This window comes from Streptomyces sp. NPDC001093, from assembly GCF_040298985.1.
Lineage (GTDB): Bacteria > Actinomycetota > Actinomycetes > Streptomycetales > Streptomycetaceae > Streptomyces.
Window position 1 is genome coordinate 57,672 of record NZ_JBEPBF010000005.1, and the last position, 55,641, is coordinate 113,312.

Sequence of the window (55,641 nt, forward strand, 5' to 3'; positions counted from 1 at the left end):
GTCCGCCCTCCTCCGGGCGCGGCGAGTGGTACCACGAAGAGCACGGTCACCGCGCGATCGGCGTGGTGTACCGGCCGCAGTACGACCGCGTCGGCAACTACGTCCCCACGGTCCTGGCCCAGCGCTACGACGCCTTCTGCTACCTCGACCGCACCCACGCGCTCACACCGCTGCACCCCTTGGCCGAGGAGAGCAGGGAGGAGCAGACCTGGCCCGCGGGTGTGTGACACCTCGCGGTCAGGTCAGTTCGGGGTGGCCGAACAGCGCGGCGTATCCGCTCGGCAGCACGCTGAGCAGCTTGTGCAGCTCACCGCCCGACACGGTGCTGCCCACGGCGGTGAGGACCACTTCCGCGTCCCTCCGGGCGGTCGCCTCGTCCTCGGCGGCGGCCCGGGCCACCTGGCGGACGAACTCCTGCACGCCCCAGGTCCGTCCGGTGTTGCCCACTCCGGTGACGAATCCGCCGATCTCCAGGGGCAGTTGGTCCGCGAGGTGATCCGCCGCGGTGGGCTGCAGCCGGTCGCCCAGGGTGCAGAGGACGGCTTCGGTGACGCGGGTCGCCTCGTCGAGGTCGGGGTACTCTCCGCGCTCCCGCACGGTGGCGAGGAATTCGGTGGACGTCATGATTCGCTCCCGGTGGTGCTCCCTGGGGCAGGCCGATCGGCGCCGGGCCGAGGTCGGGGCGGCGGATGTCGGCCAAGGCCGGGCACCTCGGACGCCACGCAGACCGCGGCCGGCGCGTCCCGCACCTGCTGCCACTCCCTGCGCGCTCGGGTACCCGCGCCGTATGGCACCAACCGCCGTCCGGCAGCGGCCGCGCCACCGGGGCCCGCAGCCGGCTCGCGCCGGTTTCCAAGGCGTCGCCCGCGCAGTCGGTCCGCCCTCCCGCGACACCACCGTCCGTAGAAATCCGGTCACTGTCCGGGCGGAGCCATCGCCCTGCGGCACACGGGGTACTCGCCGGTCATCGTGTGCGTGGGTGGTGAGCGGCAATGGCGAACGACATCCTCGAACGAGGCGACATCTATTTCGTGTACCGGCCCAGAGTCGAGCAGGAGCAGGCTCACGCCATCGAGGACGTCCAGCGCCTCTTCATGATCCTCCAGCCGTCCGACAGCGACCGGAGCAGGCGCCTCGTCATCGGGCGCAAGTACCTGCCCCAGCCGGCGGAACACGAGCGGTTCTGGGGCTTCGTCGACGAGGTGGCCACCAGGCCGGAACCCGTCGCGGAGGACCTGCAGCGGCGGACGTACGACACGCGAACGCGCGGCAAGCGGACGCAACCCGAGGCGAGGCCGGCGGGAGAGGGCCGCTACGCGATCGTCCGGCACGGCGGTCACACGCATCTGACGTACGAACTGGAGATGCCCGCGAAGCCGGGCGCCGTCCAGAAGGAGCTGGCCATCGAGCCCGAGGCGAGCTACATCCTCGCGGTGAAGAATCCGCGGGCGGGCGCGCCGGCAGGCGTCGGTCCGCCTCCGCCGCAGCGGGCCGACCTGCCGAGCCGGGATCAGGACCGGTTCGAGGGACGTCGGTTCACCAGCGCCGAGCCCGAACTGCTCGACCAGGAGGGCACCGAGTTCGTACTGATCGGCGCCGCCCACGACGTCGAGCGGGAGCTGGACGTCCAGCTCGACACGGAGGTCGAGAGCCCCGAGTCGGCCGAGATCTTCCGCCGCCTCCACATGCCACGCGAGAAGCACCCCGTGGAACCCCTCACCAAGGGGGAGTGGCGTTAGACGGCCTGCCCCCCCGGTGCTGGTCTCCCCTCGACCTCCTGCGGTCACGGCGGCCACGTCAGCCTGGTGGCCTGGTCGCCGTGGAGTGACGCGGTGGGCCGGTCGGCTGCCCGGTAGGCGGTGGGGGTGGTGATGAGCGGGAAGGAGCGGGCGGCCGCCAGGAAGCCGAGCGTCGTCAGCACGAACGGCCATGTGAACGGGTGGCCGCCGGACGGGGCGAGGAGAGCGGCGACGGCCGGGGTGAGGGCGGTCGCGGTCGCGGCGCCGAGCAGCGCGTACGGCAGCGTCTTCCGGGTGGCGGGCAGGAACACCCCGCAGAGTGCCATCGCGACGAGAACCGCGTTGCAGCCCAGCGTGCCGTCGGTGATCCGTGCGGCCGGTGTGCCGAGCGCCCAGGCCGTCAGGATGCCCGTCGCGCTGCCGGCGCAGGCCACCCACCCTGCGACCCGGCTCGCCAGGAAGAGGCCGGCCAGCAGCAGGGCCCCCGCGTACCACTGCTCCAGGAAGAAGACCTGGGACACGTTGCGGAAGAACGCTCCTCCCACGTCGTTCCAGCTCAGGACGGTGGGTCCGGAGCCTGCGCGGGGCAGCGCGGCGATGCTCCGGGCCTGGGGCCAGAGCCGCCGGAAGGCGGGCGCGGCCAGGGTGACCGCGCCCGCCAGCAGGCAGTAGGGCATGGTCAGGGTCGGCAGATCCCAGACGTGCAGCACGCGCGTCAGGGCCGCCGTGACGACCGTGACCACGAGGCAGGCCGCGGCCGCGAGCACCATCGTGGCCGACCGGCCTGCGCCGAGGAACACGGCGAAGCAGAGTGCCGTCAGGCAGGAGTTGAAGCCCTCCAGCCCCGCCCGCACCCGGTCATGGGGAGCGCCCAGCAGACGTGCGGCGCCGGTGCCGAGGGCGGCGCCGCCCAGTGCGTAGGCGCCGTACCGCCAGTCCGCCGTCCACAGCGCGAGGGCGAAGACGGCGCCTGCCCCAGCACTGTCCAGGAACATGACCTGAGCCAGGCCGCGCAGCACGCGAATGACGAATCTCGGACCGCGGCCGAGCGCCTGCATCCTCACATGGCGCCGCATACTCAATCCCACCCCACACGTTTTTCCACTTGGTGGCATTGTATTTCCGCATCGCGACATTGTCGTACGATCGAAGCAGACAGGCGGGAACGAGTCGATGATGGATCGGTGCTCGGACAGCCGTGCCGCATCACTGGGAGGTTCCGTATGCTGTCGCTCGATCTCCACCCGATCTTCCGCAACAACCGCGACATCGAACTGGCGCTGCGTCAGTTCCTCTTCAGGGCGAACCATTCGGGCGAGCCCGTTGCGGAGATCATTCCGGGCAAGGGTTCCGGGCGGCTCAGGTCTCGCGTGCTCGCGTTCCTGGACCAGCAGCACATCAGGAAGCTGTACGTCCGGCGCGAGGTCGACACGGGCAACGCCGGACGCATTCTCATCTACTTCCAGTGATCACGCGGCTCTACAGCGGGGCGGGCGAGGAGGCTCCGGCGATCAGCAGGCGGGGGGTCCCCGAGCCGTCCGCGGGCACGCTCCACAGGTCGCTGCTGCCGACCTTGTCGTTGGCGGGCAGCGCGTAGGCGACGGTGTGGTTGTCGAGCCAGGCGGCCTGGTCGTCGACGCTGTGGCGTTCGGCCAGCGCCGTCTCGCGCAGGGTGCGCAGGTCGAGGACGTACTCGTGCCAGAGGTCGGTACGGGACAACACACGCTTCTTGAAGGCGACGCGGGTCCCGTCGGGGGACAGCGACGGGCACTCCACGTTCTCGACGAGGGTGGTGACCGTGTGCCGGGAGATCGAACCACGGACCAGGTAGGTCTTGTCGGAGCTGTTGAGGGTGGCGTAGAAGGTGTCGTCGTCGGCGGCGAAGGTGACGCCCCAGAAGTTGATGTCCGAGGCGTGGTAGGGCTTGCCGTCCTTGACGACGGAGAACGTCTCCAGGCTGGGAGTCAGCCCCATGGTGCGGGTGTCCAGGATCGAGGTCCGGGTGGAGAAGAAGGCGGAGGAATAGGACTCGCCGGAGACGAATACGGTCCAGGCGACGAAGCGGCCGCTGGGCGACACCCGGGCCCGGCTGGGGGTGCCCGCGAGCGGGTAGGTGCGCCGGGTGCGCAGGCCCGCGTCCAGCAGCAGCGCGCGGTTGCTCTGCTTGAGGACACCGGGGTTGGACTGCAGGCAGATGCCCGTACCGGCGGCCGCGTAGAAGCGCGCGCACTTCAGGCCCGAGGCGGTCCGCCCGCCCTCCGGGTCCGTGGACGGTACCGAGGCGACCGCGGTGCGGTGCGGGCCGGGGGTCGCGTTGAGGAAGGCCAGCCGGCCCTTCTGGTCGAGTGTGAGCCTGCCCGCGCGGACGGCCGGACCGCCCGACTGCGACTGGTTCGCCCGGTCCGCGCGGTCCGCGGCGTGCAGGACCAGGCCGGTGCCCAGGCCCGCGAGCAGCAGGACCGCCGCGACGAGTATCAGCAGACGGCGGCGCAGCGATGTCATCCGGATCCTTGTGGCTGTAGTGGTCATCGGGTTCCGCCGGCCGGCCGCAGCACCACGGCCGCGACGGCCGCACAGCACAGCAGGCCGACCGCCGAGCCGGCCAGCGCCGGGCCGTCTCCCCACGCCGTCCAGGCGGCGCCGAAGGCCAGTGAGCAGCAGAACCGGGCCAGCGCCTGGCTGGTGCCGACGACGGCCAGGCCGCTGGCGCGCAGGTGCTCGGGCACGAGGCCCGCGAGGGCGGCCGGGAGCACACCGTCGGTGGCCGCGTAGAACGTGCCGTGCAGGGCGAGGACGACAGGGGCGAGGAGCGGTGTGCCCGGGGCCCACAGCAGGAGGGCGTAGGCCGTGAGCAGACCCACGTGCCCGGCGAGGAACACGGAGCGCCGCCCGACCCGGTCGGCCAGCGCGCCGACGGGCACGGCCAGCAGCAGGAACACGACGGCCGTACCCAGCGGCAGCAGCGTGAACCACTCCTCGCCGACACCCGTCCGGCGCTGCAGGAGCAGATACACGAAGGCGTCGCTGACGGTGGTCAGGCCGAGCAGCGCGGCACAGCCGGCGAGCGCCCGCAGCCGTGGCAGGCGCAGCAGCGCCAGCACCTCGCGCACGCGGACGGGCGGCCTGCCGCCCCTCACCTCCCCATGGTCGGTCCCCTCGGATGCGTACGTCAGGCCCGCTTCCTCCGTCTGCGGGCCTTGCCGTCCGCCGCCCCTGCCCCGCTGCCCGCCGGGTACGAAGAGCACCAGCACCACCACACCGAGCGCGGCGACGCACGCGCTCACGCCGAACACGGCGTCGTAACCGTCGGCGGCCGCGCGCAGGATGAGGAAGGCCGCCAGCGGACCGAGCATCGCGCCGGTGGTGTCCATCGCCCGGTGCACACCGAAGGCCCGGCCCTGGTTCTCGGCCGGCGTGGACAGGGAGATCATCGCGTCCCGTGGCGCGGTGCGCAGGCCCTTGCCGGTCCGTTCCAGCGCCAGCACCGTGCCGAACGTGCCGAGGCTGCCGGCGAACAGGAGCAGCGGCTTGCACAGCGCGGACAGACCGTAGCCGAGCCCGGCCAGCAGCTTGTGGCCCCGAACCCGGTCGGCGAGGTGACCGCCGGTGAGCTGGACCAGCGCGCTGACGCCGTTGTACACGCCGTCGAGGGTGCCGAATCCCAGCGGGCTGAAGCCGAGGGTGGTGACCAGGTAGAGCGGCAGGACGGCGGTGACCATCTCCGAGGAGACGTCCGTGATCAGGCTGACCGTGCCCAGCGCGAGCACGACCGGGGCGACCTTCGGCCCCGGGCCGCGTCTTCGGCGCCGGTCGGTGCCCGCCTGGACAGGTGCGGAGCGGTCGGTGAGATACAAGACAAGGCTCCAGGTGCGGTGCGGTCAGTTCTGCCGGCTGCTCTCGTCCCTCAGCCAGGTGCCGAAGTCCTGTGCCCTGATGGCTCTTTCGGCCCCCCGCCGGGCGGCGATCGCCGCCACGACGAAGACCACGACACCCGCGAAGAGCCTCGGCTCCCTGCGGATCAGGGCCCTCAGATCCGCCTTGCTCGTGCGCGCCGAGGCCGCTCCCGGCCGGTGATGCTGCTCGACCTGGGCGGTGGACACCGCGGCCCGGATGCGCCGCTTGATCAAGTCCCGCCAGGTGCGCGGCGGTTGGATCACGACACTGGCCGCGCCGACCACGAGCCGCTCCTCCGGGGCGAACGCCAGGGACGCGGCCAGGTCGTCGGCCATCAGCGGCGGCAGCGCGGCGATCCGGGCCTGTCCGGCCTTGGACACCGCGATCACGCCCCGCCCGAACAGCCCCTCGCGTACGGCCGGGAGCCGCTGCCACACCTGGTAGTAGGCACGCACCCGCCAGGCACAGGCGGTTAGCGGGATCCGCCGTTCGGGAGCGGTGGCGAGGATGCCCGAGTCATCGTCGCTCAGGGGCTCGGTCAGCGCCCGTACGTCGGCAGCGGTGATCACGACGTCGGCGTCCACGTAGAGACGCGGGAAGCCGCGCGCGTGGTCGTCACCCGACCGCAGGGCGGCGTGCTTGGAAGGGACGGGGATCTCGACCACCCGGACGCGCGGGCCGCGGGCGGCGGCGATCCGGGCGGTGTCGTCCGTGCAGCCGTTGCAGACGACCACGATGTCGGTCTCGTCCTCCTCGTCCTCCTCGACCTCAAAGGAGTCGGCCAGCAGCGAATCGAGGAGCCGGCCGATGACGCGCGCCTCGTTGTGGGCCGGGATCACGATGCTCGTCACCCGGGCAGTATGGCCTCGAAGTCGCCATTGCGCTGTGTGTTCCGTCCAACTGTTCCCGTGACTGCGTCCCGTGGTCTAGATTGAGGTCCGCCGGACCGGTTTGGGAGGGGTACTTGCCCTTGACGGTACGTCAAGGTGCGGCGTCGTGAACCGGATGCGAAACAGGCAGTAACCAACATGCAGGAAGCATGAGGCGGTTGGGGAACCGCTGAGGGCTTCCTCGTCTTTTTCGGTGCCGCTGTGTGGAGGAGACACATGCGGTGCCGATCCAGCCCTGGCTGCGCACATGCGACCGCAGGTCCTGTTGCGTTCGGCCAGGGGGAGCCGCGCATGTGGTGGGGGGACATGACCATTGAGGTCACGCATGAGCAACTGGTCGTGGAACACAGACGTCCGGAAGCTCGCCGAAGACGCTGGGAACGGAAGTACCGGACAGTCCTGCTGGTCGCGGACGGCCTCGCCGCCGTTGCCGCGGCCTTAGTGATCCACGGGGCGTACGGCCGCTGGGCAGTGGCCCTGGCGCTGCCCCCGACATGGATCGTGGCGATGCTGGCCCATCGCTCCTACGATCGCAGTGCCCTCGGCCTGGGCAGCGAGGAATACCGCCGGGTGCTGCGCGGAGCCGTCGCCCTGCCGGCCCTGGCCGCCCTCGCGTACTGGCTGTTCACGCGCGATTCGGGCCTCCTTCATGACATGAGCGTGGCCGCGGTGCCGGCCGCCGCGATCGCCCTGCCGGTCCGCTACACGCTGCGCCGCCGGCTGCACCGCCGGTGGACGCGAGGCCGGGACCGGAGCACGACCCTGCTGGTCGGGCCCTCACGGGGCATAGTGGAACTGGTCGCCGTGCTGCGGCGCGGCGGCGTACAGGAACTGCAGGCCGCCGGTGTGTGCCTGAGTGATCCGCAAAACGCCGCGGAGATCCGCAAGTTGGGGCTCCCCGTCCTCGGCGGCATCGGTGACATGAACGACGTCGTCCGGGCCCTGGGCGTCAGCACCGTCGTGGCGCTGCCGGTACCCGGGACCGACGCCTCCGCCCTGCGCCGGATGGGCTGGACGGCGGCCGCGCAGGGCGTCGACTTCCTGCTGGCCCCCGTGCTGGCCGACGTGTCCGCCTCCCGGCTGGTGGTACGGCCCGCCAACGGGGTGCCGCTGCTGCGGATCCAGGCACCGAACCTCTCGCGGACCTCCCGCCTGCCCAAGGAACTGCTGGACCGCACGCTCGCGGCGGCGCTCCTGCTGCTCCTCGCGCTGCCCATGCTGCTGATCGCCCTGATCGTCCGGCTGGACAGCTCCGGGCCCGCCCTGTTCAGACAGCAGCGGGTGGGCCGGTACGGCGACCACTTCACCATGCTGAAGTTCCGTACGATGCGGCCGGACTCGGAGGCCCTGCGGGCGGAACTGGAGCACCTCAACCAGAACAGCGACGGCCTGCTGTTCAAGGTGAAGGAAGACCCGCGGATCACCCGGGTCGGCTCCCTCCTGCGCCGCAGCTCGCTCGACGAACTGCCGCAACTGCTCAACGTCGTCAAGGGCCACATGTCGCTCGTAGGCCCCCGCCCGCCGCTGCCCGAAGAGGTCGAGGAGTACACGCCGGACATCAAACGCCGGCTGCTCGTCAAGCCCGGGCTCACCGGACTCTGGCAGGTCAGCGGCCGCTCCGACCTGCCCTGGGACGAGGCCGTCCGGCTCGACCTCGGATACGTGGACAACTGGTCCATGAGCCTCGACCTGTCGATCCTGCTGCGCACCGGGTCCGCGGTGGTGCGGGGAACGGGGGCCTACTGATGAGCCTGCGAACGGACCGCCCGCGAACGAACCGCCCACCGATGGACCGCCCACCGATGGACCAAGGGGAGAGGAACCAAGTGACGCAGACCACGCAGCCGTTGGGGGTGGCGGTCGTCGGGGCCGGCTACTGGGGCCCCAACCTCGTCCGCAACTTCCAGGCCAGCGAGCGGTTCCGGCTGCGCCTGCTGTGCGACCTCGACGTGGACCGGGCCCAGCGGGTCCTCGGCGCCTACTCGACGGTCGAGGCCACCGCGGACTACGCGGCCGTCCTCGCCGACCCCTCCGTGGACGCGGTCGCGGTGGCCACGCCCGCCGGCACCCACCTCGACATCGCCCTGGCCGCCCTGCGCGCCGGCAAGCACGTCCTCGTGGAGAAGCCGCTCGCGGCGACCTACGCCGACGGGGTGCGCCTGGTGACCGAGGCGGAGGAGCGCGGGCTCACCCTGATGTGCGACCACACCTACTGCTACACCCCCGCCGTCGGCCGCATCCGGGAACTCGTCCGCTCCGGCGAACTCGGCGAGATCCACTTCGTGGACTCGGTCCGGATCAACCTCGGCCTCGTCCAGAAGGACATCGACGTCCTGTGGGACCTCGCCCCGCACGACCTGTCGATCCTGGACTTCATCCTTCCCGACAACGTCGAGCCGGTCGCCGTCGCCGCCCACGGCGCCGACCCGATCGGCGCCGGACAGGCCTGCGTGGCCTACCTGACGCTCACGCTCAACACCGGCGCCATCGCCCACGTGCACGTCAACTGGCTGTCCCCGACCAAGGTGCGCACCACCATGGTGGGCGGCGCCAAACGCACCCTGATCTGGGACGACCTCAACCCCCTGCAGCGGGTGGCCGTCTACGACCGGGGCGTGGACCTGGCCTCGCCCCAGGAGATCGGCGACGACGAGCGCCGGGACATGCTCGTCTCGTACCGCTCCGGAGACATGGTCGCGCCCGCCATCGGCGAGAAGGAGGCGCTGCGCGGCATGGTCGACGAGTTCGGCGACGCGATCGGGCAGGGCCGGGCGCCCCTGACCGACGGCCGGGCGGGCCTCCGGGTGCTGGACATCCTCGAGGCGGCGTCCCGCAGCCTGGAATTCAAGGGCGCGGTCGTCGGCCTGCGCGCCGGACGTTGAGCGCACCCCATTCAGCGTATCCGATTCCCTGAGAGGGCAAGGCAGTTGAGCAGCGTACGCGGCAAGAAGATCCTGGTCACCGGGGGAGCGGGCACCATCGGCTCCAACCTCGTCGACCTCCTGGCCGAGGGCGGCGCCCGCGAGATCGTCGTACTCGACAACCTCGTGCGCGGGCGGCGGGCCAACCTCGCCCGGGCCCTGCCCAGCGGCGTCGTGGACATCGTCGAGGGCGACGTCCGCGACGCCGCGACCGTACGGAAGGTCACCGAGGGCTCCGACCTGGTGTTCCACCTCGCCGCCATCCGTATCACCCAGTGTGCGGAGGAGCCCCGGCTGGCCAACGAGGTCCTGGTCGACGGCACCTTCAACGTCCTGGAGGCGGCGGCCGAGGCCGGGGTCGCCAAGGTGATCGCCTCCTCCTCGGCGTCCGTCTACGGCATGGCCGAGACCTTCCCGACGACCGAGCGCCACCACCCGTACAACAACGACACCTTCTACGGCGCGGCGAAGGCCTTCAACGAGGGCATGCTGCGCAGCTTCCACGCCATGTACGGCCTGGACTACGTGGCGCTGCGCTACTTCAACGTCTACGGCCCCCGGATGGACATCCACGGCCTCTACACCGAGGTGCTCATCCGCTGGATGGAGCGCATCGAGGCCGGCGAGCCCCCCCTGATCCTCGGCGACGGCACGCAGACCATGGACTTCGTCGACGTCCGCGACATCGCCCGGGCCAATGTGCTCGCCGCCGAGTCGGATCTCACCGACGAGGTCTTCAACATCGCCAGCGGTACGGAGACTTCGCTGAAGGAACTCGCCGAGGGCCTGCTGGAGGCGATGGGGGCACAGGGCCTGGAGCCGGTGCACGGCCCCGCCCGCGCGGTGAACGGGGTGACCCGGCGCCTCGCGGACACCACTCAGGCCGCCGAACGGCTCGGGTTCACCGCGCGGATCGACCTGCGTACCGGGCTGCGGGACCTGGTCGAGTGGTGGCGCGCAGAGCGGAAGGCGGCCAAGTGAGCACCGACCGCATCCCGGTGATGATCCCCTGGCTCGGTGAGGAGGAGGCCCGGGCCTCCTCCGAGGCGGTGCTGTCCGGATGGGTCGCCCAAGGGCCCCGGGTCGCCGCCTTCGAGCGGGCCTTCGCGGAGAGGGTGGGCGCCGAACACGGCATCGCGGTCAGCTCCTGCACCACCGCCCTGCACCTGTCGCTGGTCGCGCTCGGTCTTGGCCCCGGCGACGAGGTCGTGGTGCCCTCGCTGTCCTTCATCGCCACCGCCAACGCCATACGGTATGTCGGCGCCCAGCCCGTCTTCGCCGACGTCGACCTCGCCTCCGGCAACCTGACCCCGGCCACCGTCGACGCGGTCCGCACCCCTCGCACCAGGGCCGTCCTCGCCGTCCACCAGGGCGGCGTACCGGCCGACGTGCACGCCCTGCGCTCCGCCTGCGCCGACTGGGACCTGCCCCTGGTCGAGGACGCGGCCTGCGCCATCGGCTCCACGGTCGGCGGCAAGCCCGTCGGGCACGGCGCACTGCTCGCCGCCTGGTCCTTCCACCCCCGCAAGCTGGTCACCACGGGCGAGGGCGGCATGATCACCACCGATGACCCCGAGTGGGCGGCACGCCTGCGCCGGCTGCGCGAGCACGGGATGAACGCCTCGGCGGCCGAGCGCCATGCGAGCAACAAGCCGGTCCTGGAGAGCTACCTGGAAGTCGGCTACAACTACCGGATGACGGACGTCCAGGCCGCGATCGGCCTGGTCCAGCTCGGCAAGCTCGACGCGATGATCGCCCGCCGCCGTGAACTGGCGGCCCGCTACGACACGTTGCTGCACGACGTCCCCGGCCTCACCCCCGTACGCGACCCCGCGCACGGCCAGAGCAACTTCCAGTCCTACTGGGTACTGCTGGACGAGGACTTCCCCGTCGGCCGGGACGACCTGCTCGCCGCGCTCGCCGAGGCCGGGGTCTCCGCCCGGCGCGGGATCATGGCCGCGCACCTCGAACCCGCCTACGCGAGCCACCCCTGCGCTCCGCTGCCGGTCACCGAGCGGATCACCCGCGACTCGCTGATCCTGCCGCTGTTCCACACGATGACCGAGGCCCAGCAGGACCGCGTCGTGACGGCACTGCGCGAACAGGCCCGAAGATGAACGGGCTGCTGATCGTCGGCGCGGGCGGGTTCGCCCGGGAGACCGCACAGGCCGTACGGGACGCGGGCGAGTGCAGGCTGCTCGGGCACCTGGACGACAACCCCGCCCTGCACGGCACCGAGGTGGACTCCGTCCCCGTACTCGGCGGCTGCGACCTGGTCCACGACCTGCCCGACGCCGGGGTGGTGGTCTGCGTGGGCAACCCCAGGGACTACGCGGCCCGCGCCCGGCTGGTCCGCAGGCTCGGCCTGTCCGCGAACCGCTACGCCACCGTGATCCACCCGACGGCGGCGGTGTCGGCGACCTGTGAGGTCGGCCCCGGCTCGGTCCTGCTCGCGCACTGCGTCCTGACCGCCGCCGTACGGGTGGGCGCGCATGTCGCGGTGATGCCGCAGGTCGTCCTCACCCATGACGACGTGGTCGAGGACTGCGCCACCCTCGCCTCCGGCGTCCGCCTGGGTGGGGGCGTTCGGCTGGAGCGGGGCGCCTATGTCGGCTCCGGGGCGCTGGTCCGGGAGGGCACGACGGTCGGCGCGTGGTCGCTGATCGGGATGGGGAGCAGCGTGCTCGGCGACGTTCCGCCGGGCGAGGTCTGGGTGGGGAGCCCGGCCCGGCGGCTGCGCGCGGCGGACACGCCCGCGCTCGACGAACTAGCGACGCGAACAGGACGTGCGACGCGAACAGTGGGGGGACCGCTGACATGAACCAGATTCCGCTCGTGGACCTCAAGGCGGCCCACGAGGAAGTGGCCGACGAGGTACGGGCCGGATTCGAACGGATCCTGGCCGGCACCGCGTTCATCGGAGGCGACGAGGTCCGCCGATTCGAGAACGCATACGCGGACTTCGGCGGTGTCGCGCACTGCGTGGGCGTCGCCAACGGCACGGACGCCGTCGAACTCGCCCTCCGCGCACACGGGGTGGGGCCCGGCGACGAGGTCGTGATACCCGCCAACACCTTCATCGCCACCGCGGGCGCGGTGGCGAGGACCGGTGCGCGACCGGTCCTCGCGGACTGCCGGCCCGACACCTACCTGCTCGACCCTCAGGCGGCGCTGGACGCGGTCGGCCCGGCCACTCGCGCGGTCGTACCCGTCCACCTCTACGGACAGATGGCCGACGTGCCGGAGTTGGCCGGCCAACTGCCCGACCGTGTAAAGGTCGTTGAGGACGCCGCCCAGTGCCAGGGTGCGACCCGCGACGGCCGGTCGCCCGGCAGCGGCGGCATCGCGGCCACCAGCTTCTACCCGGGCAAGAACCTCGGCGCGTACGGCGACGCGGGCGCGGTGCTGACCGACGACGAGGAACTGGCCGGCCTGGTGCGCGCGATCGCCAACCACGGCGGCATCGCCAAGTACCGCCACGACGTACCCGGCTTCAACAGCCGTCTGGACGGGCTGCAGGCCGTCGTCCTGCGGGCGAAGCTGGCACGGCTGGCGGACGGCAACGCGGCCCGCCGGGCAGCCGCGGCCCGCTACGACGCGCTGCTCGCCGACCTGGCGGCCGCCGGGCGAGTCGTGCTCCCGGCGACGGCGCCCGGCAACGTCCACGTGTGGCACCTGTACGTCGTCCAGGTCACCGGCGCGGACCGCGACGCCGTCGTCGGCAAGCTCAACGCGGAGGGCATCGGCGCGGGGGTGCACTATCCCGCCCCGGTCCACCTCACGCCGGCGTACCGCCATCTCGGCCACTCCCGCGGCGCCTTCCCGAACGCCGAGAAGGCGGCGGAAGGGATCCTGTCGCTGCCGCTCTTCCCGCAGATCACCCCCGACCAGCAGCAGCGCGTCGTGCACACGCTCGCCGACGCGCTGGGCAGCTGACCGGTCCCGGACTTCACGCTCCACCCCGGCCGCACGGGCCGGTCCTGCACAGCACCGCTGAGAGGTACACATGAACAGATGGAGCAGACGGCTCCGGGGCGGCCGCCTCGCCGTCGTGGCAGCACTGATTTGGGCGGTGCTCCCGCAGGCCGCGACCGCCCAGGCGGCATCCGATCCGTGCGGCACGGGCTCGAACCCGGTCGTCTGCGAGAACTCCAAGCCGGGCAGCCCCAAGTCCGACTGGTTCTCGCCCAACGCGTACGGCGACATCCAGGGCTTCTCCACCAAGGAGAGCGTCCAGGCCGGCGACACCGTCCAGTTCAAGGTCCAGTCGAAGGTCCCGTACCACATCGAGATCTACCGGCTGGGCTGGTACGGCGGCGACGGCGCGCGCGAGCTGTCCACCGCGGCCCAGGCGGCCGTGACCTATCCGGCCAACTACCTCACCAAACCGGCGAGTTGTACCACCAAGAGCAGCACCGGCCTGGTCGACTGCGGCAACTGGCCGGTGACCGCGAGCTGGACGGTGCCCAGCGACGCCGTGTCCGGCCTGTACGTCGCGAACCTGTCGCAGACGGACGGCAACGGCCTCATGCCGTACCCGTTCGTCGTCCGCAAGGACTCCAGCACCTCCGACGTCGTCGTACAGACCAGCGACCAGACCTGGCAGGCCTACAACCACTACGGCGGCCAGGACCTCTACGGCGGCGCCGGGCCCGCGCCGGACGGCCGCGCCTACGAGGTCAGCTACAACCGGCCGCTGGACATCGGCGGCGACAACGGCATCTACGGCTCCGAGTACATGATGCTGTCCTGGCTGGAGCGCAACGGCTACGACGTCAGCTATCTGTCCGGCGTGGACGTGTCGTCGACCAGCGGTGCCACCCTGCTGGAGAAGCACAAGGTGTACATGTCCTCCGGCCATGACGAGTACTGGACGCAGAGCCAGTACTCCAACGTCCTGGCGGCCCGGAAGGCCGACGTGCGGGAGGCCTTCTTCAGTGGCAACGAGGTCTTCTGGAAGACCCGGCTCGCCCCGAGCAACGACGGCACGAACACGGCGGACCGGACCCTGGTCTGCTACAAGATGACCAAGATGGCGCAGAACAACGGCGTCGCCGACCCCAGCGGCATCTGGACCGGCACCTGGATGGACCCGACCAGCACCCAGTACGGACAGACCTACCAGCCGCCGAACATCCTCACCGGCTCCATGTTCCAGGTGAACGGCTACCGCAGCGACGCGATCACGGTCCCCGGCTCCTACGGCAGGAACCGGATCTGGCGCAACACCTCCATCGCGAACCTCACCGCCGGCCAGACCGCCACCTTCCCGACGGGCACCCTCGGCTACGAGTGGGACAGCGACGTCGACAACAGCACCAGACCCGCCGGCGCCATCGACGTGTCGTCCACGACGGTGGACGTCAACGACGGCAAGCTCCGCATGGACTGGGGCAACGTGTACGGCAACGGCACGGCGACGCACAACCTGGTCGAGTTCCGCGACCAGGACTCCGGGGCCCTGGTGTTCGGGTCGGGGACCGTGCAGTGGTCGTGGGGCCTGACCAACGTCCCGACCTACAACCCCGCCGACACGGTGGTCACCGAGGACTCCCGTATGCAGCAGGCGACGGTGAACATCCTCGCCGACATGGGCGTCCAGCCGCTGACCCTGCAGAGCAACCTCGTCGCGGCCGGGGCCTCCACCGACACCACCGGCCCCGCGATCACCGTGTCGAGCCCCGCCTCAGGTGTCACCGTCCCGGCGCTGAAGCCGGTCACCATCACCGGCACCGCCACCGACTCCGGCGGGGGCGTGGTGGCCCGCGTGGAGGTGTCCACTGACGGCGGAACCACCTGGAAGGCAGCCAAGGGCCTCGCGTCCTGGAGCTACAGCTGGACCCCGACGGCCCCGGGCACCGCGTCCATCAAGGTCCGCGCCGTCGACGACAGCGTCAACATCGGCGCCGTCACCACGGTCCCGGTGACCGTCGGCCCCCAGGCCTGCCCGTGCACCGTCTTCCCGGCCTCGGCCGTACCCGGCACCGTCAACGCGGGCGACGGCAGCTCGGTGGAGCTCGGCGTCAAGTTCCGTACCACGGCGGCCGGTTCCATCACCGCCGTCCGCTTCTACAAGTCGCCCGCCAACACCGGAACCCACACCGGCAGCCTGTGGAGCGCCTCCGGCACCCGCCTGGCCACCGGCACCTTCACGGGCGAGACGGCCTCCGGCTGGCAGCAGCTGAACTTCGCCACCCCCGTGAGCGTCAAGGCCAACACCACCTACGTCGCCTCGTACTTCGCGCCCAACGGCGGATACTCCTACGACGGTGGCTACTTCACCTCCGCTGACGCGGGCCTGGCTCCGCTCACCGCGCTGAAGTCCGGCACAGACGGCGGCAACGGCGTCTACCACTACGGCTCGACCAGCGCCTTCCCGTCCTCGCAGTCCTCCGGCAGCAACTACTGGGTCGACGTGGTGCTGGACACCTCGACGGCCAGCACGACCCCGCCCACCGTCACCGCCACCTCCCCGACCTCCGGGGCGACCGACGCGTCGATCACGGCCCCGGTGTCGGCCACCTTCAGCTCTGCCGTCGACCCCGACAGCCTGACGTTCTCTCTGAAGGACCCGGCCGGCAACTCCGTCCCGGGGGCCATCACCCTCCCAGCGTCGAACAAGGCGACCTTCACCCCGTCGACGGAGCTGGCACTGCACACCGCGTACACCGCGTCCGTCCAGGGCTCCGACGTCTGGGGCAACGCCATGGCGGACCCGGTGACCTGGTCCTTCACCACCAGTTCCACCCCGCCCGCGGTCACCTGCCCCTGCACGCTGTGGAGTTCCTCCGCCGTGCCGGCCACCACCGACATGACCGGTGACGCCAACTCCGTCGAGCTGGGCACCCGGTTCACGTCCTCGGCGAACGGCTGGGTCACCGGCGTCACCTTCTACAAGGGCACCGGCAACACGGGCACCCACACCGGCAGCCTGTGGGCCGACGACGGCACGCTCCTCGCCACCGGCACCTTCACCGGCGAGACGGCCTCCGGCTGGCAGCAGCTGACCTTCGCCACCCCGGTGGCCATCACCGCCGGCACCCCGTACGTCGTCTCCTACCACGCGCCCAACGGCAACTACGCGGTGGACGGCGGCTATTTCGCGGCAGCCCACCAGTCGTATCCGCTGACCGCCACCGCCGACACCACCGCGCACCACAACGGGCTCTACCGGTACGGCGCCGACTCGGCCTTCCCCAACAGCTCGTACGGATCCGCGAACTACTGGGTCGGCCCGGTCTTCACCGCCGACAATCCCAGCGGGTCTCTGGCGACGGCCACCGCCTCGGAGGTGACCGCGTCCTCGGTGACACACACCGCCGACGCGGGGAGCGCCCTCGTCATGGCCGTCACCGACAAGTCCGTGTCCTCCGTCGACGCGACCGTGACGATCCTGCCGGGCCCCCAGGCGGCCGCCGCCAGGAAGCTCCACGTCACAGCCGTCACCTCCTACGACCGGGCCGGCCACAAGGTGTCCGTCCACCTGTCCGCCCCGCTGCCGGACGGCACACGGTTCACGGTCACGGTCACGGCCCGGGACAAGCACCACCACACGGTGACGTCCCGCAGCTGGACCCTGACCAGCACGACCGTCCGCAAGAAGAAGAACTGACCGACCCGAACACCGTCGGTGGCCTCCGCCCAGCTCGGGGGCCGCCGGCGGGGATTGGCTTGCCCACCGATGAGCACCGTCAGTGTTGTGATCCCCTGCTACAAGTACGGCCATTTCCTCGCCGACTGCGTCAGCAGTGTCCTGGACGAGCAGAACGGCGTCGACGTCCGGGTGCTCATCATCGACGACGCCTCGCCCGACGACTCGGCGGAGACCGCACACAAACTGGCCGCCGCCGACCCGCGTATCGAGGTCCGCGTCCACGCAACCAACAAGGGCCACATCGCCACCTACAACGAGGGCCTCCTGGAGTGGGCCGACGGCGACTACGTCGCCCTCCTGTCCGCCGACGACCGGCTGGTCCCGGGCGCGCTGGTACGGGCCGCCGCACTCCTGGACGCCCACCCCGAGGCGGGATTCGCCTACGGGCGTCCCCTGCGCTTCCAGCACGGCGGCCCGCTGCCCAAGGCCCGTACGCGGAGCACGGGTTCGGTCGTCTACCCCGGCCAGTGGTGGCTCGAGCGGCGCTTCCGCGAGGGCACCGGCTGCATCACCTCGCCGGAGGTCGTCGTCCGCACCAGCCTGCAGCGCACGGTCGGCGGCTACGACCCGGCGCTTCCCCACGCCGGCGACATCGAGATGTGGATGCGGCTCGCCGCACACGCCGACGTCGGCTACGTACGCGGCGCCGACCAGGCCTTCTACCGCGTCCACGGCAAGAACATGTCCACCACCGACTTCGGCGGTCAGCTGGACGACCTGCGCCAGCGTCTCCTCGCCTTCGACTCGGTGCTGGCCAAGTGCTCCGACCGGCTGCCCCAGGCCGACCGCCTGGCCCACGAGGTGCACACCCGGCTCGCCCGCTTCGCACTGCGCCGGGCCTACCGTGCCTACGACCGGGGGCGCACGGCGCTGGTGCCGGTCGCTGACTGCGTGGACTTCGCCGAGCAGTGCCTGCCGGGGTACGAGACGCTGCCCGAGTACCGCGCGCTGCGCCTGCGCAGACGGATCGGTCCGAGGGCGATGCCGTATCTGCAGCCGCTGGTGTGGTCGGCCGTGGCCGAGCGCGGGCGGGAATGGCTGTGGTGGGAGTCGTGGAAGCGGCGCGGTATCTGATGAACGACCAGTTCTGCTCAGCCGGTCGCGGGAACGGGACCCGCGTGCCGTCGGGCCGCGGCCTGACGGCGCCCCCTCACATACCGGTCGAGCCACAACGCGCCGACCACACCCCCGGCGAGGCCCAGCAGGGCCGTGCCGGCCAGGCCCCGGCTCTTGCTGCCCTGTACCTCCGCGGCGCTCGGGGAGGTCAGGACGGAGGCGGTGATCCGCGACCCGGCGGGCACTCCTTGGGCCGTCTGCATCTCTTCGACGTGCTGGGTGTAGACGCCGATGATGCGGCGCACCGCGGTGACGGCCGCGTCAGGGCCGGACGCCTGCGACTGCACCTGCAGGGAAGGGATCAGGTAGCGCGGTGTGGCGCTGGTGCCGCTGTTGCGGGGGACGAGGTGGTAGGTCCCGCGGACGCCCGCCGCGTTCAACTCCCCGGCCCCGGCGGGGGACTGCAGCTGCTGGACGACCGCGTAGGAGACCACGGCGAGCGGCGGCTGCAGATTGGTGAACTGGTTGGGCTGGTTCCGCGTCACCGGCGGTTTGAGGACGACCACCGCGGAGCCGACGTACTGGGGGGCGGGGCGCAGCACGTGGTACGCCCCGGCGGCCGTCAGCAACAGCGCGACCACCAGGACGTACCAGCGGCGGAGCAGCGCATCGGCGACGTTCCCGGGCGACATACGAGTTCCTTCCGTCACCCCCGATACTGGCAGGACGCGGGGCTGGATGCCACCGAATGGGGGGATGGTTCGTGAGCCTTGGTGAGATATGGGCCATTCTGCGCAGACGTTGGTACTTCATGGTGCCCTTCACCCTGCTCAGTCTGCTCGGCGGCGCGTATCTGTACGTGACCGTGCCCGTCTCCTACCAGTCCCAGAGCTCCGTGGCGCTGCTGGACTCCTCCGCCGTCGCCCGGCTGGCCCCCACGTTCGGCAACCCCATCTCCAATGCCGGCGGTTCGCTGATCGTCACGGCCGACGTGCTGATCAGGACCCTCGAATCGGCCGACGCCGCCAAGGAGTTGCAGAGCCGGGGGGTCACGGATCCGTACACGGCCGGCTTCGCGCCGGAGAGCGAGAGCCCGCTGCTCTCGCTCAGCGTCACCGGAACCGACCGGGCGAAGGTGCTGCGGGAGACCAACACCCTGACGGACTTCGCCGGTGAGCAGCTGAAGGCCCTGCAGGCCGCCGCGAAGGTCCCGCCCACCTACTTCGTCCAGACCGCGCCGGTCGTCCTGCCGCAGACCCCGGTGTCGAAGTCCAAGAGCCGCTACCAGGACGTCGCGGCGGTGGTCATCCTGGGCGTCGTCAGCGCGTTCCTGCTGTCGATCCTGCTGGAGGGCGTCGCGGTGGTCCGCCGGCGGCGGCGCGCCGGGAACGGCCTCGCCCCGCGCCCCCGGGATGCCCCCGGCCGCCGGCGGGTACGAGCAGGCCTGCTCGGCCGACGGGTCGACGCCACGGCGGTCCTCACCGTCTACCTGGTGCTGGCCTTCTTCATCCCGTCCAACCTGGCCCTGCCCGCGCTCGGCGGCGTCGGCACCCCGGCCAACGTCTTCGCCCTGCTCGGACTGTTGTGGTACCTCGCGACCTGGCTCGGCGGCCGTATCCTTCCGGCGCCGGGGACCAGGACCCCCCGGGTCGCGCTGTGCGGGCTCGGGCTGGCCGTGCTGGCGGCGTACATCGCGGACGCGATGCGCGAGAGCTCGCACGAGGAGGTCCTCGGGGCCGACCGAGGGCTCATCGGATTCCTCGTGTGGGTGTCGCTCGTCGTCCTGACCTCGGCGGCCCTGCAGGAGCGCGGCCGGCTGGACGTCCTGATGCGCCGGATGGTCGTCATGGGGTCCGTCGTGGCCGCGATCGGCTTCTACGACTTCTTCGCCGCCACCAACATCGCCGACTCCATCCACATCCCCGGGCTCCAGACCAGCGTGGCCCAGGTGAGCGTCATGGACCGCGGCGCCTTCACCCGGCCCCGGGCCACCACGGCCCAGCCGCTGGAGTTCGCCGGCATGCTGGCGATCCTCCTGCCCTTCGCCATCCAGCAGGCCCTGGATCCGGTACGACGCCACCTCCACGCGCTGCGCCGCTGGGGCCCGGTGCTGCTGATGGCCGGAGCGCTGCCCCTGTCGGTGTCGAGGACCTCGATCATCGGCCTGCTGCTGGTGGCGCTGGTGCTGGTGCCGCGCTGGAAACCGGCCCGGCGCTGGGCCGCGATCGCCGTGATGGCGGCCTCCGTGGCCGTGTTCAAGGTCCTCGTTCCCGGACTGATCGGCACGATCACGGGCCTGTTCGCCTCGTTTCTCTCCAACTCCGACAGCAGCACTCAGGCCCGTACGGTCAAGTACAGCGCGATCATGCCCTATCTGAAGGAACATCCGTGGTTCGGACGGGGCTTCGGCACCTTCACTCCGGACCTGTACTTCTTCACGGACAACCAGTACATGCTGGGCCTGGCCGAGATGGGCGTGCTCGGGCTTCTCGCCCTGCTCCTGCTGTTCATCACCGGCATCCACCACGGCGGCACCATCCGGCGCCTGGCCCGCACCGAGTCCGATCGCGAGCTGGGCCAGGCCTTCTTCGCCTCGTCACTGGTCGCCATGGTCATCAGCGCCACCTTCGACTCGCTCAGCTTCCCCATGTTCGCCGGCATGTTCTTCCTGATCCTGGGGGCGGGGGGCAGCTATCTGGGCTTCGTACGGCGCGAGGCTGCCGCCGCCGCGGTCCAGGGCCCCGGTCAGACCACAGAAGTCCAGCTCCCCCAACTCGTGGAGTCCCGATGAGCCCCGTCGCCGTCATCGTCGTCACCTGGAACAGCGCCCCGGTGCTCCCCGGGTTCCTCGCCGCGCTCGGCGAGGGCATGGCCGGCCTCGACTGGCGGCTGGTGGTCGCCGACAACGACTCGGCGGACGACACCGTCGAGGTTCTCCAGAAGCTGGCCCCCGACGCCACCATCGTCCAGACCGGCCGCAACGCCGGGTACGCCGCCGGCATCAACGCGGCGCTGGGAGCCGCCGGTGAGTACGGCGTCGCTCTCATCTGCAACCCCGACATCCGGATGCGGCAGGGCTGCGCCGAACGGCTCGTCGAGCGCCTCGGCGACGGAGTGGGGATCGCCGTACCCCTTCTGTACGAAGAGGGCCGGGACACGCCCCACTACTCGCTGCGCCGCGAGTCGAGCGTGCTGAGGGCCCTCGGTGAAGCCGTCATCGGCAACCGCCGGGCCGGGCGGTTCCCGCGCCTCAGCGAACTCGTCACCGACCCCGCCGCGTATCGACGGCCCACGCGCGCGGACTGGGCGACCGGCGCCCTCATGGCCGTCTCGGCCGACTGCCTGGCCGCCTGCGGTCCGTGGGACGAGTCCTTCTTCCTCTACTCGGAGGAGACCGAGTACTGCCTGCGCGCGCGGGACCTGGGGTACGGCACGCAACTGGAGCCGACGGCCGAGGCGGTGCACCTGGGGGGCGACTCCCAGGTCTCGCCCCGGCTGTGGGCCCTGCTCACGCTCAACCGGGTGCGGTTGTACGGGCGGCGCCACGGCGCCGTCGCAACGGCGTGCTTCCGAGGTGCCGTGTTCCTGCGCGAGACGTCGAGGGCGGCCCTCGGCAGGAGGGCCAGCAGGGCGGCGGCGGCCGCGCTGCTCAAGCCGGGCGCCCTGCGGGCCACTCCAGGACCTCAGCCGGACCACGTCGTGTAGAAACTCCCGGGGTTGACCAGGTACCGCACGGTGGCGTACGGCACATGGCGCACGCGGTGCCGGCGGCCGTACCGCCGGACCAGCTCCCAGTCCTCACGCGGGAGCACGTCCGGCGTGCGCCGCAGACGGCTGAAGTGCAAGGCCCGGTTGCGCCGCGCGACGAACGCGTTGGTGTCCAGAAAGGACTCACGAGCGGCCCGGCGACGGTCGAACGGCACGGACAGGATGTCCCGCTCCCTCCCGTCCGGCAGGACACGGCGCAGCGCCGTGTAGACGCCGTCCGGCCCGCCGGGGGACTCCAGGACCGCCAGCGCCCGTTGGAGATGGTCGGCTTCCCACAGGTTGTCGTCGTCCAGGAAGGCCACGTACCGCGAGCGGGTGAGGCGGATGCCGACATTGCGCACGACGCCGGCCACGCCGGTGTTGCGCGCCAGCGAGACGGCGAACAGCCGTGGGTCGTCGGGGAGTTCGGGGAGGCCGGCGCCGTCGTCGACGACGACCACGACCTGATCGCGCACGGTCTGTGCCAGGGCCGACCGGACGGCCGCCCGCAGTTCGTCCGGGCGGCGGTGGGTGGCGATGACCGTGGCGACGAGGGCGGCGGGCAGGGGTGCGGCGGCGGCCGCGAGGCGGCGGACCTCTGCGCCTTCGAAGCGGCGCAGCCGCAGTGCGGAGGGCAGGAGCAGGACCTTGTTGCGCAGCTCGAAGAGGACGAGCCAGCCGAAGGTGTGCTTGAGGAGCTCCCAGGGGGCGCGGGCGATGCGTCGCATGATCCTCTTTCTCAGCCGGCCGGCTCGGGGGTGATCGGGGTGCCGTCGGAGAAGTGGTTGTTGCGCCAGACGTTGCCCGGACCGCGGGCGTTCCAGGCGGTGACGGCTCCGTAGACGCCGGAGTTGCGGTGGTACCGGGTGGAGAAGACGTTGTTCGTGACCGTGATCCCGGTGGCGCCCGCGCCACCCCCGTAGAGGGCGTACGCGCCGCCGGCCAGCAGGTTGCCGTCGACGACGGTGTCGTAGACATGGCCGGTGTCGGCGAACAGGCCCAGGGCGGCGGACGCTCCCCGGTCGACGGCGACGGGGTTGAGCAGGGTGTTGTGGCGGATGATCAGCTTGCCCTTGGTGCCGCCGCCGCTGATCACCGCATCGGTGTGCTGCCACTCGCCGCCGTTGTTGCGGAAGGGGACGAGGCCGTGGACGTAGTTGTCGTGGAGGTGACCCTGGCCCATGGAGAGGGCGTTGCCGAAGACGGAGATGTCGCACCAGCCGACCTCGACGGAGCTGGTGCCCATGTTGGACACGGCGTAGTCCACTCCGCCGTTGTCGGGGCCCTGGCCGGGGACGGCGGTGATCGTGGTGTGGAGGACCCGCAGGCCGTGGTAGCCGGGGCGCAGGTTGACCCCCCACCAGTTGGCGGAGGTGATCTTGCTGTCGATGATGGTCACGTCGTTGGCGTAGACGTCGAGTGAGCCGGTGATGTCCCACCCTTTGATGACGGTCCCGTCGGTCTTGACGCTCATGTTCCCCGTGGAGTGCGGTGCCAGGGGGATACGGGGGCCGGTGGTGCGGGCGTCGGGGAAGCCGGCTTCGCCCGGTGCCGCGGTGGCGGTCGGAGACGCGCCGGGGGAGTGGCTCCGGGCGGGCGGCGCGGCGTCGGTGCCTGAGGAGCCCGAGGAGCCCGAGGAGCCTGAGGAACCCGAGGAGCCCGACGAGCCCGAGGAGCCCGAGGAGCTCGAGGAGCTCGAGGCACACGCGGCGCACAGCAGGAGGGCCAGGACGGCGAGCAGGCGCCGGAGCCTCGTCATACGGTCTCCGGTTCCGGGGAGCCGAGCAGGAAACGGCGGCTGGGCAGCACGCACACCACATAGCAGCCCAGGGCGACCGCGCCGATGCCGAACAGGGCGAGGGTGCCGTCGCCCAGGATCCGCTTCGCGGCGAGGACGACCAGGGTCATCACGGCTCCTCCGAGGAAGGGCCAGGCGCAGGCCCTGGCGAGGGGCCCGAGGCCGATCCCGGCCTGCCCGAGGGCGTAGAGGAACGCGGGTACGACGAGTCCGGCGGCGACCAGCACATGGCCCTGGGAGACGCCGACGATGCCGTGGAGCCGTGCGCCGACGACGAGGACGGGGATCAGGGCGACGACCCACAGCCCCTGGGTGAGGATCAGGGAGCGGCGCTGCCCGGTGGCGACGAGGCAGTCGTAGGCGAGCTCACAGCCGATGCGGACCAGGCCCAGAGCCATCAGCCAGGGCAGCGCGTCGGCGGCGGGCAGCCACGTGCTCCCGTACACCAGGTGGACGACGGGGGCGGCGAGGCCGCCGAGCAGCACGCACAGGGGTACGGTGCCGGTGACCAGGACGCCCAGAGCGCGGCTGAAGCCACGGGCGAGGGCCTGCGGTGAGTCGGCGAGGCGGGAGAAGCCGGCGAAGGACACGCGGCGGGCGGCCTCGGAGATGACACGCACCGGCCAGCCGGACATGTTGAAGGCCAGGACGTAGAAGCCGAGGGAGACTCCGCCGAGCGTGGAGCCGACGACCATGGTGTCCACGTTGACCACGGCGAGCGCGAGAAGGCTCGCGCCCGCCAGCGGAAGCCCGAACTCCAGCAGCGCGCGGGCCTGTTGGGTATCCCAGCCGAACCGCAGCGTGCCGGGAGCGGCCAGGGCACAGCCGACGAGGGCGGCGATGTTTCCCGCGACCGCGCCCCAGGCGAAGCTCATGGCCCCCCAGCCGGCGAAGGCCAGCACCAGCGTCACGCCGGTACTGAGGACGAAGTTGAGCGCGTCGATGAGCATCCGCCTGCCCTGCGCGAACTCCCGGGTCAGGAAGCCGGCGGGCACCTGGGCCACCCCGTCGATCACCAGGCACAGGCACATCACCCGCAGGACACCCGAGGCGTCGGGCGAGTCGAGCAGCCCGGCCACCGTCGGTGCCGAGACGAAGAGGGCGGCGTACAGCAGGCCGCTGGACGCGGTGGCCAGGGTCAGCACGGTCGGCGCGAACCGGCGGGGGTCGCCGTCCCAGCGGACGATGGCCAGGCTGACGCCCAGTTCGTTCGCGGAGAGCAGGACCAGGAGCACGGTCTGCGCGATGCCGTACACGCCCCACTGGGCCGGTCCGAGGGCGAAGCGCGCCAGCAGGATGCCGGTGGCGAAGTTGCCGAGGCGCATCACCACGGTGTTGACCAGGCTCCAGCGGGCCGCCGAACGGACCTTTCGGCCGAGGGAGTTGGTGGCGGGGGTGTCGCTCGGCTCAGCGGTCTCGCTGTCCGGTGTGCGAACGCTGTCCATGAGTCGATTCCTCGTCGAGCGGCTCGGCGGCGGGCGCCACGGCCACGACGGGCCGCCCGGCCCTCGGCTCCGCGGCGGACCGGTTCTCGGCGGACCTGTTCTCCGCGGTCCGCGACCAACTGGGCGTCGTCCGGAGGGCGATGGTCTGGTCCGCGACCGGTTCTCCGGCCGCCGGCTGGGGGGCGGCGACCGGCTGTGCGGGTTCTTCCGGTCGCGCGGACGTCTGCGACCGGCGGCGCGCCTCCACGTAGAAGACGGCGACCAGGCTCAGCACCAGGCCCAGGCACCCGCCCATGATCATGTACTCGAGCCGGGTCTTGGTCTGCGCCACCGGGTTCTGCGGGGGCACGACGGCCGTCATACGGATCATGGCCTTCGGGGCGACCGACTGCTGTTGCTGGAACTGATCCAGCCGCTCCTTGGCATACGCGGTCAGGATGCGGTCCGAGGACAGGACGGCGGCCTTGTCGGTGCCGGTGACGGTGAGCCACATCAGCGGCCCCTGTGCGTTGTCGGCGAGCTTGGCCTCGAAAGTCCCCGTGGCGCCGCGGGACTTGAGCTCCCGGACGGAGCCGTCGGAGTTGAGATTGCGGGCCAGACTGTCGGCCATGCCGGTGAGCGAGGTCTGGGTGCTCAGGAACGGGTTGCCGTCATAGGCCACGGTGGCCTTCTGGGAGTTCAGCAGAACCACCGTGCTCTGCGACTGATAGGTGACCGGAACCAGCAGGGCCACGGCGACCATCAGACCGGCGGTCAGCAGCAGCCCGGGCAGCAGGATGTACCAGCGCCTGCGCATGACACGGAATATCTCAGCCAGATCCATGGTGGTCCCCCCTCGCGCCCCGACGTTCGACGAGCATATGTGGCAAGCGGATCATATGGGGAACGTTCGGTCGGTGGGCCTCGGCCGCGTGCGGGCGGTGCCTCCCCCCAGCAGCACGTCGGCGATGCGGTCGCTCGCGCGACCGTCCCACAGCTCGGGCCGACGCGGCGCGGGCGGATCGTCCAGCACCCGGTTCACGGTGGTCACGATGCGCGCCGGATCCCGGCCGGCCAGCACATTGGTGCCCTGCTCGACGGTGATGGGCCGCTCGGTGTTGTCCCGCAGGGTCACGCACGGCACACCCAGCGCCGTGGTCTCCTCCTGTACGCCGCCCGAGTCGGTCAGCACGAGCCGGGCGGAGTCCTGCAGGGCGATGAAGTCCAGGTATCCGGCGGGCGGTACGAGCCGGATTCCGCCGGGGACGCCGATGTCGGCCAGCCGCTGCGCCGCGCGCGGGTGCACGGGCAGCAGCAGCGGGCAGCGGCCGGCGATCTCACCCAGGGCCTTCAGGAGCGCGGCGAGGACCTCGGCGTCGTCCACGTTGGCGGGGCGGTGCAGGGTGACCAGGCCGTACTCGCCCCTGGCCAGGCCGTACCGGCCCAGGACGTCCGAGCTCCTGGCCCGCTCCAGGTTGGCCAGCAGCGTGTCGATCATGACGTTGCCGACGAGGTGGACCTGGTCGTCCCGGTACCCCTCCGCGCGCAGGTTGTCGGCGGCGTCGGGCGAAGGCGCCAGCAGATAGTCGCTGACGCGGTCGGTGACGACGCGGTTGATCTCCTCCGGCATGCTCCAGTCGCGGCTGCGCAGCCCGGCCTCGACATGCGCCAGCAGCGGTCCGGCCTTGGCCGTCACGAGGGCGCAGGCCAGGGTGGAGTTGATGTCGCCTACCACGACGACGACGTCCGGGGAGACCTCGCCGAGCAGGGGCTCGAACGCGGTCATCACGCGTCCGGTCTGCTCGGCATGGGTGCCGGACCCGACGCCGAGGAAGCGGTCGGGCGGCCGGATGCCGAGATCGGCGAAGAACACGTCGTTCATGGCCGGGTCGTAGTGCTGGCCGGTGTGGACGAGTACCACCTCGGCGCCCCGGCGTTCCAGGGCGTCCATCACCGGTTTGATCTTCATGTAGTTGGGTCGCGCCCCGGCGACACAGACGATGCGCGGCATGGCTCAGAGCACCTCGATCGTGGGTCGGGAGGGCAGCCGTCGACGGCAGTCGAGGACGAACGGAGCGTGTTCGGCGATGAGTTCGTAGTCGAAGCTGTCGTGGTCGGCGAGCAGCACCACCACATCGGCGGACTCCAGCTCCTCCTGCGTCAGTTCGACCCGCACCAGCCGGGTGTCCACCGGCAGGCCCTCGACGACGTGCGGGTCCGCCGCCTTGACCTGGGCCCCCATGTCGAGCAGCAGCTGGGAAATGCGTAGCGCGGGCGACTCTCGGGCGTCGCCGGTGTTCTTCTTGTACGCCAGGCCGAGCAGCAGGATCCGCGAGCCGTTCACGGAACGGCGTCTTTCGTTGAACAGGTCGCTGATCCGGCGCGCCACGTACTCGGGCATGTGGTTGTTGATGTCGTTGGCCAGCTCCACGAAGCGGAAGCTCTGACCGAGTTCGCGCTGCACCCGCCAGGACAGGTACGAGGGGTCGATCGGCAGGCAGTGGCCGCCGACGCCCGGTCCCGGCGTGAACCTCATGAAGCCGAAGGGCTTGGTGGAGGCGGCGTCGATGGCCTGCCAGACGTCGATGTCCAGGTGATGCGCGAACATCGCGATCTCGTTGACCAGCGCGATGTTCACATGGCGGAAGGTGTTCTCCAGCAGCTTGGCGAGTTCGGCCTCCTTGGGCGACCTCACCGGCACGGTGGTGTCGACGAGCTGTGCGTAGAAGTCCTGCACGGCCTTGAGCGACGCCGCGTCGACGCCGGACACGACTTTCGGCGTCTCCTTGAAACCCCAGACCGCGTTTCCCGGATCGATCCGCTCGGGGCTGTAGCCGAGATGGAAGTCGGGCCCGGCGGTGAGACCCGAGCCGTCCTCCAGGATCGGCGCGAACAGCTCCTGGGTGGTGCCGGGATATGTGGTCGACTCCAGGACGACGGTGGCACCTGGGCGCAGATAGCGGGCGAGGGTGACCGCCGATTCCTTGATGTAGCGGAGGTCGGGCATGCCCTCGTGCAGCGGGGTCGGCACGGTCACGACGGCGACGTCGAAGCCGCCGCAGTCGCGGGCCGATTCGCTCGGACGGTAGGTGCCCCGGTCCAGGGCCGCCCGGATCCGCTCGGAGGAGACGTCCTCGACGAAGGACTCGCCGGCGGAGAGGCTCTTGACCCGCCGGGAGTCGACGTCGTAGCCGATCACCTCGTGTCCGACCTCGGCGGCGCGGATGGCCAGTGGCAGGCCGACGTATCCCTGTCCAACCACGACGACGCGCATCAGTGACTCCTGTTCGCGGGAGCGGTCGACGGGGTGAGCCGGAGGAACTCTCGCGCCGTCATGAGGACGAAGGCAGCATTGGTGGTGAGATAGCGCCGGCCCAGGCGGCGCGGCTCCTGCAGTGCGCGGTAGAGCCATTCGAGCCCCCGCCGCTGCCAGGACTCGGGGGCCCGCTTGGTGACCCCGGCCAGGATGTCGAAGGAGCCGCCGACACCGTGGACGACGCGGGCGCCGGTGCGTGCGCCGTAGGCGGCGGTGAAGATCTCCTTCTTGGGCGAGGTCATGCCCAGGAACAGCATCTGCGCGCCGCTTCGGGCGATCTCCTCCGCTATCGCCTCCTGCTGGGAGTCGTCGAAGTAGCCGTTGCGGCTGCCGGCCACCTTCAGGCGCGGGAAGCGGTCGGCGACCCGGCGCAGCATGTGATCGAGCACGTCCTGTCTGGCGCCGAGGAAGTACACCGACATGCCGGCCGATTCCGCCTCGGCCAGCAGGCGCAGGAACAGGTCGATACCGGCCACCCGTTCCGGCAGCGGGGCGCGTAACACCCGGCCGGCCCAGACCACGGCCTGTCCGTCGGCGAGGACGAGATCGCAGCCGGTCACGGCCCGGGCGAGCCGGGCATCCCGCCGCATGTTCACCAGCTTCGCGGCGTTGACGACCCCGATCTCGAGCTGTCTGCCGTCCCGGACCGCCTCCAGGCAGCGCTGTACGGTCTCGTCCATGGTCAGCGGGTCCAGCTCGATGCCGAAGAGGGACTGACGCGCCTTCATATGCGGCCCCCCTGCCAGGCGTGGAGCATCCAGCCGAACTCGTAGGGCCGGCATTCGCGGTCCACGGAGAGCGGCCGGTACAGCCGGTCCAGGGACTTCAGCCGGAGGTTGGGAGCGACCCGGGTGCCGAGTCCGCGGGCGGCGCGTACGGCCTTCCTCGGGTCGCCGCGGTAGACCTTGCGCCAGGTGGCGCCGAGCTCGTCGAGGATCAACGGCTCGCGGTGCTCCGGGCGTTCGGCCAGTTCGGGCACGTCCGTCATCCAGCGCAGACCCTTGCGGACCGACGCGCCGAAGTCGGTGCCGCCGGCGTCGGCGAGGTCGAACAGGGCGGTCGGCGCCATCGCGTGCTGGTGGACGCTGTAGACGGGGTAGCCCTCCACGACACCGCCGGTGCGCGCGTCGTAGTGCCACCACCACTGCCCGCCGTCGCCCTGGAGCTCGCAGATGCGTGTCGCGCACGCATCGGCCGCGGCCAGTGCCTGCGGATCGCCGCCGCCGTCGCCGCCGGCGTGCGCGCGGGCCAGGGCCTGGAGCGGGTACGTCTGGTCGGCGAAGCAGCTCACGTGGGCCCGGTACCAGGGCACGAGGCCGGGCCCGGTGGCGTGCGGGAACAGCGGGCTGTTCCCGATCCGGGCCCGCAGCAGACGGTCGCGGGCCGCGGTGAAACGGCTCTCCACGTCGACCGTGCCGCGAGCCGCCGCGAGCGCGGACAGCACCCATGCGGCCTCGACGGTGTACTGCGGCCGGCCGTCCTCGTCCAGGGCCGCGACCCGTGCGACGGCGTCGGACAGTTTGGGATGTCCGGTCTCGGCGGCGGCCCAGGCGATGAGCGCCGCGTCGCCGAGGTTGGCCACCCCGGGCAGCGATTCGATCAGCAGACCCGTGAACTCCTCGGCGGTACGCCCGCCGAGCACCGCGCGCTGGCGGTCCTCGGGCAGGAACCGGGCCCCCAGCGCGGTGATGGCCGCGTACCGGGTACTGGTCCCGCGCCGCTCCAGGGTCCAGGAACCACCGGGAGCCTTGCGCCCGGCCATGGTGAACGCGAAGGCCTCACCACCGGGGAGCAGCATCGACGGAAGCCCCGACTCGGCGACCGCGAGCAGTCGCCGGGCCAGCGCGAGCAGCGGCGGCTCCTCACGGCCGAGCGCCGCCAGGCGTGTGATCGTCATCTTTTGCGCACACCAACCCCCCTGTGGGTCCTCTTTTTTTGCGCAGACTCGTGATCGCCGCGTCGCGAACGGCCACGCGGCGGAAAGGCAGACAACGGAACGTCAGACATCAGAACGTCAGACATCAGAGCGTCATAACGTCAGACGTCAGGCGACGGAGCGGTCGTCACTCCTCGCTTCAGACACAGGTATCCCCACCCGGTAACCCCCCCTGGGCACAGGTATGTGTGCGCTAACTGTGCCCGTCCTGCACAGTTCGCACACATGTTATGCCTGCGCGTGTTCGAGGATCGGTGTTTTGGGAGAATCGGACGTCATACGCGCTCGACGAGACGTCATGAGCGCTCGACGAGTTCGCCGTCCTTCTCGTCGTACAGTGCCCCCGTCTCGGGGCACTCCCATCCGCCCGGCTCGCCCTTCCGCTCGACCAGTCGCACGCCGGCCCGGCCGACCCAGCCGATCCGGCGCGCCGGAACGCCGGCCACGAGCGCGAAGTCCGGCACGTCCTTCGTCACCACGGCACCCGCCGCCACCAGGGCCCAGCGACCGACACGCACCGGCGCCACGCACACCGAACGGGCCCCCAGGGACGCTCCCTCGCCCACCACCACCGCCACCGGCTCCCAGTCGCCGCCGCGCTTGAGACGGCCCCGCGGGTCCACCGAACGGGGGAAGTAGTCGTTGGTCAGCACCGCCGCCGGGCCGACGAACGCGCCGTCACCGAGCACCGCGGGTTCGTAGACCAACGCGTAGTTCTGGAGCTTCACGTTGTCGCCGATCCGCACCCCCGGGCCGACATACGCTCCCCGCCCCACGATGCACCCGCTGCCCAGCCGGGCGTCCTCCCGGATCTGGGCCAGGTCCCAGACCGTCGTCCCGTCACCGATCGTGGCCGTCTCGTCGACCTGAGCGGTCGGCTGGATCCTGAAGTTCACCGGGCTGAACCCTTCTTCTCGTCGAGCAGAGCGGGAAAAGCCGCCCGCAGCGCCTCGCGCCAGGGACGGATCGGTTCGATCCCGGTCCGGCGCCAGCGGTCGTGCCCCAGGACGCTGTACGCGGGGCGGGGAGCGGGCCGTGCGAAGGCCGTGCTGGTGGTCGGCCGTACCCGGCCGGGATCCGCGCCGAGCAGCCGGAAGATCTCCCGGGCCAGGCCGAACCAAGTCGTCTCCCCGGCGCTGGTGCCGTGGTAGACCCCGCCGGGCGCGGAACCGGCCAGGGCGGCACGCCCCAGCCGTACGAGCCGGTCCGCGAGGTCCGCCGCCCACGTGGGCTGTCCGCGCTGGTCGTCGACCACGTCGACGGTGTCCCTGACCGACTCCAGCCTGATCATCGTGTCGACGAAGTTGCCGCCGCCGGCCCCGTACAACCAGGCAGAACGCACGACGTACCCCGTGTCCGGGAGCGCCGCCAGCACCGCCTGTTCCCCCGCCAGCTTGGTACGTCCGTAGGCGCTGCGCGGTGCCGTCGGGGCGTCCTCGGGATACGGGCCGGTGCCGTCGCCCGCGAACACGTAGTCCGTCGAGACCTGGATCAGCCTGGCGCCCGTCCTGGCGCACGCCTCGGCGAGGTGCCGGGGCCCGTCGCCGTTGACCCGCAGGGCGTCCGCCTCGTGCTCCTCGGCGTCGTCAACGGCCGTCCACGCGGCGCAGTTGAGCACGATCCGGGGCCGGTGCGCGCCGATCGCGTCGTGCACGGTGCCGGCGTCCGTGATGTCGAGACCGCCCCGGGCCAGGCCGACGGCCTCCTCGCCTTCCCCGCGCAGCCGCGCGAGGACATCCTGCCCGAGCATTCCGGCGGCGCCGGTGATCAGCCAAGTGGTGCTCATGGTCCCCTGTTCGTCGTCGAAAGGGTGTGGATACGGCACTAGAGCGCCGCTCGCTCCTTCAGCGGCTCCCACCAGGCGCGGTTCTCGCGGTACCAAGTGACCGTCTCCGCAAGGCCGGTGGCGAAATCCTTGCGGGGCTCGTAGCCGAGTTCGCCGCGGATCTTCGCGCAGTCCACGGAGTAACGGCGGTCGTGCCCCTTCCGGTCGGCGACATGCTCGACGCTGGTGTCCCAGTCCGCGCCGCAGGCCTCCAGCAGCAGTGCGGTCAGCTCCTTGTTGGTCAGCTCGGTGCCGCCGCCGATGTTGTAGACCTCACCGGCGCGCCCCTTGGTGCGCACCAGCTCGATGCCCTGGACGTGGTCGTCGATGTGCAGCCAGTCGCGGATGTTGCCGCCGTCGCCGTACAGCGGGACCTTCTTCCCGTCCAGCAGGTTCGTGATGAACAGCGGGATGACCTTCTCGGGGAAGTGATGGTGCCCGTAGTTGTTGGAGCAGCGGGTCACCCGCACGTCGAGGCCGTGGGTGCGGTGGTGGGCGAGGGCCATCAGGTCGCCTGCCGCCTTGGAGGCGGCGTACGGGGAGTTGGGGCGCAGCGGGTCCGTCTCCGGCCAGGAGCCGAAGTCGATGGAGCCGTACACCTCGTCGGTGGAGATGTGCACGAAGGTCTTCGCACCTCCGTGCCGCAGCGCCGCGTCCAGCAGGGTCTGCGTGCCCAGGACATTGGTCCGGACGAACTCGGCGGCGCCCAGGATCGAGCGGTCCACATGCGACTCGGCGGCGAAGTGGACCACCTGGTCGTGCGTCGCGAGGAGCTCGTCGGCCAGCGCGGCGTCACAGATGTCACCGTGGACGAAGGCGAATCCGGGGTGATCGCGCACCTCGTCGAGATTGGCCGGGTTGCCCGCGTAGGTGAGCCTGTCCAGCACCGTGACCGCCACATCACCCGGGCCGGCCGGACCGAGGAGTGTGCGGACGTAGTGCGAGCCGATGAAACCGGCACCGCCGGTCACCAGAATCCGGGTCGGGTGGGTCGGAGTGGGAAAGGCGGGAGCCGTCATGACGCAATCTGCACCTTGCTGTGGTCGCCGAGGACGAGACGGTGTGCGGCGGGCTTGCGGGGCGCGGGAGTCACCTCGACGTTGCGTCCGATGAGGGAGGCCTCCACCCGCCGGACCCCGCTCACCGAGGAGTCCCGCAGCACGATCGAGTACTCGATCTCGCTGTCGTCGATCCGGCAGTCCCCGGCTATCGAGGTGAAGGGGCCGACGTACGAGTCGGTGATCACGGTGTTCGCGCCGACGACCACCGGTCCCACGATCCGGCTGCCGGTGACCTTCGCCCCGGGTTCGATCCGCACCCGGCCGATGATCTCGCTGTCGTCGTCGACCGTGCCGTCGATCCGGCGCTCCAGGGTCTCCAGGACCGAGCGGTTGACCTCGAGCATGTCCGTGACGTTCCCGGTGTCCTTCCAGTACCCGGAGATGGTCGTGGACCGCACATCGCATCCCGCGTCGATCAGCCACTGGATCGCGTCGGTGATCTCCAACTCGCCGCGTCCGGACGGCTGGATGGAGCGCACGGCCTCATGGATCGCCGACGAGAACAGGTACACGCCGACCAGCGCCAGCTCGCTCTTGGGATGCCTCGGCTTCTCCTCCAGGCCGATCACCTGGCCCGCCGCGTCCAGTTCTGCCACCCCGAACGCGGTCGGGTCCGGCACCTTCGTCAACAGGATCTGCGCCTGCGGCCGTTCGGTGCGGAAGGCGTCCACCAGATCCGTGATGCCTCCGACGACGAAGTTGTCGCCGAGGTACATCACGAAGTCGTCGTCGCCCAGGAACTCACGGGCGATCAGCACCGCATGGGCCAGCCCCAGCGGCGCCGCCTGCGGGATGTAGGTGACGTCCAGTCCCCACGCGGAACCGTCCCCGACCGCATCCCGGATCTCCTCGGCGGTGTCCCCGACGATGATCCCCACCTGGGTGATGCCCGCCCCGGCGATCGCCTCCAGTCCGTAGAACAGCACCGGTTTGTTCGCGACCGGTACAAGTTGCTTCGCCGAAGTATGGGTTATGGGGCGCAATCGGGTACCTGAGCCACCAGACAACAAAAGTGCCTTCATGCATATCACCCTACTTACGCCGACTTGGTGACGGAGGGATTCCGGAAACCGGCGGGACCGCTCGCGCGGAGGAAGCCCCCGACGGCAAGGGGAACGCATGCGCAGAAGACGTGGCTCCCTCGGACGTGCCTGTACGGCTCTGACCACGAGCCTGCTGCTCTTGGCTCCTGGACGGGGGACTGGGGCCTACAGCCTGGATCTCCCGCTACCTGGAGCGCGCGGAGGCCGGCGAAGGAGCCGCCGCGGCCGGGGGATCGAGCTCCGCGGCCTCTCCGCCGGGAACGCCCCGCGGACGCAGGCCACCGACCAGGCCCAGGATCAGCACGGCGATGCCCAGCCACACCGACGGCCGCGGCGCGCCGCCGCCCGAGACGGCGCCGACGACCGCCGCGGCCAGCGGCGCGATGCCGGTGAGCAACCCCGCTCGCCCCGCTCCCACCGCGCGGACGGTCGAGTACCACAACACGAAGGCGACCGCCGTCACCATCAACGCCAGATAACCTGCGGCCGCCCACTGGGATCCGGACACCTCCCGTACGGCCGACGGCCCTTCCGTCGCCGTGCCGAGGACGGCCAGCAGCACACCGGCCAGCCACATCGCGTGCACGGACACCCCCCACGGCGAATGCCGCCGCAGGACCGGCACCGCGAGCAGCGTGAACGCGGCCTCGCAGCCCAGGGCCAGCGCCGCCCACGCCACCCCGACGGCATCGGTACGGCCCGTTCCCTCCACCAGTACCGCGCCCGCCATGACGACAGGCGCCGCCCACAGGACCTGCCGGCTCGGCCTGCGCCGCTCCAGCACCGGGCCCACCACCCCCAGAACCACCGGCACGCACGCGACCGCGACCGCGATCACCGCGGGCTCCGCATGGCCGACGCCCCGGACCACGGCCACGTTGAACAGCACCAGACCGGTGACCGCGATCCCGGCCAGCCACAACCACTCCCGGCCCCGCGGCCACACCAGCCGAGCACCGGCGATCCGGGCCATGACCAGCAGGATCACGGTCGCGGCCGCGTACCGGACCGCCTGGGTGGTGAACAGCGGGGCATCGACGAGCGTGCGCGAGACGCTCACGCTGCTGCCGACCAGCGCCATCCCGACCATGCCGGGGACGAGCTGGGCGAACGGAGCGGAAGGTGTGTCCATACCGCCCACGCTGCCCTCACCACGGACGTCATGGACAGGTCCACAAGGTCACCGGTGCAGGGGTCCAAAAGGGAGACGAGATCGCGCACGGTGTGCCCGCGTGAGCCCTGTACGCGCCCCCGCCCGGGCGAGAAGACTGCCCTGGCGAGGGCGGTTGGCCAGAACACCACTCACCGCCTTCGGTCAACTACGGAGGAAGGCAGGCCGGTCGCTGTGTTGTTGCGTCTCCCCACGTCGGTGTCCGAAGCGCAGGAGTACCTGGCCGAGGGGACCGTGCCGATCGGCGGGGCCACGCTCCTGTGGGCCACATGGCAGCGCGACGGATTCCCCGAACTGGCCATGTCCCTGCGGGAGTTGCCGGAGGCCAACGTCCTGGGACGGGAGACGGTGGGCGGAGCCGTGGTCCTGCACCGGGTGGACGACCGGGTGCCGGACGTGCTGCGCCTCGCGGCCGCCGCGGTGGGCACCGGGGCCGTGCGGCGGACGGCGACGGTCGGCGGCAACCTCGTCGGCAGCACACTGCGCTGTCTGCTGCCCGCGGCGATCGTCCTGGACGCCCGGGCGACGGTGCTGGAGACCGACGGCGTCCATGAGACGGACCTGGCCGAACTCGTGGCCAAGCGCCCCCTCCTGCTCAGCCTGCGCTGGCGTGCACCCATCGCCTGCGCGTATCGGAAACTGGCCGGCGAGGCAGGCGGACCGCCGCCCCTCGTCGTCGCCTCGGCGGTGCACGAGAACGGCGGCGATGGCGACGACGACGGCGACCGGCTGCGGGTCGCGGTGCGCGACGGTTATGACGTGCTCAGCGGCAGCACTCCGTGCGTCACGAACCCCGAGGAGGCCCTGCACGCGCTGCGCGCGACGGCCTTCGGAGACCTGCCGACCGCCGCGTGGGAGGTCGTACGCGCACAGGTCACCGGCTTGTTGGGTCGGGGGGACGTGGCTCAATATGGGTGATAACGGTGCACGGTGCACACGTAGGCGTAGGTGCCCGGGCCAGCCGGTGAGGAAGGCCAGGCCGCCTGCCAGGAGCAGCGTGGCGGGCAGGAGGCGTCCGGTGCGGGCGGGCCGGAGGGGGATGGTCAGGCAGCACCTGTGAACTCCGCGGCGAGCAGCAGGCCGAGGTGGCGCCCGTGCCGAGGCTCTCGGGGACGCACGGCCGGGTGCCGCCTGCCGCCGGTTCGATCACGGTGCCGGTGAAGGTGAGCGGTTCGCCGTCGAGCGCGTCGCCGCCCAGCGTGAGGTTGAGGGCGCACTCCTCGGGGTGCGGGGCGACGGTCAGGAGCGCCGCCCGTACGTCGGCGCGCCGGTGCAGGGTGGCCAACGGGCCGAACCGGTGGGTGAGTTCGGCGACGAAGCGGTCGCCGGTGGTCGCGTACGCGCCGGGCCGGCCGACTGCGACTCGGCCGGCCCGCCCCCGTCCAGCAGGTAGCGACAGGTGCCGAGGCGGAAGGCGTCGCCGAGCGCGCCAATGGCCCCGTACGCGCCCTGCAGCCCCGGCCCCACCGGACTCGCCGGTCTGTCGCCGCTCCTGACGCCACCACCGTGGGGGCTTCACCCGGGCGAGCGACGGCCACTTGACCCATGGCGCGAATAAGACCAACAATCGTTGGCGAAATAGCAGACGGCCACTCAGGAACGAGGGGCCGTATGACCGCGATGTCGCGGGGGCCCGGGAGGCCATCGCCCATGTGAAGTCCGCCAGCCGCAAGGCCCTTGGGGAACTGCGCGACACCGTCAGCCTGCTCAGGCAGCCCGGAGACCCCGTCGCCCCCACCGCGATCCCCGCGCCCGGCCTCGACGGACTCGACGAACTGCTCGCCTCGCTGCGCGCTTGCGGCCTGGACATCGACTGCCGGGTCCACGGCGGTGCCGTTCCGCTGGCGCCCGCGGCCGACCTCACCGCGTACCGCGTGATCCAGGAGTCGCTGACCAACGTTTACAAGCACTCCAGCCGGCGGCAGGCACGCCTGACACTGAGCTACGACCCCGACGAACTGCGCATCACCGTCGCCAACCTCTCGGGTGGCAGGACCGGGACCGACACGCACGGACCCGACAGCGGGCGCCCGCCGGCCGACCGGCACGGCATCGTCGGCATGCGCGAGAGGGTCCGCGCCCTCGGCGGCCGTTTCGCCGCGGGCCCGCGCCCGGACGGTACCTTCCAGGTGACGGCCGGCCTGCCCTGCCAGCCCCTCGGTCTCGCCCCGGAGCCCGCCCCGTGACCATCCGCGTAGCCATCGCCGACGACCAGCCCGTGGAGCGCACCGGTTTCAAGGCCCTGATCGAGCCGGCGCCCGACCTGGAGGTGGTGGGCGAGGCCGGTGAAGGGCGGGAGGCGGTACGGCTGGCCCAAGCCGCCCAGGCCGACCTGGTCCTGATGGACATCCGTATGCCCGTCCTGGACGGCCTCGCGGTGACCCGCCTGATCACCGGGGACGAGGACCTCGCCGGGGTGAAGGTGCTGATCCTGACCACCTTCGAGATCGACGAGTACGTCTTCGAGGCGCTTCGGTCCGGTCCCAGCGGCTTCCTGGCCAGGGGCGCCGACGCGGAGGAGCTGCTGCAGGCCATCCGCACAGTCAGCCGCGGCGACGCACTGCTGTCTCCCGCCGCGACCAGAACCCTCATCAGCCGCTTCCTCGCCACCCCGGCGGTGCCGGGTCCCCTGGACGGGGCGGCCCGCCGCGGGCTGGAGGCGCTCACCGACCGCGAACGGCAGATCACCGGGCTGGTGGCGACCGGGCTGTCCAACGACGAGATCGCCGCCCGGCTCGTGCTCAGCCCCGCAACGGTCAAGACCCACGTCAACCGCGCCATGGCCAAGGTCGGCGCCCGTGACCGTGCTCAACTCGTCGTCTTCGCCCACCGCAGCGGCCTGACCGAGTCGCCGTAGCGCCGGACGCCGGTGCAGGCCGCCCTCATGCTCCTCCGGTGCTCGCTCACTGGTTGTCGTACTCGTCGTGGCGGCGCCACCAGAAGCCGGTCTCGTTGCGGCCGAGGGGCGCGCGGTCGAGCCACTGGTACATGCCCCACAGGCCGTCGAGCCCGCGGGCGTACGCCGAGTAGGTGTGGTGGACGGCGCCGTCCTGCAGCGCGAACGCGCTCACGCCGGGGCCTTCCCGCCGGTAGGTCTCCCAGTCCGTGCCGACGATCGACTGGGTGAAGGCGTCGCGGGAGCTCTTCTCGGCGTCGGTCGCCGGGCGCAGGTCCTCCTCCCCGAAGTTGTACGCGACGAGTCCCGCTTCCCACTCCTCCTTGGTGTGCGCCACCCCGAAGTCGACGTTGAAGTCACTGCCGTGGGAGGACGCCCACGGGAAGGTCCAGCCCATCCGCTGCCGGTACGCGTGGAGCTTGGCGAGCGGGGCTCGCGAGATCGCCCAGAACATGACGTCGTGGTGGGCGAGATGGACCACGGAGCCGTTGAAGCCGTCGGCGATCGCCGAGCAGGAGGGGCATCCGGCGGTGTAGTCGGGCCCGAACATGAAGTGGTAGACGAGCAGTTGGGAACGTCCCCGGAACAGGTCGGCGAGCGACGCCGGTCCCTCGTCGGTCTCGAAGCGGTAGTCCTTGTCCACCCGGACCCAGGGCAGCTCCTGCCGTCGCCGGGCCAGTTCGTCACCGCGTCGGGTCAGCTCCTTCTCCGCCTCGAGCAGCTCCAGCCTCGCGGCGAGCCATTCCTCGCGTGTCCCCGTCTTGTGACCGGTCATTGCCTGTCTCCTTGGAATCGCTTCCTGTGCTGTCGTGCGTTGTCCCGCCTGTCCTGTCTCCTGTCGCTACGTCGTCGGTGGCGTGAGCCCCGGAACCAGCGAGGGCGCGACCACGCTCACGAGTCCGAGCCCGACGATCGTCAGCGCCGGCGGAACATCGATGGCGGTCTTCGCGGGCAGCAGCTTCTGGGCGGAGGCGAGGACGGCGACCAGCGACATCCACCACACGCTCATCACGCCCAGCGCGACCATCATCGCCATCAGCCCGATGCTCGAGCCGGCGCAGTAGAGTCCGAACCTCAGCCCGGAACCGGGAACCTCGTGGCAGCGTCGCCGGAAGTACCGCTTGACCGGCGTGAGCTCGTAGACGCCCGCAGTGATCACCACTGCGCCGGCGGCCGCCGGGCCGTGCGGACGGTCCAGCGTGTACGCCACGACACCTGCCAGTGCCCAGATGGTGAGGTAGGCCCCGGCGAACAGCGGGGCGCCGCGCAGTCCGCCGACCACGCGGACATGCCTCGCGAGAGCCGGGGCCGCGCCGGGCAGCATCATCGCCGCCACCATCGTCATCCAGGTCGCGGCAAAGGACCCGAACGACCCGGGCCTGGACGCGACGCCCATGTCCATGCCCTGCATCCGCCGGACCGCCGCCACCCAGCACACCGCGGCGAGCCCGAGCGTCACCCCCAGCACCATGGAAGGCGCGGCCGGGCGCCGGATTTCCAGCTTCACCGTCGGTTCTCCCTCCGGTGTGTCAGGCGGCGATCCCCGTCACGAGGATCCGCGCGCCTGCTCATCGAGGTGATCTTTCAGTGCACCGAGCGGGCTGTCCCAGTCGCGAGCCAGCGCGGCCAGGAACTGCTGCGCCACCTGCATCGGCGCGGACCGCAGCCGGTATCGCACCCGGCGCCGCTCACCCGGTTCGGCCCTCACCAGACCGGCTTCCGCCAGCAGGGCCAGGTGTTTGGCGATCGCCTGCCGAGTGATCGGCAACCGGCCGGCCAGGTCCGTGGCCGTGGCCGGCCCCCCCGAGGCCAGCGCGGCCAGGATGGCACGCCGGCTCGGGTCGGCCAGAGCGGCGAAGACCTGTTCGGCGATCGCCTCGATGTCAGGCTGCGGCATCGAGGTAGTCGACCAGTTCGCCCAGTTCGCGCGCCCAACCCTCGGTGTGGCCGTCGTACTCCTTGCGGTAGGTCTCGTCCGGGAGCTGGGCGAAGCCGGTCTCGACCACCGTCAGCCGGGTGCCGGTGCCGACCGGTTCGAGCGTGAACTCGACGTAGGTGCGGCGCGGATCGTCCTCGGGCAGTTCGGCCATGCGCCAGGTGAAACCGAACACCGTCGGCTCCTCCACCCGTTCCACCCGCATGTCGGCGGAGTGGCCACCCTCCCATTTCATCCAGGCCGCGCCGCCCGGGCGCAGATCGATCCCGGCCTCGTTGCCGAACCAGGCGCTCAGTCCCTCGGCCGTGGTGAGTGCCGCCCACACCTTGGCCGGCGGGTGCGCGATCTCGACGGTCCGCTCGATTCGATCGGGGAATGCCATGTCTGCCTCCACGTATATAGCAACCATCTGGTTGCCACCATATGGCAACCGATTGGTTGCGTCAACTGCATCGGCGCGAGTCCTGCAGGTGCTTTGACTTGCTGTGATCGACCCTGTCGCATCCGGGCGCTAACACGGCCCGACCCTTCCTGATGCAGCGACACGCCGTGTCCTGAGAGGTGAGCAGGCATCAGGAGATCAACCAAAAGGGCTAATGCCACATCAACCCGCTTTTCGCTCCAGCGACTTGACACCGCTTAACGCCCGGGGAGAGGTGGCGCGTGGCGCCAGAAATACCCCGATCGGCGCCTGGAACCGGTCATTCGATATGACCGGTATGACTGTTATAGGTACTTTTTGATCACGGCCGGCTGACGGGCCGGTATCTCTGAGACAGCAGACAGGAGAAGCGATATGAAGGTCCCCCGTTCCACCGTGGTCACCGCTGGTGTCGCGGCCGCCGCTGCTCTGGCCGCCACCGGCATCACCTACGCGTCGGCGGCCTCCGCCCCGGCGCCGGAGTCGGCTCCGGCCGCTGCCGCCGCGGCGCCTCTCGGCGGCGAGGCTGGGCAGGGCAAGGGCAACGAGGGCCGCGAGGGCCGCGAGGGCGGCCGCGGAGGCTGGGATTGGGGTCGGATCCAGATCAACGAGCGATCCTACTCCGCACGCCCCGGCGACTGCATCACCGTGATCAGCGGCCTGGGCGCGAAGACCCTGAACATCCGCAACGACAGCCACAAGGTGGTCGAGGTCTTCCGCGGGGCGGTCTGCGACAACGGCGCCCCCGTCGCCATCGTGGGCCCCCACAGCCAGAGCGACGGCGTCCGCGTCCACCGTACCGACGACATCCACGTCAAGGACGGCGTGGTCGGCAGCTTCCGCGTGGTCGGCCACGACGGCTGGGGCTGGGGCCGCAACGGAGAGGAAGGCGGAAGGTAGTCCCGAGCCCGCTGCATGACATGGAGCCCCGGCCTGCCGGAATCGGGCCGGGGCCCCAGCACTGACCATTGTCCGACAACACGGGCACCGGTCGCACCCTGCCGGAGCCGGACACCGGGCGCTGCTCGCCCACTGTCCGGGCGGCCTTCCTTTCGTTCACCGGCCGAACCGCCCGGTGATTCCCCGCCGAGCGCCTCCCGTCGGTACCTGTGCCGACGCCGTGCCCGCCGGCTTCCTTCCCGGAGTTTCCCTCCGCCGAACGGGTGAGCGAGGCACGAGACGAAGGCCACCGTACGCATGGTCGTGGCCCTGGACGCCGTCCTCGCCCCGACTGCCCGCAGCGGCACGGAAGCGCGATCACCCGGAGAAGACCGCGCCCATCGACCTCGCGATTCCCGCACGGCCCGGCAATCGCCGGGATCGGCCCATGGCCGGACGGCAGTCCTAGGTGTGCTGTCCCGGGCCATAGAGAACCGCGATGTCTTCGGAGGAGCTCCACCGGCTGTAGGTCGGATCTTGTGGCCAGCCGTCGGGCGAGTCCTGCCATTCCTCCTGTCGCCCGTATGGCAACACGTCGATCAGCGCGAAGGTGTGACTGAGCTGCTCGACGCCACGACCGTTGGTGTGCCAGGTCCGGTAGACGGTGTCGCCGTCACGCAGGAACACGTTGACCGCGAATCCCCCGCCGGGCGGTGCGCCGACGTCGCTGCCGAACGGGCTGTTCGCCGTGGAGTACCAGGGCATCCGGTTTCCGACTCGCTGCCGGTAGGCGAGTGCTTCGTCGATCGGCCCCTGGGTGACGATGACGAACCGGGCGTCATAGGCGTCCAGGAACTCCAGGCGGGTGAACTGCGACGTGAAGCCGGTGCAGCCCGGGCACTGCCACTGCTTGCCGGGGAACCACATGTGGTTGTAGACGATCAGCTGCCTCCTGCCTTCGAAGACATCCACCAGCCGGACCGGTCCCTTCTCGCCCTCAAGGGTGTACTCCGGCATGCGGACCATGGGCAGGCGGCGACGCTGGGCGGCGATCGCGTCCAGTTCTCGGGTCGCGTCCTTCTCCCGGACGCGCAGGGCATCCAGCTCTCGTTGCCAGGTTTCGGCGTCGACGACGGGCGGTAGTGCGTTGATGCTCATGGTCCCTTCCCTCACTGTCGGGTGCGCGGCTTGCGGTGTTCAGGTGTGGACCCCGACCGGCCGCCGAATTCATCGGTCACGGCCGGCTCCCGCAGCACGGTGGGGATAGGGCCCTCCCGGCATTGCCACCATGAGCGCGCCCCGGCCACCTCACGTGGGGCCGGGGATCGGACGCACGCCGGCAGGTGCCTGGCATGTACATGCTTTCCCCTGTGAGGTGCAACCATTGAGGGCGGTGCACCCAAAACGGCACAACGGCGGTTCGCCGGGCCATCAGCTGCCGGAAGGAACGGGCGAGGATGAGCGAGCAGAGAGACCCCACGGTCCCCGCCGGTATGAAGGCCGGCGCCTTCGTACCGGACGGTGCCGCACTGCACCGCCGCTACCGGCGGGTGCTACGGCAGCTCGGTCTGTGCGTGCTCGTGCTCGTGCCGTGGACCGTGTACCTGGCGGTGTCGCTGCCGGATCGCTTTGAGGCTCGGTACTGGCCCATGGTGTGGGTGGGCTTCGACGTGATGCTGCTGGTGTCGTTGGCCGGCGCGGGAGCGGCGGTGTGGCTGAGACGGCAGGCGATGGTCCCGCTGTCGTACGTGGCGGCCACACTCCTGATCTGCGATGCCTGGTTCGACGTCTCCTTGGACTGGGGTAGAGCGGATGTGTGGGCGAGTGCCGGCACGGCCGTACTGGTCGAGCTGCCCCTCGCCGTCCTGCTCATAGTGCGGGCGCGACGGGTGCTGAAGGTGTCGGCTCGGCTGGCCTGGCAGCGGCTCGGCCTGCCGGGAGAACCCCCAGCGCTGCACAGAATGCCGCTGTTCGTCGACTTCGACTTCGCATCGGCACCCGGCGACAGGACTGCCTCGGCAGAGACCGACGGCACCTGAGCTGCTCGGGTGGACGCACGCAGGCGCAGCCGATGACTTTCCGCCGTCCCGGGAGTCGTACACGCTGGACAACCCCTACCGGAAGGCCACCGATGAACGCGCTGTACGACACCCTGCACCGGTACGTCGACGACGGGAGGGTGCCCGGCGCCGTCGGCCTGATCGCCCGTGGCGACGACGTCGAGGTGGTGACCGCCGGCTCGGTGGACACCGGCGGCACCGCCCCGATGGCCAGGGACACGATCTTCCGTATCGCGTCCATCACCAAGCCCATCGCAGCGGCGGCAGTCCTGATGCTGGTGGACGAGGGGCGACTCGCCCTGGACACTCCCGTCGAGGAGTGGCTGCCGGAACTGGCCAAGCCGAGCGTGGTGCGCACCCCCGACGCCCCGGTCGCGGACGTCGTCCCGGCGGACCGCCCGATCACGGTCGAGGACCTGCTCAGCTCCCGCACCGGCTGGGGCTTCCCCGCCGACTTCTCCCTCCCCGCGGTGCAGTCCCTGTTCACCGTGCAGAAGGACGGCCGCGCCCTGCAGGACTGGCCGGACCCGGACACCTGGGTGGGCCTCCTCGCGCAGGTACCGATGCTGCACCAGCCGGGAGACGCCTGGCTGTACGGCACCTCCTCCGACCTCCAGGGAATCCTCGTCGCCCGGGCGTCGGGCCGCACGCTGCCCGACTTCCTCGCGGAACGGGTCTTCGAGCCGCTGGGCATGAAGGACACGGCCTTCGAGGTCCCCGAGTCGAAGCGCCACCGCTTCACCTCCTCCTACGGCCCGACCCCCGACGGAACCCTGGAACTGACGGACACCCCCGACGGTCAGTGGAGCCGCCTGCCGCGCTTCCACTCGGGCGGCGGGGGCCTCGTCTCCACGGCCGACGACTGGCTGGCCTTCGCCCGCATGCTCCTGAACGGAGGCGAGGGCAACGGCCACCGCCTCCTCACCGCCACCTCGGTCAGCCGCATGACCACCAACCACCTCACGGCCGAACAGCGTGCGGTCGCCACCCTCTTCCTGGAGGGCCAGGGCTGGGGCTACGGCGGCCAGGTCGACGTCACCCAGGCCGACCCGTGGAACGTCCCCGGCCGTTACGGCTGGGTGGGCGGCACGGGGACGACGGCCCACGTCATTCCGTCCACCGCAACGGTGGCGATCCTCCTCACCCAGGTGGCGATGACGAACCCCACCCCCACGCCGCTGATGCGGGACTTCTGGACGAGCGTGGCGCGCGGCTGAAGGAGCGATCTCCCTGCCGACGCGCGCCCTGCGCCGGAGGTGCTCCGTGCTCAGGGCGTGCGTGTGATCCCCGCCGGAAACCTGCAGTCGCCACCGCAGGCCGGAGCCGACCCCGTTGTTCTCCCAGCCCTGCGGTCGCCTTCAGGCGCACCGACCGAAACTCACTCCCGAAGAACTGTTATCCGGGGCGCGTCGAGTGATCTCCCAGGCATCGGACACAATCGTTCGGCCTCGATGACGGGAAGCATGGGTATGAGCACGCACGACGCGGTGGAGACAGCGATACTGGTCACGGCCGCCCGCGAGGGCGACACGCAAGCTCAGGACGCGCTGGTCAACGCCTACCTCCCGCTGGTCTACAACATTGTGGGCCGGGCCCTGAACGGCTCGGTGGACGTCGACGACGTGGTGCAGGAGACCATGTTGCGCGCCCTGGACGGGCTGGGCGAACTGCGTACTCCTGAGCGCTTTCGCTCCTGGCTGGTCGCGATCGCGATGAACCAGGTCCGGGCGCACTGGCACACCCGGCAATCCGCCCCGGGCACGATGGAGGAAGCCGAGGATCTGGCCGACCCGGGTGCTGACTTCGTCGATCTGACGGTGGTCCAGCTCCAGCTCTCCGGACAGCGCCAGGAGACAGCGCAGGCGACGCGCTGGCTGGAGCCCGACGACCGGGGACTGCTGTCACTGTGGTGGCTGGAGTGTGCCGGCGAACTCACCCGGGCCGAGGTGGCCGCGGCTCTCGACCTGTCGCCCCAGCACACAGCGGTCCGGGTACAGCGGATGAAGGCGCAGCTCGAGGCGGCCCGCGTGGTCGTACGAGCACTCGACGCACGGCCACGGTGCGAGGAACTCCGCATCGTGCTGGCTTCCTGGGACGGCAGGCCCTCGGCCCTGTGGCGTAAACGAATAGCCCGGCACGCGCGCGGCTGCAGCCGCTGCAGCGGACTGTGGAGCGGTCTGATGCCCGCGGAAGGACTGCTGGCCGGACTGGCGCTGGTCGCGGCCTCACCCGCGCTGCCGGCCAGGATCTCAGCCTCCGCCGGGAGTGCTGTCCCGGCGGGGTCTGCCACACCGCTGGGCGTGGGCAACGGACACACCGGACCGGGCACGGGCACCGCGCGAGACGGCATACGGGGCGGCACCGGCTCGCGCAGCCAGTCCCGTCGGCGTCGGCGCATGCGGCGCCGGGCCGTCGGCGGGGCCGTCGTTGCGGCCTGTGTCGCCGGAGGTGGTCTGTGGTACCTCGGTACGGATTCCGGAACCGGCTCGGAGAACGCGAGCCTGGAGCGAAGAGCGGCCGCCCCCGTCCTGGACCACGCCACGCCCAGTGCAAGCGGTGTGTCGCCGTCGCCCTCCCCGTCCCCGTCACCGTCGAAGCCGAAGAAGCCGCGGGCCGCGAAGGCAGGGAACCGCGGCAGGAAGAGCGCACCCACCGGCCGGCAGACCGCCCCGCCGGCTGCGGCCCCGGCGAGCACAGCGCCGTCTTCCCCGGACCCGACCGACACCGTGGGCCAGGTGGTTGCACTGGTGAACAAGCAGCGGGCAGGCGTCGGTTGCGGCCCCCTCACCGAGGACCCGCAACTGCAGAAAGCGGCCCAGGGCCACTCCGACGACATGGCCGCTCGCCACTTCTTCGACCACACCAACCCGGACGGCGCAGACCCCGGACAGCGCATCACGGCCGCCGGCTATCGCTGGTCCACCTACGGCGAGAACATCGCCCAAGGCCAGCAGACCGCCGCAGCTGTCATGGATTCGTGGATGAACAGTCCCGGTCACCGGGCGAACATCCTCAACTGCTCGTTCAAGGACATCGGTGTGGGTGTGCACAAGGGCGCGGGCGGCCCGTGGTGGACACAGGACTTCGGCGCCAGACTGTGAGCATCCCCGAGTACGGTCCGCCACGAGGACGTGGGCGAGGCCGTTCCCGTCGGGCTGTCCGGCGATCCGGTCACAGGCCAGGGTGAGTACGCCTCCGGTGCCGCAGGGGGTCACCAGCCGTAGCTGATGGGTTCGATCATGGCGGGGGAATGGGAACATCCGCCGTGAGCGGGGCGGCTGCCTCAGCGATTCGGTTGCGCGGCGCTGATGTCGGCCAGGGCCGAGCGTGGCTCCTTCTCGATGGCCAGGTCGCCGAGGCTGAGGGCGCCGACGAGGTGGCCGTCGTCGACGACCGGCAGCCGCCGCAGGGCGTGCTCGCGCATCAGCCGCACCGCTTCGTCCACCGCATCCTGGGACGAGCAGGTGATCAGGTCGGTGCTGCACACGTCCCCGACGGTGGTGGCGTCGGGATCGCGGTGCTCGGCGATGGCTCGGATCACCAGGTCGCGGTCGGTCACCAGGCCGCGGACATGGTCGGCGTCCCCGACGATGATGTCGCCGACGTCCCGCTCCCGCATGAGCCGTGCCACCTCGGTGAGCGGTGTCCGCTCGGGCACCGTCACCGGCTCCGACGTCATGATCTCCCGCACTTTCTGAGCCATGGGACCACCTCCGCCTGGCTTCCGGGACGGGCACCGGCCTGTGCCCGTGACGGCGGCCGAGTACCCGACCGCCACCTCTGCCATGCTCGCCACGAGGAGGGGGTGTGAGCCGCACGGCGTCGGCGTCACCACGGCACCGGGCCGCGGTCATTGTGGAACTCGCCGGTGGGACCGTCGCCGTCGAGGTTCGCGAACTCGACGACGACCGCGGCGCCTTCGCCGACGGTCCGGGTGCCCTGTCCCCGGTTCATGTCGGTCGCGACATAGCCGGGTGCCACCGCGTTGATCTTGATGTGCGCGAGCTCCGGATCCGCTGCGAACGCGCGCGCGTACTGGAGTGTGAGCATGTTCGGGGCTGCCTTGGAGACCGAGTAGGCGATGCGGTGGGCGGCGTCGCCGCCGAAGTCCGTGCCCGCCGCGGTGAGCGACAGCGATGCCGTGGTGCTGGAGACGTTGACGATCCGCGGGTGCGCGGAGTCGCGCAGGAGCGGCAGCATCTCGTGCACCATGGTCGCCGCTCCGAGCAGGTTGACCTCACAGACGGAGCGGATCTCGGCGGCGGTCAACCGGGTGGCGGACGCCTCCACGATCACTCCGGCGTTGTTGACCAGCACGTCCAGGCGCCCGTACGTCCTGCCGATGTCGGCGGCCACCGAGCGGACATTCTCCGGGTCGGTCACGTCCAGCTGCACCCCCAGGGCCGACAGCCCTCGGCCCGTGAGCTGCCGGGCCGTGGCTTCACCGGCTTCGGCGCTGCGGCTGCCGACCAGCACATGCATGCCCAGGGCGGCGAGCCGGGAGGCGGTCTCGCGGCCGAGGCCACGGTTGCCGCCGGTGATCAGGGCGATCCGGTGGGACGAGACAGGAGCCATGTTCGCTACCTTCCCTGTTTCCGGCGGGTTGTCCTCTCCGGCCGAGGACAGGCAGAGCGGCGGACCCCGGTGGTGCACGGGTTCCCGAGAGGCCGAGCGCCGCACTCCGCTCGGACCGGGGCGGCCTCTCGCGGAGCCGATGTGTGCAGGATCGTTCTCCATGGGTACGCGGCCGCTCGATCGGCATCAAGGAGTCGGCACGGGCAGTCGGCTGCGACGAGTCGGCTGCGAGGAGGAGCGGGCATGGCCGGGCTGCTGGACACGGACCGGTCCGGGCCGCGGCGGCTGCGGCAGTTGCTGCGCGGGCCGCGGCCGGTGGTCGCGCCGGGGGCAGACGACGCGATGAGCGCGCTCCTCGTCGAGCGGGCGGGCTTTCCCGCCGTCTACATGACCGGGTTCGGGGCCACCGCCTCCCTGCTGGGCCGCCCCGACATCGGCCTGCTCACCATGAGCGAGATGACGGACGCCGCCCGTCGCATCGTCTCGGCCGTCGGCGTCCCGGTGATCGCCGACGCCGACAACGGCTACGGCAACGCGATCAATGTCATCCGCACCGTCCGCGAGTACGAGGCCGCGGGCGTCGCCGCGATCCACCTGGAGGACCAGCCCGCCCCCAAGCGCTGCGGTCATATGGAGGGCAAGGAGGTCATCCCGGCGGGCACCATGGCCGGCAAGATCGAGGCCGCCGTCCAGGCGCGCGACGACCCCGACTTCCTGATCATCGCGCGCACCGACGCCCGCGCGGTCGAGGGCTTCGACGCCGCCGTGGAACGCGGCCGCCGTTACCGCGACGCCGGCGCCGACATGCTGTTCATCGAGGCGCTGACCAGCGACACCGAGATCGAGGCGGCCGCGGCGGCCTTCCCGGACACCCCGCTGCTGTTCAACTGGGCCGAGGGCGGCAAGACCCCGCCCACCGGCCTGGCCCGCCTCACCGAGCTCGGCCACCGCCTGGTGATCTGCCCCCTCTCCACCCTCCTCGCCGCCACCGCCGCCGTGCGGGACGTACTCGCCGAGCTCGCCGGTGCGGGCACTCCCGTCGACGCCGTACGGCATCTGCCCGCCCTGGACGACTTCTTCGCGACCGTGGGCCTGCCGGACGCACTCGACCTGGGAAAGCGCTACGACCATGGCTGACAACCTCGCCCGGAAGCTGATCGCCGCCCACCTCGAGGACGGCGAGCTGCGGCCCGGCACCGAGATCGCCCTGTCCATCGACCAGATCCTCCTGCACGACGCCAACGGCCCTTTGTGCCCACTGCAGTTGGAGGCCATGGGCCTGGACGACGTGCGGGCCGGGAGCGCCGTCGCCTATGTCGACCACCTCATGCTGGAGGGCGACAGCCGCAACGCCGACGACCGGCTGCTCCTGGAGAGCGCGGCCCGCCGCTTCGGCATGTGGTACTCCCTGGCCGGCAACGGCATCAGCCACGCCGTCCACCAGCAGCGCTTCGGCCGCCCGGGCCTGTCCCTGCTCGGCACCGACTCGCACACGCCGGCGGCCGGTGCGCTGGGCATGCTCGCGGTCGGCGCGGGTGGCCTGGAGATCTCGATGGCGCTGGCCGGACAGCCGTACGCGATCGCCATGCCGGAGATCTGGGGTATCCGCCTGACCGGCACCCTCCCCGACTGGGGCAGCGCCAAGGACGTCGTCCTGGAACTGCTGCGCCGCTACGGCGTCGACGGCGGCGCCGGCCGCATCGTGGAGTACCACGGCCCCGGCCTCGCCGAGTTGACGCCGATGGACCGGCACGTCATCGCCAACATGGGGACCGAACTGGGCGCCGTCACCACGGTCTTCCCCTCCGACGAGCAGACCCGCCGCTATCTGGCCGCGCAGGGCCGCGAGCAGGACTGGCGACCGCTCGCGGCCGAGGAGGGGGCGTCGTACGACATCGCGGACGAGCTCGACCTGTCGGCGCTGGAGCCCCTGATCGCCCTGCCCACCAGCCCCGGCAACGTCGTCCCGGTCGCCGAGGCGGCAGGCGCGGAGATCCACCAGTGCTACCTCGGCTCCTCCGCCAATCCCGGCTACCGCGACCTCGCCGTGGCCGCTGACATCGTCAAGGGCCGGCAGGTCGCCGACGGCGTATCCCTCGACATCAACCCGGCCTCCCGGCAGGCACTGGCCCAGCTCATCGGTGACGGCAGCCTGACCGCCCTGGTGGAGGCCGGGGCCCGCCTCCATCCGCCCGGCTGCAACGGCTGCATCGGCATGGGCCAGGCCCCCGCGACCGGCCGCCGCAGCCTGCGCACCGTGCCGCGCAACTTCCCCGGCCGCTCCGGCGGCGGCGAGGACCAGGTGTACCTGTGCAGCCCCGAGACGGCCGCCGCCTCCGCCCTCACCGGTGTGATCACCGACCCGCGCACCCTCGACATGCCCTGCCCCCGGATCACCGAGCCCGCCGCCCCCGCCGTCTACGACGGCCTGCTGCACAGTCCGCCGGACGGCGAGCCGGTCGCCCTCGTCAAGGGCCCCCGCCCACACTCCGCTGCCGGACTTCGAGCCCATCGAGGACGACCTGGACCTGCCCGTCCTCATCACGGCCGGCGACGACGTCTCCATCGACGAGATCATGCCCGCCGGCGCCGAGGCCCTGTCCCTGTGGAGCAGCCTCGACGGCATGAGCGCGCACACGTTCCGCCCCCTGGACGACACCTATCCCGACCGGGCCCGCGACACCGGCCCCCACGCGGTGGTTGGCGGCCGCAACTACGGCCAGGGCTCCAGCCGCGAACAGGCCGCCCTGGCCGCCCGCCACCTCGGCCTGCGCCTGCTCCTGGCCCAGTCCATCGCCCGCATCCACCGCGCCAACCTCGTCAACTACGGCGTCCTGCCCCTGACCTTCGCCGACCCCGCCGACCACGACCGCGTCCACCAGGACTCCGTACTGCACCTGTCAGGCCTGTACGAGTCGCTGCGCGACGGCTCCGCCGAGGTCACCGTGGAATGCGACGGCGACTCCTTCACCGCCCGCCACGACCTGTCGCCGCGCCAGGTGGACGTGCTGATGGCCGGGGGCGCGATTCCCTGGATGCGACGCCGGCTGAGCGGCGGCGACTGACCTCCGGCGCCCGGGCTGCGCCAGGCACATCCGATGGGGTGCTCACATCGGTGTTCAACGCCGAGGACGAGGACTGCAGCCCATGCTCAGTAACGCAGTGCCGTGCCAACGACCGTGTGCACTTCGCCGTTCAGCTTGCGGTTGCTGCGGGCCGTGCCCTCGCCCGAGGCACCGGCCGCCACGTCCTTGAGCGTCACCACGACGACGTCCAGCAGATTGCCGCTCTTGTCGGTGAAGTTGACCTGGACGGCGAAGGACTTGGCCGAGCCGGCTGTGTTCTTGGCGGTCACCTTGGCCGTGGCGCGGCCGTCGCTGCCGATAGTGACAGCACCGAGTGTCACCTCGTTCTTGGCGTTCACCCCGCCCTTGGCCTCTTCGAGCTTGTGCCTGGCCTCCGCCGAGGCCGAGGCCAGCGCGTCGGCTCCCCGGGAGGCAAGGGAGGCGGCGGCGGAGGAGGCTGCCGAAGCCGCCTTGCCGGCGCCGCCGGACGGGTTCCCGGAGTGGTTGGAGCACCCGGTCACCGCGACCGCGACCGTCACCACGGCCAGCGCTGCGACCGCCGCGCCCCCTTTCCCGTGCCCATTCATAGCGCGGCTCCCGTGCCCTCGGAACGATCTGTTCCTCTCAGTGAAGAGTGCATGGCGGTGGCTCGCACATCGAGTGAGTGGCACGGGTGTCACAGGACCCCGAACGGTCCAGGGAACCTCCTCGAGCCCGGGGACGCGCCCGCCTGGCGCGCGTTTCGGACAACGCCGGCGTTCTTCCAGCCGGTTCCCGAGGCGCTCGGCGCGTACGGCGTCAGCCGTGTCGGTTCACGAGCCGCAGGACGTCGGTCAGGCCGCGCTCTGCGGTGCGGTGCTCCGCCGGCAGGATGAGGGTGCGCAGGCCGCAGGCGGTCGCGCCGCCGTCGCGGCCCGGGTTGTCGCCGACCATGAGGGTGGCGCGGGGAGCGGTGCCGAGGTCGGCGCAGGCCTTGAGGAAGAGCTGCGGGTCGGGCTTTTCGCGGCCCTGCTCGTAGGAGATGACGCAGCTGTCGATCAGGGCGTCCAGGCCGTGGTGGGCGAGGTGGGTGCGCAGGTCCCCGGCGAAGTCGCTGACGATGGCGATGGGCAGCCCGCGTGCGCGCAGGGCATGCAGGACCGGTCCGGTGTCGGGATAGGGGACCCAGGCGTCCGGTGCGGTGAGTTCGCGGTAGGCCGCCTCCTCCACGCCGCGCAGGAACTCCACCCGCTCCCACCATCCCCACATGGCCCGGCGGTGCAGTTCCGAGGACAGGTCCCGGCCTTCCTGGAGGGCGACGACGTACGGCAGCCGGAAGGCGGCGCGCAACTGGCCGGCGATCTCGGCCACCGCACTCGGCTCGTCCAGCATGGCAAGACGACCGGAGGCGGCGCCGATCCGGCGCAGCCATGTCTCCAGATCGATCATCTGGAAGAGGTGTTGCTGAAGTCGAACAGCGCACCCTGAACCGTGGGGACGGGCGCGGCCGTCTCGGCCTCGCTCGGGCGGTAGAGGCTGGGTGTCTCGAACAGGGTGTGTATCACGGGGAGGGTTCTTCGGGTTCGATCGTCTCGACGGGGACTCCGAGGCCGCGTATGGCCGCGAGTTCCGCCTCGGGGGTGCCGGTGTCGGTGATGACGGCGTGATAGTCGGCCACGGTGCCGTACGCGTATGTGGCGGTCTTGCCGAACTTCGAGTGGTCCGCCAGAAGCAGCGCCTGGTCGGCGGAGGCGAGCATGGCCAGCTTCACCTCGACGTAGTCGCTCAACGGGTGGAAGAGGCGGCCTTCGAGGACGGCGGTGGCCGACATCAGAGCCAGGTCGGCCCGGATCGCGGACAGGGTACGGGTGACGGCGGGCCCGGTGCAGGAGTTGAAGTCGCTGCGGTAGTCGCCACCCAGGAGGGTGACCTTCACGCCGGGGGCGGGCTCGAGACGCTGGGCGAGGCCGACCGAGTTGGTGACGACGTGGAGCTGGTCCAGCCGGGCCAGTGCGGGAGCCAGCGGGAAGAGAGTGGTCGAGTCGTCCATGAGCAGGGTGCTGCCCGGTCGGATCCGGCCGGCGACGGCCGCGCACAGCGCGATCTTGGCCGCCAGGGCGCTGTTCTCCCGGAAGCGGGTGGCCGTCTCCATGGTGAGGGCGGGGAAGGCGACGGCCCGGCCCCGCTCCTTGTGCAGCAGATGCCGCCCGGCCAGGTCGTCCAGGTCCCGGTGCATCGTCATCAGGCTGACGCCGAAGTGCCCGGCAAGGTCGTCGATCCGGGTCTCGCCGTGCTCGGCGACGTACTGCAGCACGGCCTGGCGCCGCTCCTCGACAGCCGCCTGTGACAGTCGCGTACGGGCGGTCACAGCGTCCCTCCTTCCCGTTCGCTTCCGGTCTCGCAGTTTCCCACACGGGCAGGTGGCGGCCTGTTACGGACCCTCCACCGTGACCAGCACCTTGACCTGCTCAGGGTCGGCGGACGCGGCGAAGGCCTTGGCGGCATCCGCCAGCGGATAGGTGGCGGTGACGAGCTCGGTGGTGTCCACGGCGCCCGAGGCGATCAGGGACATCGCGGTGCGGTAGTCCTCGCCGGTGTACATCAGGGTGCCTTCGACGCGGATCTCCCGGTCCTGGATCAGGTCCAGCCGGACCGGGGTCGTGCCGGGGGTGCCCACGCCCACCACGACGATCTGGCCGCCCTTGGTCACCAGGTCGGTGGCCTGGGCCATGGACCGCGCGCGGGAGACGCAGTCGAAGACGACGTCGACCGGGCCGCCGAGCGCCGCGTGGACCTGTCCGACGAGGTCGGGGGAGTCGGCGGGCAGGGCCGCGTCGGCGCCGAGGCGCAGCGCCCTCGCCCGCTTGCCGTCGAGGAGGTCGGTGACGGCGATCCGGGCGGCGCCGGCGTGCCGGGCGGCGAGGAGGGTGAGCAGGCCGATGGGGCCGGCGCCGAGCACGGCGACCGTGCGGCCGGTGAGGTCACCGGCCTTCGCCACGGCGTGCACCGGGGTGGCCAGGGGTTCGATGAGCGCGGCCTCGATGTCGGTCATGCCGTCGGGGACGCGGTGCACGCGGTCGGCCGGGATGGTGAACTGGTCGGTCATGGCGCCGGGCGTCTGGCAGCCGAAGACCTTCAGCTCCTGGCAGATGTTGTAGCGGCCCGAGCGGCACTGGGGGCACCGGCCGCAGCAGAGGTTGGGCTCGATGACCACCCGGTCACCGGGCGTGAAGCCCCCGGCCCCCTGCCCCGCCTGGGCGACGACGCCCACCGCCTCATGACCGGCGCGGTAGGGCAGGTCGATGAAGGGATGGTGACCGGCCGCAGCGTGTGTGTCGGAGCCGCACACGCCGACGACCGCAGTGCGCACCAGGAGTTCGTCGTCCCCGGGTACGGGGGCGGGTACCTGCTCGATGGTGATGTCGTGGAGGGAACGGACGAGGACGCGACGGATCTGGTGGTTGTGCCGGGGCATGGTGACGGGGTTCCGTTCGGGTCGGGCGTTCACGCGGTGGTGAGGCCGGGGCGGATCTGGATCTTGCGGCCGGTGCCCGCCTGGAAGCGGGCGATCGTACGGCCATGCCGTGGCCGCTGGAGTTCGTCGGAGGACATGGCGCCGGCCGGGTAAGCCGACTGCCGTGCCGTTGCGGCGGCACTCACTTGACGGCTCCCAGGGACAGGCCGCGCACGAGCTTGTCCTGCGCGGCGAAACCGGCGATCAGGACGGGGAGTGACACCAGGGTGGCCGCGGCGCAGAGCCGGGCCAGGAACAAGCCCTCGTTGGTGATGAAGCAGATCAGCGAGGTGGCGGCGAGTCCGGGCATGGCGACCGGCGCGACGATCCGCCACAGCACGGTGAACAGATTGGCCCCGTCGACCTCCGAGGCCTCCAGGATCTCCTTGGGCACCTCGGCGAGGAACGAGCGCATCATCCACACCGCGATCGGCAGGTTCATGGCGGTGTAGAGGACGATCAGCGTCCATACGTTGTCCAGCATGCCGATGTCCTTGACGATCAGGTAGACCGGCAGCAGGGCCGCGATGGTCGGCAGGAACTTCGTGGACAGGAAGAAGAACATCACGTCGGTCCATTTCTCGACCGGCTTGATGGACAGCGCGTAGGCCGCCGGCACGGCCAGGGCGCGCACCAGCACCGTGGAAGTCACGTCGGCCATGGCCGAGTTGAGCAGATAGGGGGTGATGTCCCGGCCGACCAGCAGGGAGTACTGGTGGAGGGTGAGCGGGGCGATGAGGCTCGGCGGGTTGGTCGCAGCGTCCGCCTCCTGGTGGAAGGAGGTGAGCACCATCCACGCCACCGGCGCGAAGAACGCCAGGGTGGTGAGCCAGGCGAGGCA

Annotated in this window: 54 protein-coding genes and 1 pseudogene (2 of these 55 running past the window's edge); 23 read left to right on the top strand and 32 right to left on the bottom strand. The window is 71.1% G+C overall.

The annotated features are described in order from the left end of the window. A protein-coding gene (locus tag ABT288_RS04580; RefSeq protein ID WP_351602710.1) for an erythromycin esterase family protein crosses the window boundary here: on the top strand, positions 1–227 show its end. It extends 1,105 nt beyond the left edge of the window; the window shows 227 of its 1,332 coding nt (coding positions 1,106–1,332); its start codon lies beyond the left edge, outside the window; its stop codon occupies positions 225–227. 10 nt (positions 228–237) lie between these two features. Here ABT288_RS04580 and ABT288_RS04585 read toward each other — a convergent pair whose 3' ends face one another. Beyond that, positions 238–624, bottom strand: coding sequence for a DUF2267 domain-containing protein (locus ABT288_RS04585; RefSeq protein WP_351602712.1), 387 nt, complete (start codon positions 622–624; stop codon positions 238–240). 368 nt (positions 625–992) lie between these two features. On the opposite strand from ABT288_RS04585, the gene ABT288_RS04590 reads away from it, so the two are divergent. Beyond that, positions 993–1,739 carry a hypothetical protein gene (locus tag ABT288_RS04590; protein ID WP_351602714.1) on the top strand — a complete coding sequence of 249 codons (747 nt, stop codon included), beginning with the start codon at positions 993–995 and terminating at the stop codon, positions 1,737–1,739. A gap of 44 nt (positions 1,740–1,783) precedes the next feature. Here the strand turns inward: ABT288_RS04590 and ABT288_RS04595 are convergent, their stop codons facing one another. Beyond that, the gene (locus ABT288_RS04595) at positions 1,784–2,797 is read right to left on the bottom strand and encodes an urea transporter (protein ID WP_351602716.1); all 1,014 of its coding nucleotides are present in this window, start codon (positions 2,795–2,797) and stop codon (positions 1,784–1,786) included. 165 nt (positions 2,798–2,962) lie between these two features. Here ABT288_RS04595 and ABT288_RS04600 point away from each other — a divergent pair, with 165 nt between their 5' ends. Next, positions 2,963–3,208 carry a Smr/MutS family protein gene (locus ABT288_RS04600; RefSeq protein ID WP_351602718.1) on the top strand — a complete coding sequence of 82 codons (246 nt, stop codon included), beginning with the start codon at positions 2,963–2,965 and terminating at the stop codon, positions 3,206–3,208. Positions 3,209–3,218: 10 nt separating this feature from the next. Here the strand turns inward: ABT288_RS04600 and ABT288_RS04605 are convergent, their stop codons facing one another. The 3 genes from ABT288_RS04605 to ABT288_RS04615 are packed head-to-tail and all read right to left on the bottom strand — an operon-like array spanning position 3,219 to position 6,484. Continuing rightward, positions 3,219–4,241 carry a TolB family protein gene (locus ABT288_RS04605; RefSeq protein ID WP_351602720.1) on the bottom strand — a complete coding sequence of 341 codons (1,023 nt, stop codon included), beginning with the start codon at positions 4,239–4,241 and terminating at the stop codon, positions 3,219–3,221. A gap of 23 nt (positions 4,242–4,264) precedes the next feature. Further along, entirely contained in the window at positions 4,265–5,593 is a 1,329-nt protein-coding gene (locus ABT288_RS04610; RefSeq protein WP_351602722.1) for an MFS transporter, read from the bottom strand. A 24-nt stretch (positions 5,594–5,617) separates the two neighbouring features. Continuing rightward, the gene (locus ABT288_RS04615) at positions 5,618–6,484 is read right to left on the bottom strand and encodes a glycosyltransferase family 2 protein (RefSeq protein ID WP_351602724.1); all 867 of its coding nucleotides are present in this window, start codon (positions 6,482–6,484) and stop codon (positions 5,618–5,620) included. Positions 6,485–6,829: 345 nt separating this feature from the next. Between ABT288_RS04615 and ABT288_RS04620 the strand changes: the two genes are divergently transcribed. The 8 genes from ABT288_RS04620 to ABT288_RS04655 all read left to right on the top strand — a co-directional run bounded on the left by ABT288_RS04620 (position 6,830) and on the right by ABT288_RS04655 (position 18,172). Then, positions 6,830–8,269: an exopolysaccharide biosynthesis polyprenyl glycosylphosphotransferase gene (locus ABT288_RS04620; RefSeq protein ID WP_351602726.1), complete on the top strand. Its 1,440-nt coding sequence runs from the start codon at positions 6,830–6,832 to the stop codon at positions 8,267–8,269. A gap of 80 nt (positions 8,270–8,349) precedes the next feature. Then, positions 8,350–9,405, top strand: a complete 1,056-nt coding sequence (locus ABT288_RS04625; RefSeq protein ID WP_351602728.1) for a Gfo/Idh/MocA family protein — start codon at positions 8,350–8,352, stop codon at positions 9,403–9,405. 45 nt (positions 9,406–9,450) lie between these two features. After that, entirely contained in the window at positions 9,451–10,425 is a 975-nt protein-coding gene (locus tag ABT288_RS04630; RefSeq protein WP_351602730.1) for an NAD-dependent epimerase/dehydratase family protein, read from the top strand. Beyond that, complete coding sequence (locus ABT288_RS04635; RefSeq protein WP_351602732.1) at positions 10,422–11,561, top strand: DegT/DnrJ/EryC1/StrS family aminotransferase; 1,140 nt, start codon at positions 10,422–10,424, stop codon at positions 11,559–11,561. The genes ABT288_RS04630 and ABT288_RS04635 overlap by 4 nt, the downstream gene beginning before the upstream one ends. Next, a complete protein-coding gene (locus ABT288_RS04640) occupies positions 11,558–12,265 on the top strand; it encodes an acetyltransferase (RefSeq protein WP_351602734.1) in 708 nt (235 codons plus the stop codon). Before ABT288_RS04635 ends, ABT288_RS04640 begins: the two co-directional genes overlap by 4 nt. Next, positions 12,262–13,380 carry a DegT/DnrJ/EryC1/StrS family aminotransferase gene (locus tag ABT288_RS04645; RefSeq protein ID WP_351602735.1) on the top strand — a complete coding sequence of 373 codons (1,119 nt, stop codon included), beginning with the start codon at positions 12,262–12,264 and terminating at the stop codon, positions 13,378–13,380. Before ABT288_RS04640 ends, ABT288_RS04645 begins: the two co-directional genes overlap by 4 nt. Positions 13,381–13,495: 115 nt before the next feature. Continuing rightward, on the top strand, positions 13,496–17,056 hold the full coding sequence (locus ABT288_RS04650) for a DUF4082 domain-containing protein (RefSeq protein WP_351602736.1): 3,561 nt from the start codon (positions 13,496–13,498) through the stop codon (positions 17,054–17,056). Between the two features lie 69 nt (positions 17,057–17,125). Next, positions 17,126–18,172 carry a glycosyltransferase family 2 protein gene (locus ABT288_RS04655; RefSeq protein WP_351602737.1) on the top strand — a complete coding sequence of 349 codons (1,047 nt, stop codon included), beginning with the start codon at positions 17,126–17,128 and terminating at the stop codon, positions 18,170–18,172. A gap of 17 nt (positions 18,173–18,189) precedes the next feature. On the opposite strand, the gene ABT288_RS04660 is transcribed toward ABT288_RS04655, so the two are convergent. Then, the gene (locus tag ABT288_RS04660; protein WP_351602738.1) at positions 18,190–18,846 is read right to left on the bottom strand and encodes a hypothetical protein; all 657 of its coding nucleotides are present in this window, start codon (positions 18,844–18,846) and stop codon (positions 18,190–18,192) included. A 71-nt stretch (positions 18,847–18,917) separates the two neighbouring features. On the opposite strand from ABT288_RS04660, the gene ABT288_RS04665 reads away from it, so the two are divergent. Both ABT288_RS04665 and ABT288_RS04670 read left to right on the top strand, forming a co-directional pair. Further along, the gene (locus tag ABT288_RS04665; RefSeq protein ID WP_351602739.1) at positions 18,918–20,945 is read left to right on the top strand and encodes an O-antigen ligase family protein; all 2,028 of its coding nucleotides are present in this window, start codon (positions 18,918–18,920) and stop codon (positions 20,943–20,945) included. Then, positions 20,942–21,859 (top strand): glycosyltransferase family 2 protein, encoded by a 918-nt coding sequence (locus tag ABT288_RS04670; protein WP_351602741.1) that lies wholly within the window; start codon positions 20,942–20,944, stop codon positions 21,857–21,859. Before ABT288_RS04665 ends, ABT288_RS04670 begins: the two co-directional genes overlap by 4 nt. On the opposite strand, the gene ABT288_RS04675 is transcribed toward ABT288_RS04670, so the two are convergent. From ABT288_RS04675 to ABT288_RS04735, 13 genes are all read right to left on the bottom strand, one after another. Next, the gene (locus tag ABT288_RS04675; protein WP_351602742.1) at positions 21,838–22,629 is read right to left on the bottom strand and encodes a glycosyltransferase family 2 protein; all 792 of its coding nucleotides are present in this window, start codon (positions 22,627–22,629) and stop codon (positions 21,838–21,840) included. The genes ABT288_RS04670 and ABT288_RS04675 overlap by 22 nt on opposite strands. A gap of 11 nt (positions 22,630–22,640) precedes the next feature. Beyond that, complete coding sequence (locus ABT288_RS04680) at positions 22,641–23,660, bottom strand: hypothetical protein (protein WP_351602744.1); 1,020 nt, start codon at positions 23,658–23,660, stop codon at positions 22,641–22,643. Then, positions 23,657–25,144, bottom strand: a complete 1,488-nt coding sequence (locus ABT288_RS04685) for an oligosaccharide flippase family protein (RefSeq protein ID WP_351602746.1) — start codon at positions 25,142–25,144, stop codon at positions 23,657–23,659. Before ABT288_RS04685 ends, ABT288_RS04680 begins: the two co-directional genes overlap by 4 nt. After that, complete coding sequence (locus tag ABT288_RS04690; protein WP_351602748.1) at positions 25,107–25,967, bottom strand: Wzz/FepE/Etk N-terminal domain-containing protein; 861 nt, start codon at positions 25,965–25,967, stop codon at positions 25,107–25,109. The genes ABT288_RS04685 and ABT288_RS04690 overlap by 38 nt, the downstream gene beginning before the upstream one ends. A 51-nt stretch (positions 25,968–26,018) precedes the next feature. Next, positions 26,019–27,134, bottom strand: a complete 1,116-nt coding sequence (gene wecB, locus ABT288_RS04695) for a non-hydrolyzing UDP-N-acetylglucosamine 2-epimerase (protein ID WP_351602750.1) — start codon at positions 27,132–27,134, stop codon at positions 26,019–26,021. 3 nt (positions 27,135–27,137) lie between these two features. Beyond that, a complete protein-coding gene (locus ABT288_RS04700; RefSeq protein ID WP_351602752.1) occupies positions 27,138–28,397 on the bottom strand; it encodes a nucleotide sugar dehydrogenase in 1,260 nt (419 codons plus the stop codon). Then, complete coding sequence (locus tag ABT288_RS04705) at positions 28,397–29,167, bottom strand: WecB/TagA/CpsF family glycosyltransferase (protein WP_351602754.1); 771 nt, start codon at positions 29,165–29,167, stop codon at positions 28,397–28,399. Before ABT288_RS04705 ends, ABT288_RS04700 begins: the two co-directional genes overlap by 1 nt. Then, on the bottom strand, positions 29,164–30,336 hold the full coding sequence (locus ABT288_RS04710; protein ID WP_351602756.1) for a hypothetical protein: 1,173 nt from the start codon (positions 30,334–30,336) through the stop codon (positions 29,164–29,166). The genes ABT288_RS04705 and ABT288_RS04710 overlap by 4 nt, the downstream gene beginning before the upstream one ends. A 335-nt stretch (positions 30,337–30,671) precedes the next feature. Continuing rightward, on the bottom strand, positions 30,672–31,271 hold the full coding sequence (locus tag ABT288_RS04715; protein WP_351602758.1) for an acyltransferase: 600 nt from the start codon (positions 31,269–31,271) through the stop codon (positions 30,672–30,674). Next, positions 31,268–32,161, bottom strand: a complete 894-nt coding sequence (gene rfbD / locus ABT288_RS04720; RefSeq protein ID WP_351602760.1) for a dTDP-4-dehydrorhamnose reductase — start codon at positions 32,159–32,161, stop codon at positions 31,268–31,270. Before rfbD ends, ABT288_RS04715 begins: the two co-directional genes overlap by 4 nt. A gap of 38 nt (positions 32,162–32,199) precedes the next feature. Beyond that, positions 32,200–33,219 carry a dTDP-glucose 4,6-dehydratase gene (gene rfbB, locus ABT288_RS04725; RefSeq protein ID WP_351602762.1) on the bottom strand — a complete coding sequence of 340 codons (1,020 nt, stop codon included), beginning with the start codon at positions 33,217–33,219 and terminating at the stop codon, positions 32,200–32,202. Continuing rightward, a complete protein-coding gene (locus tag ABT288_RS04730) occupies positions 33,216–34,283 on the bottom strand; it encodes a glucose-1-phosphate thymidylyltransferase (RefSeq protein ID WP_351602764.1) in 1,068 nt (355 codons plus the stop codon). The genes rfbB and ABT288_RS04730 overlap by 4 nt, the downstream gene beginning before the upstream one ends. A 205-nt stretch (positions 34,284–34,488) precedes the next feature. Beyond that, entirely contained in the window at positions 34,489–35,436 is a 948-nt protein-coding gene (locus ABT288_RS04735; protein ID WP_351602766.1) for a DMT family transporter, read from the bottom strand. A gap of 213 nt (positions 35,437–35,649) precedes the next feature. Between ABT288_RS04735 and ABT288_RS04740 the strand changes: the two genes are divergently transcribed. The 3 genes from ABT288_RS04740 to ABT288_RS04750 all read left to right on the top strand — a co-directional run bounded on the left by ABT288_RS04740 (position 35,650) and on the right by ABT288_RS04750 (position 38,332). Then, a complete protein-coding gene (locus ABT288_RS04740) occupies positions 35,650–36,393 on the top strand; it encodes an FAD binding domain-containing protein (protein ID WP_351602768.1) in 744 nt (247 codons plus the stop codon). Between the two features lie 734 nt (positions 36,394–37,127). Continuing rightward, the gene (locus ABT288_RS04745) at positions 37,128–37,661 is read left to right on the top strand and encodes a sensor histidine kinase (protein ID WP_351602770.1); all 534 of its coding nucleotides are present in this window, start codon (positions 37,128–37,130) and stop codon (positions 37,659–37,661) included. After that, positions 37,658–38,332 (top strand): response regulator, encoded by a 675-nt coding sequence (locus ABT288_RS04750; RefSeq protein WP_351602772.1) that lies wholly within the window; start codon positions 37,658–37,660, stop codon positions 38,330–38,332. The genes ABT288_RS04745 and ABT288_RS04750 overlap by 4 nt, the downstream gene beginning before the upstream one ends. Positions 38,333–38,378: 46 nt before the next feature. Here ABT288_RS04750 and ABT288_RS04755 read toward each other — a convergent pair whose 3' ends face one another. The 4 genes from ABT288_RS04755 to ABT288_RS04770 all read right to left on the bottom strand — a co-directional run bounded on the left by ABT288_RS04755 (position 38,379) and on the right by ABT288_RS04770 (position 40,689). Continuing rightward, positions 38,379–39,146: a DUF899 domain-containing protein gene (locus ABT288_RS04755; RefSeq protein WP_351602774.1), complete on the bottom strand. Its 768-nt coding sequence runs from the start codon at positions 39,144–39,146 to the stop codon at positions 38,379–38,381. A gap of 66 nt (positions 39,147–39,212) precedes the next feature. Further along, the gene (locus tag ABT288_RS04760; protein WP_351602776.1) at positions 39,213–39,878 is read right to left on the bottom strand and encodes a copper chaperone; all 666 of its coding nucleotides are present in this window, start codon (positions 39,876–39,878) and stop codon (positions 39,213–39,215) included. A 39-nt stretch (positions 39,879–39,917) separates the two neighbouring features. After that, a complete protein-coding gene (locus ABT288_RS04765) occupies positions 39,918–40,268 on the bottom strand; it encodes an ArsR/SmtB family transcription factor (RefSeq protein ID WP_351602778.1) in 351 nt (116 codons plus the stop codon). After that, on the bottom strand, positions 40,255–40,689 hold the full coding sequence (locus tag ABT288_RS04770) for an SRPBCC domain-containing protein (RefSeq protein ID WP_351602780.1): 435 nt from the start codon (positions 40,687–40,689) through the stop codon (positions 40,255–40,257). The genes ABT288_RS04765 and ABT288_RS04770 overlap by 14 nt, the downstream gene beginning before the upstream one ends. Positions 40,690–41,103: 414 nt before the next feature. On the opposite strand from ABT288_RS04770, the gene ABT288_RS04775 reads away from it, so the two are divergent. Continuing rightward, on the top strand, positions 41,104–41,628 hold the full coding sequence (locus ABT288_RS04775; protein ID WP_351602782.1) for a hypothetical protein: 525 nt from the start codon (positions 41,104–41,106) through the stop codon (positions 41,626–41,628). A gap of 444 nt (positions 41,629–42,072) precedes the next feature. On the opposite strand, the gene ABT288_RS04780 is transcribed toward ABT288_RS04775, so the two are convergent. After that, positions 42,073–42,765 carry a DUF899 domain-containing protein gene (locus ABT288_RS04780; protein WP_351602784.1) on the bottom strand — a complete coding sequence of 231 codons (693 nt, stop codon included), beginning with the start codon at positions 42,763–42,765 and terminating at the stop codon, positions 42,073–42,075. Between the two features lie 299 nt (positions 42,766–43,064). Between ABT288_RS04780 and ABT288_RS04785 the strand changes: the two genes are divergently transcribed. The 3 genes from ABT288_RS04785 to ABT288_RS04795 all read left to right on the top strand — a co-directional run bounded on the left by ABT288_RS04785 (position 43,065) and on the right by ABT288_RS04795 (position 46,768). Then, entirely contained in the window at positions 43,065–43,646 is a 582-nt protein-coding gene (locus ABT288_RS04785; RefSeq protein ID WP_351602786.1) for a hypothetical protein, read from the top strand. A gap of 92 nt (positions 43,647–43,738) precedes the next feature. After that, on the top strand, positions 43,739–44,884 hold the full coding sequence (locus ABT288_RS04790; RefSeq protein WP_351602788.1) for a serine hydrolase domain-containing protein: 1,146 nt from the start codon (positions 43,739–43,741) through the stop codon (positions 44,882–44,884). A 252-nt stretch (positions 44,885–45,136) separates the two neighbouring features. Further along, complete coding sequence (locus ABT288_RS04795; RefSeq protein WP_351602790.1) at positions 45,137–46,768, top strand: sigma-70 family RNA polymerase sigma factor; 1,632 nt, start codon at positions 45,137–45,139, stop codon at positions 46,766–46,768. Between the two features lie 182 nt (positions 46,769–46,950). Here ABT288_RS04795 and ABT288_RS04800 read toward each other — a convergent pair whose 3' ends face one another. Beyond that, entirely contained in the window at positions 46,951–47,370 is a 420-nt protein-coding gene (locus ABT288_RS04800; protein ID WP_351602792.1) for a CBS domain-containing protein, read from the bottom strand. 125 nt (positions 47,371–47,495) lie between these two features. Then, complete coding sequence (locus ABT288_RS04805) at positions 47,496–48,242, bottom strand: SDR family NAD(P)-dependent oxidoreductase (protein WP_351602794.1); 747 nt, start codon at positions 48,240–48,242, stop codon at positions 47,496–47,498. Between the two features lie 243 nt (positions 48,243–48,485). Here ABT288_RS04805 and ABT288_RS04810 point away from each other — a divergent pair, with 243 nt between their 5' ends. The 3 genes and pseudogenes from ABT288_RS04810 (at position 48,486) to ABT288_RS04820 (ending at position 51,307) form a co-directional block, all read left to right on the top strand. Beyond that, on the top strand, positions 48,486–49,379 hold the full coding sequence (locus ABT288_RS04810; protein ID WP_351602796.1) for an isocitrate lyase/PEP mutase family protein: 894 nt from the start codon (positions 48,486–48,488) through the stop codon (positions 49,377–49,379). After that, positions 49,372–50,532, top strand: a pseudogene (locus tag ABT288_RS04815) (aconitase family protein); the annotation flags it as partial. The gene ABT288_RS04810 and the pseudogene ABT288_RS04815, both read left to right, overlap by 8 nt. 286 nt (positions 50,533–50,818) lie before the next feature. Continuing rightward, positions 50,819–51,307, top strand: a complete 489-nt coding sequence (locus ABT288_RS04820; protein ID WP_351602798.1) for a hypothetical protein — start codon at positions 50,819–50,821, stop codon at positions 51,305–51,307. An 86-nt stretch (positions 51,308–51,393) separates the two neighbouring features. On the opposite strand, the gene ABT288_RS04825 is transcribed toward ABT288_RS04820, so the two are convergent. The 6 genes from ABT288_RS04825 to ABT288_RS04850 form a co-directional block, all read right to left on the bottom strand. Further along, complete coding sequence (locus ABT288_RS04825; RefSeq protein ID WP_351602800.1) at positions 51,394–51,894, bottom strand: hypothetical protein; 501 nt, start codon at positions 51,892–51,894, stop codon at positions 51,394–51,396. A gap of 211 nt (positions 51,895–52,105) precedes the next feature. After that, a complete protein-coding gene (locus ABT288_RS04830; protein WP_351602802.1) occupies positions 52,106–52,735 on the bottom strand; it encodes an HAD family hydrolase in 630 nt (209 codons plus the stop codon). A 112-nt stretch (positions 52,736–52,847) separates the two neighbouring features. Beyond that, entirely contained in the window at positions 52,848–53,654 is an 807-nt protein-coding gene (locus tag ABT288_RS04835) for a DeoR/GlpR family DNA-binding transcription regulator (RefSeq protein WP_351602804.1), read from the bottom strand. Between the two features lie 63 nt (positions 53,655–53,717). Further along, positions 53,718–54,761 carry a zinc-dependent alcohol dehydrogenase gene (locus ABT288_RS04840; protein ID WP_351602806.1) on the bottom strand — a complete coding sequence of 348 codons (1,044 nt, stop codon included), beginning with the start codon at positions 54,759–54,761 and terminating at the stop codon, positions 53,718–53,720. A gap of 29 nt (positions 54,762–54,790) precedes the next feature. Further along, positions 54,791–54,946 (bottom strand): hypothetical protein, encoded by a 156-nt coding sequence (locus ABT288_RS04845; RefSeq protein ID WP_351602808.1) that lies wholly within the window; start codon positions 54,944–54,946, stop codon positions 54,791–54,793. Further along, a protein-coding gene (locus ABT288_RS04850) for a carbohydrate ABC transporter permease (protein WP_351602810.1) crosses the window boundary here: on the bottom strand, positions 54,943–55,641 show its 3' portion. 105 nt of this gene lie beyond the right edge of the window; the window shows 699 of its 804 coding nt (coding positions 106–804); its start codon lies off the right edge, out of view; it ends in the stop codon at positions 54,943–54,945. The genes ABT288_RS04845 and ABT288_RS04850 overlap by 4 nt, the downstream gene beginning before the upstream one ends.

Bases quoted from the DNA above. Each gene is read 5' to 3' on its own strand.
- ABT288_RS04585 (WP_351602712.1), bottom strand. From the start codon at position 624: ATGACGTCCACCGAATTCCTCGCCACCGTGCGGGAGCGCGGAGAGTAC.
- ABT288_RS04590 (WP_351602714.1), top strand. From the start codon at position 993: ATGGCGAACGACATCCTCGAACGAGGCGACATCTATTTCGTGTACCGG.
- ABT288_RS04595 (WP_351602716.1), bottom strand. From the start codon at position 2,797: ATGCAGGCGCTCGGCCGCGGTCCGAGATTCGTCATTCGCGTGCTGCGC.
- ABT288_RS04600 (WP_351602718.1), top strand. From the start codon at position 2,963: ATGCTGTCGCTCGATCTCCACCCGATCTTCCGCAACAACCGCGACATC.
- ABT288_RS04605 (WP_351602720.1), bottom strand. From the start codon at position 4,241: ATGACATCGCTGCGCCGCCGTCTGCTGATACTCGTCGCGGCGGTCCTG.
- ABT288_RS04620 (WP_351602726.1), top strand. From the start codon at position 6,830: ATGACCATTGAGGTCACGCATGAGCAACTGGTCGTGGAACACAGACGT.
- ABT288_RS04640 (WP_351602734.1), top strand. From the start codon at position 11,558: ATGAACGGGCTGCTGATCGTCGGCGCGGGCGGGTTCGCCCGGGAGACC.
- ABT288_RS04645 (WP_351602735.1), top strand. From the start codon at position 12,262: ATGAACCAGATTCCGCTCGTGGACCTCAAGGCGGCCCACGAGGAAGTG.
- ABT288_RS04655 (WP_351602737.1), top strand. From the start codon at position 17,126: ATGAGCACCGTCAGTGTTGTGATCCCCTGCTACAAGTACGGCCATTTC.
- ABT288_RS04660 (WP_351602738.1), bottom strand. From the start codon at position 18,846: ATGTCGCCCGGGAACGTCGCCGATGCGCTGCTCCGCCGCTGGTACGTC.
- ABT288_RS04670 (WP_351602741.1), top strand. From the start codon at position 20,942: ATGAGCCCCGTCGCCGTCATCGTCGTCACCTGGAACAGCGCCCCGGTG.
- ABT288_RS04675 (WP_351602742.1), bottom strand. From the start codon at position 22,629: ATGCGACGCATCGCCCGCGCCCCCTGGGAGCTCCTCAAGCACACCTTC.
- ABT288_RS04680 (WP_351602744.1), bottom strand. From the start codon at position 23,660: ATGACGAGGCTCCGGCGCCTGCTCGCCGTCCTGGCCCTCCTGCTGTGC.
- ABT288_RS04685 (WP_351602746.1), bottom strand. From the start codon at position 25,144: ATGGACAGCGTTCGCACACCGGACAGCGAGACCGCTGAGCCGAGCGAC.
- ABT288_RS04690 (WP_351602748.1), bottom strand. From the start codon at position 25,967: ATGGATCTGGCTGAGATATTCCGTGTCATGCGCAGGCGCTGGTACATC.
- wecB (WP_351602750.1), bottom strand. From the start codon at position 27,134: ATGCCGCGCATCGTCTGTGTCGCCGGGGCGCGACCCAACTACATGAAG.
- ABT288_RS04700 (WP_351602752.1), bottom strand. From the start codon at position 28,397: ATGCGCGTCGTCGTGGTTGGACAGGGATACGTCGGCCTGCCACTGGCC.
- ABT288_RS04705 (WP_351602754.1), bottom strand. From the start codon at position 29,167: ATGAAGGCGCGTCAGTCCCTCTTCGGCATCGAGCTGGACCCGCTGACC.
- ABT288_RS04710 (WP_351602756.1), bottom strand. From the start codon at position 30,336: ATGACGATCACACGCCTGGCGGCGCTCGGCCGTGAGGAGCCGCCGCTG.
- rfbD (WP_351602760.1), bottom strand. From the start codon at position 32,161: ATGAGCACCACTTGGCTGATCACCGGCGCCGCCGGAATGCTCGGGCAG.
- rfbB (WP_351602762.1), bottom strand. From the start codon at position 33,219: ATGACGGCTCCCGCCTTTCCCACTCCGACCCACCCGACCCGGATTCTG.
- ABT288_RS04730 (WP_351602764.1), bottom strand. From the start codon at position 34,283: ATGAAGGCACTTTTGTTGTCTGGTGGCTCAGGTACCCGATTGCGCCCC.
- ABT288_RS04735 (WP_351602766.1), bottom strand. From the start codon at position 35,436: ATGGACACACCTTCCGCTCCGTTCGCCCAGCTCGTCCCCGGCATGGTC.
- ABT288_RS04755 (WP_351602774.1), bottom strand. From the start codon at position 39,146: ATGACCGGTCACAAGACGGGGACACGCGAGGAATGGCTCGCCGCGAGG.
- ABT288_RS04765 (WP_351602778.1), bottom strand. From the start codon at position 40,268: ATGCCGCAGCCTGACATCGAGGCGATCGCCGAACAGGTCTTCGCCGCT.
- ABT288_RS04770 (WP_351602780.1), bottom strand. From the start codon at position 40,689: ATGGCATTCCCCGATCGAATCGAGCGGACCGTCGAGATCGCGCACCCG.
- ABT288_RS04775 (WP_351602782.1), top strand. From the start codon at position 41,104: ATGAAGGTCCCCCGTTCCACCGTGGTCACCGCTGGTGTCGCGGCCGCC.
- ABT288_RS04780 (WP_351602784.1), bottom strand. From the start codon at position 42,765: ATGAGCATCAACGCACTACCGCCCGTCGTCGACGCCGAAACCTGGCAA.
- ABT288_RS04785 (WP_351602786.1), top strand. From the start codon at position 43,065: ATGAGCGAGCAGAGAGACCCCACGGTCCCCGCCGGTATGAAGGCCGGC.
- ABT288_RS04790 (WP_351602788.1), top strand. From the start codon at position 43,739: ATGAACGCGCTGTACGACACCCTGCACCGGTACGTCGACGACGGGAGG.
- ABT288_RS04795 (WP_351602790.1), top strand. From the start codon at position 45,137: ATGAGCACGCACGACGCGGTGGAGACAGCGATACTGGTCACGGCCGCC.
- ABT288_RS04800 (WP_351602792.1), bottom strand. From the start codon at position 47,370: ATGGCTCAGAAAGTGCGGGAGATCATGACGTCGGAGCCGGTGACGGTG.
- ABT288_RS04805 (WP_351602794.1), bottom strand. From the start codon at position 48,242: ATGGCTCCTGTCTCGTCCCACCGGATCGCCCTGATCACCGGCGGCAAC.
- ABT288_RS04810 (WP_351602796.1), top strand. From the start codon at position 48,486: ATGGCCGGGCTGCTGGACACGGACCGGTCCGGGCCGCGGCGGCTGCGG.
- ABT288_RS04820 (WP_351602798.1), top strand. From the start codon at position 50,819: ATGCCCGCCGGCGCCGAGGCCCTGTCCCTGTGGAGCAGCCTCGACGGC.
- ABT288_RS04825 (WP_351602800.1), bottom strand. From the start codon at position 51,894: ATGAATGGGCACGGGAAAGGGGGCGCGGCGGTCGCAGCGCTGGCCGTG.
- ABT288_RS04830 (WP_351602802.1), bottom strand. From the start codon at position 52,735: ATGATCGATCTGGAGACATGGCTGCGCCGGATCGGCGCCGCCTCCGGT.
- ABT288_RS04840 (WP_351602806.1), bottom strand. From the start codon at position 54,761: ATGCCCCGGCACAACCACCAGATCCGTCGCGTCCTCGTCCGTTCCCTC.